We start from the raw sequence: 57671 nt of genomic DNA, 5'->3' as shown, positions 1-57671 counted from the left end.
GCGCGCGAAGCGGTCAACCGTTTCACCCAAAAGCGTGGGGGCAAACACGACGCGACTAACCAACATGATATGGAAGCCGCGAAACAAGCGATTCAGTCTGCCTATAGCCAATGTTCTCAAGAGGAGAAACAACAGCTACAGCAGTTTGAACAAGAAGTGGAAGCTCACCACAACAACTTACGATAACCATCGTAGAGGATCAGGCCGTTCCCAAACGGCCTGATCCTTTTTAAATTAAAGCTCCCGATTGTAGAAGACTCAGCTTCGAGATGTTTCCCGGGTTCGTTGCTTGGTTGAGCGTTAGGGTTGGCTGGGGAGCGCTGAGCTTCCTCGGACTGCGTCCTGCGGGATCTTGCTATCTCCTTCTCCCACGGGAGTCTCGCAGCTCCCCCCCATTCGTTGAATGTGAGAACGAACCCCTGCACCAAGTTGGGTTGTCTCCCACTATCCCACTGTTAGAAATATAAAGCTCTTTGTATCAAGCCTTTATGTACTCTGGAGCGGTTTATACGATCCGCTTCTTCAATCATACATACTGATTATTGCGGTAGTGGTTTCGAGAATCTTCCACGGCTAAGGGGCGGAGGGGAATGGCGAGACTCCTGCGGGAAAAGAGTGCTTGGTGAGACCCCGCAAGGCGTTAGCCTGAGGAGGCTCACCGCGCTCCCGCGGAAAGCAAGTCATTCCCCGCAGCCCCATCCACTCATCAAAAGTCTCGAAACTGAGTCTTCCACAATCCTGCCATATTGTTGAAGAACTATGAGTAATAATAGGTGTTTTCATTGGAGTGTGGTTTAGGGAGTTATAAACTTGTCTTTTCGGGTATATAATGAGTACCCCCCTAATGATTTTCTATATACATCGAAGCGCCCGATTGAGTGCACAATCGGGCGCTTCGATGTGTTTATGGACAAATATCTTCTAAACTTTTCACCACTTGGAGATTGGGATAGTCAAACTCCACATCCGCCAGCTGAACAAAAACAGCTTTCATCCCCATATTTAACGCAGGTGCAATTTCATTAAGGAAATTATCACCTATGGACACGACTTCTTCAGGGTTCAGATTGTAACGATCCAATATGGTCTGAAAGTGCTCTTCAGTCTTCTGCGGTTTGAATGCAGATGGAATATGATCATGAAATAATCCAGAGAGATCAATTCTGTTTAACATATTTTCTACATCATAATCCTCACTGTTCGTTAAAAGAACGAGCAACTTATCTTCTTTCCATCTTTCCAGCGCTGCTTTCAGCCCCTTTGTTTTAGACATCAGAAACTCTTCAGTCGCCATAAAGTCTTTTGTTTTCACATAACATTCACGAGCTTCTCCAATTCCAACCCCATAATGCATGGCAACGGCGAAGGGTAACCACCATCCGTCCCCAATCGCTATGTAATGCTCAAAATCGTATTGCAGTGATTGGGGGTACGCTTTTCTTACCGCTTCCCTATCCCACAGGTCTCCATACCAGGACGTCACTTTTTCAACTCTTCCCGTGAATGGGTCCACAGTCACGATCGTGTCGCGCTCCATGTCATACACTTTGCCAATCATAAGTAAATGTTCCCCATTCAATATGGCCTTATAATCTTCATCAAAACTCTGTTGATTTTTTTGACTCACGCGTTCTTTCAAAAGATCCGCATAATACTGGAAATGATCGACATCTTCATACAGCGTCCCATCCAGGTCAAAGATTAAACACTCCGCATTCTCAATCAATATTCTAGCCTCCTTCGAAACTTACAATTGTATTTGGTATGGATATGTTTTACCCTTTCCATGTGTCATAGGGATGAATGGCCCTTAGGGATGCCACCGTCAGGAACTCCCATATCCAGTTCATTTAATTATCCGATAAAGGGGCGTGAGACTACTTCCCCACCCTCATCATTTCCTTATCACCATTCGTCCATTCCGGAGTACCATAAAGAAAGGAGGAATGAATATGGGCAGGCAGAACAACCAAACCCTTATCGGTTCTTGGATCGTTGCGGCGGGGACCGTTGCTTCAGCCGTAAATGCGTCAATTAATGCCAACACAGGTGACGATGATGAAGGTCTTAATCTTATTGGGAATACATTACAGGCAACTGGAAATGGAGTTGTGGCGAATGATTCAGATTCTATCCTCTCTGCGTCAGGTAATATCATTCAGGCAGCAGGAAACTCTACGATCATCTACAGTATTTTAACGGACTTAGAAAAGAGAGACGATCTGAACCTTGTGATAAAAGGGAATCTGCTACAAGCCTTAGGGGGACTTGTTGGATTTTCTGTAACATTCGAAGCGGATCCTTCTTTAACGAACGCCTATAAATTAAATGGGGAATTATTAGAAGTCGTTGGGAATTCTATTCAGGCCCTTGCAGCAGGACGTGAGTTGGAAGGAATAGATGCCGGTCATTTTTCTGCATTAGGAAGCTGGATTCAAGCAATCGGAGCCATTCTTGTGGCCCTTGCCATTACCAAACAAGAACGGAGGAGAGCATAAAATACATAAAGGCCGGGAGTATTCCCGGCCTTCTACTCGAATCTGTAATACGACTTCTTTAATGTGAATGCGTATAGGACATGGCCGATTAGCCAATATAAAATCGCTGTCCCATCCGTGAGAGCTGGAGTTTCTTTAATCGCTAAAATCGTTAGCGGTACATAGGTTGTGGCAGCAAAGGCTGTAAGAAGAATGGCCAGGCCCCATCGATTCCGGTTGGTTTCCTTCAACTTACGCATAAACGCATAACTATAGAGAATACCGATAATCCAGGAAATGATCATGTGAAAAAGCCACTCCATCACAACAGGCCAATCGATGTCCCCAATAACAGGGATAAAGTCTACGTTCATCAATAATGTGTACACTTTCTTTCCTGTTATTTTCTCTACAAACCACATATACAAACCAAGAACAATTCCAGATGTTGTCCCTATATAGATTCCCCATCGAATCATACGCATCCTCCAAGGTTTTAGTAAGCTTCCTGTTTCCTAAGTTCCCTTAATAGCATCTCTAAAACCTGCCTAAGCTCTCGATAATCCCCTTCGAGCATACGAAAGTAAAGAGCTCTCATCAAGTGCTTGCTGTTATTGATGATGATATCCTCATTGGGGTTCTGCCAGCTGTCACGGATATAAAGCAATGTTTCCAGCCACTCGACACGCTCAGCATGGCTGATTTTCCCGAACATTTTCATAACCGCTGTCACCATCCGCTCCTCTTCATCAAACAGGTAGGGATGATCGATCAAGAACTGTCCCCTAATTACAGGAAGCATCTCCAGGATTTCTTCTTTCGTAATTTCATCACAGGCAGCTACACTGTAAATCGCGTCCGCCGCATGTGCCATGGCATGGGCCCATCCTTTATCTTTCACATACCCGCGGTGATCTTTTTCTTGCTGCATATATTTTTTCAGGTGATCCCACACCCGGTGGACTTCTTCTTCTTTCAAAAATGGGGAATGTCTGTGCTTTTCCATAATAGGTGGAATCAGCAGTACAGAAAAACTGCGTTTGAATACAGCATCCTCTTCTTTTTTCGAAGTTCCAATCCGGTAGAATAAATAGTTTTTATTCAACACTGACTGCAGTATATTTTTTAACTGTTCATTTGTATAATGACCTCGTTCAATAAACGTCGTAAATATCGTATGGATCAAATCATCTCTCAATACAGGATGGACAGATCCTATTTTTTGTAGCATCATAGTGGTGAGCTCTTGTAAGTTCTGACCTTCAGGTAGCGTGTAATCATTCTCTTTAATCGGCTGCAATACTTCGATCAATCTTGATTCCATCGCACACACCTCCTAAACATTGCTCTCATTGTACCACAGTTACAGGGCAATCATATATCAAAGAGGTTCATAGTTTTGAAGGTCGTTATTTTTTGATAAAATAAGAAGAGACGTAACAGAGGAGGATACTATTATGGCGATTCAAGTACAGGAAACACCCAATCCTAATGCACGTAAATTCACAACTGAGTCTATGATTTTCCAAGGGGACGGCAGTGTGTCTGTCATGCCTGGTCAAACAAGCGAGCACAAAATCATGAATGACTTGATGGAACTTGATGGCGTTGATAACGTCTTCGGTTTCCAAAACTTCATCACAGTCAATAAGCTCCCTCAGGCTGACTGGGACGAGTTGACTCCTAAGGTGATGAGTACACTAGAAGAATACGGCTATTAAAAAAAATCCGCCATCATGGCGGATTTTTTTATTCTTCCGGCTGGAAGTTTTCTAATGGGATGTAATTCACATTCGTCGGACTTCCATCCTTTGCACTTTCTTCAAACAACGTAAGGGTCAGGGTCCCAAACATCGGCAGATCTTCTTCAGGAATATCAATCTCCAGCTCAAATGTAGACCAGGACGGAGCTCCTTCATCGACCTGGAAAGCTGTGGGTTCTACTTGCACATTATGACCGTCTTCGACACTGTACATGAAACTTCCTTCGAAGACACGGGCCTCTCCCTTAACGACGTACGATCCTTTTTCTCCTGTGACGGTTATGTCACGAAAAGCCTGGCCATCCCCATCATGTTGAGATGTTGGTGCATCTTTTTCAGAATCTTCCTCTGCTGACTCTTCGTCCTTCTCTGTGTTCTCTTCAATCGTAAAGCTTTGCGTCACTTGGAAAGGATTCGCTTCTAAAGGCTGGTCATTGATTGTATTTACAAGAAACGTCATCGTTGCTTCATAAGTTCCAGGTTTTTCAATCCCCGTCCACGTTTCTTTCACATCAAAGACATCCCCTTGCGTCAACTCTTCTGTCGTCAATTCCTGTGTGAACATTTTATCAGCAGAGAAGGTGTACACACTTTCTCCTGCTTCATTCTTCACCTGCACTTCATACTTTTGACTGGAAGTAAATCCAAGTGTGACCGGCTCTTCCCCGGCATTTTCTAAAGAAAAGTTGAAGGTAGCCGTGTCTGTTGTCGTTTCAACCATCGCGTCCATGGCTATTTGTTCAATAAGAGCTTCCACATCCACTTCTGGTTCTTGTTCAGATGGTTGTTCCGTCATCTGATCCTCCTTTTCTTCTCCGCTCGCTTCATTTTCTGTTTCATTTCCACATGCTGCTAACGAAAGCACCATGTATCCTAACAAAATGGCCAAAAACTTTTTCATGACCCCACTCCTCTATTTTTTTCTACTTATTTCATGAGTCGTTTGTTTATGGAAAAAGTTACACTATTGGTCATCTTTTCTAAAGAAACCGAAAATACCTGTCGTTTGCACAATGTTCGTGAAGGCTTGAGGATCCACTTCCTGAATAATATGCTGCAAATCATAGAGTTCATATCTTGTGATGACCATGACGAGCATATTCTTATCCTGTTGAGTGAAAGCTCCTCTCGCCGGCAACGTGGTAATTCCGCGCACCATGTGTCCGTGGATCGCTTTTTCTAAATCGGCTGCTTTCGATGTAATGATCATCGCCGTCAGTTTCTCGTGACGTGTATGAACGGCATCAATGACCCTTGTGGTCACGTACAAAGTCAGCAACGTGTAGAGCGCATTCTCCGGCTTATATAATAAACCGGCAATCGCAATAATTGCACTATTAAGTATAAGAAAATAAATGCCGATTGGGCGGTCTTTCATCCGGGACAGAACCATTGCTACGATATCAAGACCACCTGTGGAAGCACCCCACTTCAAAGTGATTCCAACACCCATCCCGCCGATGACTCCCCCAAATACAGCATTGAGGATGATGTCCTCAGATAATTGCTGGACAGGAATCAATTCAAGAAATAGAGTAGTAAAAGCGACGGATATGGCACTGTATACTGTAAAACCTTTCCCTACTTTCAGCCAACCAAGAATGGCGACCGGGATGTTAAGTAAGAATAGTAGAATACCTGTACTGACCGGTATGCCAGCAAAATCATTCAAAATACTAGTGAGCAACTGGGCAACCCCTGTAAACCCACTCGCATAAACATTGGCTTCAATTAAGAATAAATTCAGCGAAACCGCATTTAACACGGCGCCGAACAGAACAATCAAGATACGTTTTATTTCAACTGTAAACAATAGCGGACCTCCTTGCCTAAATTCATCTATTCATTTTTATCACCGTAGTAGAGTAAAATCAAGATAAATTTGGTAGAATCGTGTAAAGTTTTGTCGGATGGTTTGCAAACAGTATATTTTGACTATCTCGCGGTTTGTGCCTAAACTAAAAGTACATCCTAAAAAATAGAAGGTGACGCGTATGCATGTACAAGTATTGTGTGATTCTGCAAGTGATTTGAACCAAGAAAAGGTCCAGCAACTCTCTCTCCATTCCCTTCCATTAAAAGTCATTATCAAGGAAGAAGAATATGAAGACGGAATCGACATCACTCCAAAAGAAGTCTACGACCGGATGCGAAACGGAGAAGCACCTAAAACAGCCCAAGTCTCCCCCCAAGCTTTTCGAGAAACGTTCACTTCTTTAGCTGAAAAAGAACAACCTTTCATTTATTTTGCTTTCTCTTCCGAACTATCAGGTACATACCAAACGGCAAAAATGATTGAACAAGAAGTAAAAGAAGAGTATAAGAACGCCCAATTCGAAGTAATCGACACAAAAGCTGCTTCCCTTGGCTACGGACTCATTGTTCTACGAGCTGCAGAACTGGCACAGGAGGGCGCCTCGTACGATGAAGTCCTAGAACTTGGACAATACCATGCCACTCATATGGAACACATCTTCACAGTCGATGACCTGGAATACTTACAGCGCGGAGGCCGCGTAAGCCGAACAGCGGCATTTGTAGGCGGATTACTGAAAATTAAGCCCCTCTTGCATATGGAGGAAGGAAAACTCATTCCTCTTGAAAAAATCCGCGGATCAAAAAAAGTATTGAAGCGCATGATCGAAGTCATGGATGAGCGTGGCGCAGACCTTCAAAACCAACGAATGGCCATCAGCCACGGAGACGACCTGGAAAGAGCCGAACAGCTCGCGGAAATGATCAGAGAAACCTATGGAACAAAAGAAATCCATATTGATTATGTGGGAGCAACTATTGGAGCCCACGCCGGCCCAGGCACCATTGCCCTCTTTTTCTTGAATGACACTTATAAATAAACATTCCCAAATACATGTAACCCTACTCCCTTAATTACGACTAATGAGTTAAGTGCGGAAGTGTCCTGGTAGACACGACAAGCATAAGTCAGGCCACGCCGTGGTTTTTTGCCACAGAGTGGAATGACTTATGTCTCGAGTGTCTGGACACTGAAGCCGGATAACTAAAGGCGAAGGGAGGTTGGGGATGCTCTTTCGATTGAGCATCCCCCCTCTTGCCTTGCTAAGTCTAATTTAGGGGGTCTTTTATGTACAGAAAAAGAATAACGGTCTTACTTATTTTCACCCTCATCACGCTGCTTGCCGCATGCAGCGGAGAAGACAGCAGCGAAGAAATCACAACGGAAGAATCCACAAGTGAAAGTAATACTGACAGTGTCAATGACTCGATGAACAAAGAGTCAGAGGATGCATCGAAAAGCGGCCTATCGGAAGCAGCAGAAAATGAAACGGAGCAGACGCAAGCGCAGAAAGAAAGAATGATGATCTACGAAGCACACATCGACCTTGAAACCAAAGATTTTGACAAATTCCAACGAAACCTCCAATCACATATGAATGAACATGAAGCCTATATGGTGGAAACCAATGTTCAAAGGACCGAACGCGGAAACAGGCAGGGTCATATTCGGATTCGCGTCCCTCAACCAAATTTCGAGAGTTTATTAAGTGGTTTTGAGACGATATCAGACCAAATTAAGTCCAGAAATATCAATAGTAGAGACGTGACGAAGAATTACGTGGACCTTGAATCCAGGTTAAAAGCAAAAGAAGAAATTGAAGCAAGACTTTTGAGTTTTTTGGAAGAAGCCAGCGCCACGGAAGACTTAGTGAAAATATCCCAGGATCTTGAACGCGTACAAGCAGACATCGAATCCCTTAAAGGCGAGATGAATTACTTAGAAAATCAAAGTGACTTTTCCACCATCACCATTTCCTTTACTGAAACCAAAGTGCTCGTTGGTGGAGTCGACCAACAAGACTTGAATACATGGGAACGAACAAAACAAGCCTTTTTCAACAGTATCAACGGATTAGCAAATGTCGCTTCCTGGTTGTTTGTAGCAGCAGTCGGTTACTCACCAGTCCTTGTACCGGTGCTAATCGTTATCGCCCTATGGATCTGGCGTCGTAAGAAAAGAAAGAGCCGGTCTGATGAAGAATAAATGCTTTTCACATGTTTTCTGCTTAGAGTTATAGGCATGAGGGCGTTGAGTGGAACATATGGAACATTCTCCAGAAAGCACTATTAAAAAGAAAACAGGCCTAAAAAGGGCCCTGTTTTTTCGTTTATCCTTTATCCGCTTTACGATTCTTTAAGCTGATTGCCGTGACGGCAATGACAAACAAAGAGAGTACTCCACCCACGAATCCTATGAACAACCAATTGTAGCCGCTATTAGGCTCAACAATGAAGACATCAGCTGTTTCACGTTCCATACCAAGGCGGTAGGAGCCGTCGCTTTGCTGGCGGACAAGACCATCGTGAAGCAAGCCTCTCAACTGGTGGTCATCTTCCAGTTCTTCCAAGGTCATTGTACGGGTCTCTTCCGCATTATTAATGGCAACAATCATTTCATTATCCTCATACGTGCGTTTGAAAACGGCAAGCCCATCCTCATTGTATAGTTCGCGATAATCCCCTCTTGTGAGAGCTGGAAACTGCTCTCTCATCGAAGTCAGTTTTTCTATCCGTTTTTTCAGCTTTTCATCCCCGGCCTTAAAATTCATCATCGGGAGATTTTGCGGATTTCCTCCATCATCCAATGGGGTTTCTGTTCCGTAGTAAACGACTGGAACGCCCGGCGCCGTAAATAAATGCGTTAAAGCCATCTGCCACCTTGTGATAGGATTTTGTCCTTCTACGACAGCTTCATGTGTAAAACGAGAAACATCGTAAAAGTCGAGATGGTGGGGCTGAGTAAGATCCTCTTCAGTTAATAGATCGGTTAAAGGGTTGCCCGCTTGCCTAAAAGCTTCCCTTGCCTCTTTTCTGAACGGGTGATCTTCCTTTATCGATGAAGTGTACATGATTCGTGGATCTTCCTGCAAGGAGGTTTCACTTAAATCCGCCCCATTCGTAATGACCCTGAAACCATCCACCTCTGTTTTTTCTTTCCAGAAATCCATCGTTTCTTTGTAATAAGTGCTTACAGCTTCCTGATTCACATCAACCTCGACCAATTGATTAAACCAAGGGTGTTCGCTGGCTACTTCTTCTCCAGTCAGCCATTCGGACCTATCACCATCTTCCACCCACGGATGGCTTTGTGATACAAAACCAATTGGAAGATCAAAAATCACTTTTATATCACGGGCATGGGCTTCTTCCACCACTTGTCTCGCTTCTTCCATTGTACCGAAATGTTCTTCAACATTACGGAAGTCCGAAACATGGAAACCGTGGTAGCTATCTCCTTCATTCTGCATGATCGGGGAGAGTTGAATTGTAGTAAAACCCAATTCTTTTATGTAATCTAATTGATCGACTATCCCTGATAAATCACCGCCATGATAAGCGTTGGGATCTTCCAAATCTACTCCCTCATTGTTGTTCATGTCTCCGTTCATAAATCGATCGACAACAATATAATAAACGCTTTCATCCTGCCATTGTCTCTCTCCGTTTTCTGCAGCCTCTGCACCCATAGGCAACCCTAGCAAAAACGGGAGGCAGGCCAACAGCATTCGTGTTCTTTTCATCTTCTGTGTCCCCCTTACAGATGTCATACCTCATTCTAGAGTAGCCTTTCCCCCCTTCCCCCGTCAATCTCCTGCTCGATTCTCCATGAAATTGACACAGGTCTCCCTCTCTCCATTAAAAAACAGACCTACGGAAGGTCTGTTTAACAGATTGGTATTCCAATTTAAGCTTTCTATTCTTTATGACTCCGTTTCGAGATGTTTTCGGGGTTCGTTGCTTTGTTTAGCGTCAGGGGTGCTCGGAGAGAAACGGACCCCTATCTAAAAAGTAGATGTCTTCCACTACCTGTGTGTTGTAAGTAAAAACAATAATTTTTTAGAAAGTGATACGTTTGTAGGCTTGCATCATGTTTAGGTTATGTTGGTCAGAGCCGTCGACATTTCCACTTTTGAAAACAGGGGGCGTTTCTCCGCCTCTTTCGATTCTTTCAATCGTTCTTGTCATGAGTTCGTGTAAAATTCCCGCTCCTACCACAGAAGAAACGGGTGAATAAGATCGATTCCCCTTTTGCATGATCGCATCCCCTACAGGAACTTCCATGTCGATGACATCATCTACGATATCCTCAAGCCTCTGATCGCTGCTGTGACGCGAATGTTGACTTCCTTTATAGGCAAGAGAGGTCAAACCTACGGTGTACAAACCTTTCTCCTTACAATAAATGGCTGTTTCTATAGGAGCTGGATTTCGACCGGAAGTAGAAATAATCAGGACGGCATCTTTTTTCTGCAAGTCTTCCGATTCTAAATATTTTTGAACCACTCCAGATTGGCGTTCATTTTCACTAGCCTGCCGTGCTCCTCGATGCAGCATCAATTCTTCGATCCATATTGGCTGCACAGGTACAAGTCCTCCCGCCCGATAATAAATGTCCTGAGCAAGTAAACTGGAGTGGCCACAACCAAATGTATGGATAACTCCTCCCGCTTCAATGATCCGGAAGAGGTTTTCACTAACGAGCTCGAATTTATGGGCCTGGGAAGATTCAACATCCAACAATTTCTGGGAAACTTTTGTTAAATAGCTCATTTCGAACCCCTTATCGATCAATGTCCGTGATGAACTTATAACGATCGGCACGGTAGGTAGATTTAACAACCTCAAAAGGAACACTGTGAGCAAGAAAGCTTTTCCTTTCAATATGAAGCACCGGGGAATGAGGAGAAATGTTCAAATATTCGGCTTCCTTCTCATCTGCTGCACGTGCCTCGATAATCTGGCGTGCTTGACTGATTGCCTTGCCTAAATCGTGCTCTACATAGTTATAAATCGAACCATGTACAATATCTTCAGTTAAATGCGGCAGCAATTCCAGAGGCATGAACGTGGTTTCAATCGCCATTGGTTTATCGTCGGCAATCCTTATTCGCTGGATACAGTACACTTCATCCTGTTCACCCAGATTCAGTTTTTCACGGATATCCCTTGGTGCTTCAATGACATCAAAGGCCAGCAGTTGACTGCTCGATGTCATTCCTCTCTGCTTCATGTCTTCCGTGAAGCTCGTCAAACCCTTAAGCGGTTGTTCGATTTTCTTTTCTGCCACATACGTCCCTTTTCCTTTTTCGCGATAAAGGATACCAGCGTTCACTAAATTCGTCACGGCCTGCCTTACGGTCATGCGACTGACTTCAAAACGTTCAGAAAGCTCACGCTCGGACGGAATCATTTTACCAACTTCAAACTCTTTTTCTTCGATTTTTTGTTTTAGGTACTCTTCAATTTGATAATACAAAGGTAACGGAACGTTTTTCTTTATCAAAGAGTTCATCCTTTCTGTTGGACTTTCTTATAAGCATCCTCATCAACGATTAAAGTAAGATCATCATGGTTTTTCAGTGAAGAAGCAGGGAACTGTTCATCTGGCTCACCATGAATCAATTCATGAATGGCGTCAGCTTTTCGTTCACCGGAAGCCAGAAGAATGATTGTTTGACTTTTCAATATGGAACGGATGCCCATCGTAATCGCCTTTGTCGGTACATCTTCCTTAGATTCAAAGAATCGGGCATTGGCTTCTCTCGTTGAATCTGTCAGGTTCACAATGTGGGTCTCACTATCAAATGAAGTGCCTGGTTCATTGAAACCAATGTGGCCATTTTCTCCAATTCCAAGAAGTTGCAAGTCAGGTGGACCAATCGTGTCAATCACTTCTTCATAACGTCTGCATTCTTGTTCCAATCCCTCTGCTTTTCCATATGGGATGTACGTGTTCTTTGCATCAATGTTGATAAATTGGAAAAAGTTTTGATCCATAAAATAACGATAGCTCTGATGATGCTCCGGATTCAGACCAACGTATTCATCTAAGTTGATTGTAGATAGAAGACGATAATCCCCGCGCCCCTGTTTATAACTATTGATTAATTCTTTGTAAGTGCCAAGAGGGGTTCCACCTGTAGCTAAACCTAGCACAGCATCCGGCTTCTTGGTGATTTGGTCTTCAATCATTTGAGAAGCTGTTTGGCTCAGTTGCTTATAATCCCTTGCAACGATGATGTTCATGATGCTCCCCCTTTACCATTATAACTGATGACTCCACGGCAAATCGTTGTAACCACATAACCATTTTCATCCAAAAGAACGAGATCAGCGTCTTTCCCTTTAGCAATGTCCCCTTTACGATCATAAACCCCGAGTTCACGGGCTGCATTGGTGGAAGTCATTTTAACCAATTCATTGAGGTCAACCCTGGCAAAAGTGCGCATTTTTCGCGCTGCCTCATCCAGCGTTAATATACTGCCCGCAAGCGTGCCGTCAGAGAGACGTGCTTCTCCATGATTCACGGTCACATTTTGCCCGGCAAGATCATAGTTGCCCGCAGGAAGGCACTTAGCCCTCATCGCATCGGTAATTAGGATTGTCCGGTCACTTCCAAGAACCTGATAGGCTAATCGGACCGCTTCCGGGTGGATGTGAATGTGATCGACAATCATCTCCACGAGAAGCTCCGGGTTCGTAAAAGCAGCTCCAACCAAGCCCGGTTCCCTGTGGTGCAGTCCACTCATCTGATTGTATAAATGGGTGACATGGCTCGCCCCTTTTTCCACCGCATCATTGGCTTGGGCTAAAGTGGCTTCGCTATGTCCTAATGAACAGATGACACCTTTTCTCCTAAGCTCTTCAATAAAAGGAAGTGCCCCTTCCAGTTCCGGAGCCAAGGTTATGAGTTTAATCTGTTGTTGACTTGCGTTTTGCCATTGTTCAAAAATTTCGAGGGATGGTGCAATAATATGCTCCAAAGGCTGAGCCCCAGCTTTGGAAGGGGAAATAAAGGGGCCCTCAAGGTGAATGCCAAGAACTTCTGCTTGTCCAGCTCTTTGCTGTTGATCCATATACGTCCCTGCATTTGTGACGGCTTGAGAAATCCTCTCTCTTGATTGGGTCATGGTTGTGGCGAGAAAACTCGTAGTCCCCTCTTTTGGGAGCTGAACCGCCACCCCTTGGAGAGCTTCCATCGTAGCGTCCATGACGTCATGACCATTTGCTCCATGGATGTGTACGTCAATGAAGCCCGGAAGGAGTGTTAGGTTTCTACCTTTCCCATCAATGACAAAAGCCTCATCCTTGAACACGGACCCTTCATGAATTTCTTCTATCTTTCCATCGCGGACCATTACAGAACCAGAGGGGATCGTCCTGTTTTCCGTCACAACAGTTACGTTCGTAATCACCAGATCACTCATTTCCTTTGCCTCCTTCCGCTACTTTTACTACCCCTTCTTGACCTTTTTCCTGGTATCCTTCTTTCAAAAGCTCCACAGTTGCTCCTTCCGCATTCGTGAAGATGAACGGTGTCACTACAGAAGGCGCATTCGCTTTGACAAAATCAAGATCCACACGCAGCAATGGCGTTCCCTGTTCCACTTTTTGTCCAGACTCAACAAGAGATTCAAACCCATCACCATTCAGCTTAACTGTATCCAAGCCAACGTGAATCAACATTTCCAATCCATTTTCAAGCTCAAGACCGATGGCATGCTTCGTAGGGAAAACTTGAAGGACCTTCCCATTAACAGGCGAATGGAAAGTTTCTTCAGACGGATCAATGGCAAAGCCTGGTCCCATCATCCCTTGGGCAAAAACTTCATCTGGTACTTCAGAGAGAGGAAGCACTTTTCCATTCAACGGCATTTGAAAATCTTCTTCTTTTACTTCTCTTGATGGAACCTTTTCTGCTCCTTGCTTCTCAGGTGGTACTTTTTCATTCTGTGTACCTTCAGAAACGTGAGATCCATGTTCCATTTGTTTTTTCATCGCATCAGCCACAAACTCGACAGAAGTACCTACAATCACTTGAAGGTTTCTTTTTCCGAGTTTCATCACTCCACGTGCACCTTGACGCTTCAATTCCTTCTCATTGACTTTCTCACGATCTTTCATTTCAAGACGGAGACGAGTGGTACAATAATCCAAGGTTTCGATGTTTTCAGGACCACCTAACGCATGTAGATAATGGGAGGCTTTCCCATCATAATCACTGCTTTCTGTTTCAGTGGATCCATCTTCAACATCCTCGTCTTCTCTCCCTGGTGTTTTCAAATCCAGTTTGACAATAAGGAAATAGAAAATCAGGAAGTAGATGGCTCCCATAAACAATCCGATTAAAATCAGAGTAAACGGATTCTGTGCAATGTTGTAGTTCAGTAAATAGTCGATTAATCCTGCTGAAAAACCGAAACCATGTCTGACATCAAATACAAAAGCGAGAATCATCGACACACCGGTCAGCAAGGAGTGAACGACATATAGAAGTGGAGAAAGGAACATGAAAGAAAATTCAATTGGCTCTGTGACCCCTGTAATAAAAGAGGTCAAACCAATACTCAAAAACATTCCTCCAACCGCTGCTTTCCTTTCCTTTTTTGCTGCCGCATACATAGCGAGACATGCAGCCGGGAGACCGAACATCATGACAGGGAAAAAACCAGCCAGGAAATAACCTGCGGAAGGATCGCCATTTAAGAAACGATTGATTTCTCCACGCACAACCTCTCCAGCCTCTGTGGTGAACGTCCCGAAGTCAAACCAGATCAACGCATTCATCACGTGGTGTAAACCGACCGGAATAAGGAGACGGTTCAGCACGCCATAGACACCTACCCCAAGTTCTCCCCCGTTCAAAATCCAGTTAGCCGTAGAATCAAGAATTGCTTGTGGGTACACCCATACATATCCGAAAACAAAGGAAAGCACTACCATAACCGCTGACGTGATGATTGGAACAAAGCGTTTACCTCCGAAGAAAGATAGGAAGTCCGGGAACTTCACATCATTGTACTTGTTGTAAAGCATTCCGGCGATCACACCCGCAATCACACCGGCAAAAACCCCCATATCTACGTCCTTATTTATAGCCTCTATACCACCATCCAGGACCAAATAACCAATAGCACCTGCTAAAGCAGCCGCCCCATTTCCATCTTTCGCAAATCCCATCGCGATACCGATGGCAAATATAAGTGCCAAATTCCCGAGAATTCCGTTACCTGCTGCTGTAATAAAAGGAATATTCAACATATCTTCCATCCCTAATCGCACAAGCAAAGCCGCAGCCGGCAAAGTAGCGATCGGGAACATTAATGATTTACCTATTCGTTGTAAAAAACTTAGCATTATCGCTAACCTCCTTCAAATTGAAAACGTTTTACTGAAGTCATCTTACCACCATGAATTATAGTTGTCTATACCAGTAAATGATGTTTGAATATTCTACAAAATTACAACGGAAATATTCTTCCTATCTACATTTTCTACACATTCCTATGTTTTAACCTTATTAAAGAATATGACAGGATTCTTGAAGACTCAGTTTCGAGTTGTTTATTGAGTGGATGGGGCTGCGGGGAATGACTCGCTTTCCGCGGGAATGGATTGGCTGGCAAGACCCCACAGGACGAAGTCCGAGGAGGCTTGCCGTCATCCCCGCAGGAAAGCGAGTAGCTTCCCAGCCACCCCTAACTCCCATTATGGTAAACGAAACCCGAAAGCATCTCGAAACTGAGCCTTCAAGAATAGGGAGCTTATGTGGGTTCGGGAGAAATAAAAAAACCGCCCTTGCTCGGGCGGTTTGGTTAAAAGGTGACTTTGTAGGTTCTGAGCCAGTGGTCAATCTGGCAAAGATGAGCAATGAGCTGCGGCCCCGTCATAAGCTGACCAAACCAAGGTGTATCAATCGACTTCCCTTCCGAATCATTTAGTTTCCGGACTTGATCACGATCAAAAATATCAAACAAAGGCGCATTCGGATCTGCAAGTGTCTCTTCCATCCACGTACAAACAGCTTTTGTATAGTCAGGATGGAATGTTTTCGGATACGGGTTCTTTTTACGGAAAAGTACTTTATCTGGTAAAATCCCTCGAAGTGCCTGACGCAGGAGTCCTTTCTCCTGATCATTATGAAACTTCATGCTCCATGGCACATTCCATACATATTCAACGAGACGATGGTCGCTGAATGGTACACGGACCTCAAGGCTCGCTCCCATACTCATCCGGTCTTTTCGCTCGAGTAAGGTCTGCATAAACCAGTTCATGTTTAAATATGACATTTGTCTGTGTTTCTTACTATCTTCATCTTCACCTGTAAGCAGCGGTGTTTCTGCAACAGTCTCCTGATATCGCTTCAACATGTACCATTCAATATCAATATCCCCTTTTAAATCTTGACGGACAAGAGTAACCCTCTCATTGAGGGAGCGGATCCAAGGGAAGCCTTTTCTTTCTTTATCTTCTTTTCGGTAAAACCAAGGATACCCTCCAAAAATTTCATCCGCACATTCACCCGAAAGGGCAACGGTCACATGGTTTTTAATTTCCTCACAGAACCATAATAAAGAGGAATCCACATCCGCCATCCCGGGCAGATCCCGTAGTTCCACGGCCCGCTTCAAACGCGAAACAAGGTCCTCCGTCCTCGCTTCCATGACGGAGTGTTTGGTTTGATTTTGTGCACTGACAAGATTGATGAACGCCTCATCGCGATCTGGTTGGAAGGCATTCTTTTTGAAAAATTTCTCTTGATCTTTATAGTCGATGGAAAACGTCTGCAGCGCGCCCAACTGATCTTGTTTATATTTTTCAGCGGCCACGGCCGTAATGGCACTTGAATCGACGCCTCCAGATAAAAATGTACCAAGTTTCACGTCAGATACGAGTTGGCGCTGGGAGGCATCCATAAATAGTTCGCGTACGCGTGCAACCGTCTTATCAAATGAATCTTCATGAGGAGCACTTTTTACGTTCCAATACCTGTCGATTTTCAGTTTCCCATTTTCAAAGACAGCTCGATGCCCGGGGCGAATTTCATTGATTTCTTGGAAGATCCCCTCTCCTGGAGTTCTCGATGGCCCTAAAGATAAAAGTTCATGGAGACCATCGCTGTCCACTGCAGATGTAACTTCGGGATGGGCTAATAAGGCTTTCATTTCAGAGGCAAACATGACTCCGTCACCTCTATCACTGTAAAAAAGCGGCTTAACTCCCAAGCGGTCACGGGCTAGAAAAAGCCGTTCACGGTTTTTCTCCCAGACACTGAACGCAAAGATTCCATTCATATAGTCGACACATGCGGTTCCCCATTCCATGTAGCTAACGAGCACCACTTCGGTATCTGAATGGGATTGGAACGTCCATCCTTTTGCCTTCAACAGGTCTCTGACATCGTCTGTATTGTAAAGCTCACCATTATAGCATAAAATGTATTCTTCATCCCTGGCCTTGCGGATCATCGGTTGTTTACCTCCGGCAGGGTCTACAACAATTAAACGTTGGTGACCGAACGCAGCCGGGCCCTCGACCCATTTCTGGTAATCATCAGGTCCGCGGTGCTGCAACGTGTTTGCCATTTGATCCAATATCGAAGCCTTTTCCTTTGTTTTATGTGCTGCATCGATCCATCCGACAATTCCACACATCTAGCCTCACCATCCTTTTTCAGTACGAAATGCGCAAGTCACGCTCCAGCGCTGGATTTTTACATAAAAAAACCATCATGACTCACTATATGATGGCATCGTTCCCCTTATGAAACCCTCCAGCACTATTAAAGATAATGGCAGGATTGTGTAAGACTTGATTTCGAGACTTTTGTTTGAGTTTAGGGGCTCCGGGAAAAGGTTCGCTTTCCGTGGGCGAGTGATGAGCCTCCTCGAGCTAACGCTTTGCGGGGTCTCATCTACCACGCACTTCCCACAGGAGTCTCACCTTTTCCCTCCGCCCCTTTGCCATATGTGGTTCTCGAAATCCTTCTTATAGTAACCTGCCCAGTTGTGTTGTGAAATCCTGCTTAATCTGAGTCGGTATAGGATTCTTAACTACAAAAGCTCTTAATACTGGAAGGTAGTTTCGAGAATGTCTTACGAAAAGTGGGCGTGGGGAAACGGTGAGACTCCTAGCTTAAGTGTGAAGGCGCCTTGGTCAGCGGCGTATGGACTGGACTGAGCTGCGGAGATAAAGGAAACACGAAGAGCGTAGCGATTCGATATTGACTTATCGTACAGAAGCGAGGGAAGTCTCACTAGCCGCTAGGCGCCGGAACCGGATAGCTAAGAGGAAAAAAGTTCATGGTGAGACCCCGCAGGACGCAGTTAAAGTCCGAGGAGGCTCACCGCGCTCCCGCGGAAAGCGAGCTATTCCCCTCCGCCCCCATCCACTCAACGAAAGTCTCGAAACTGAGCAGAAAAGGGAGCTTTTATGGAAGAGAGAAAAAATGAAAAAATGTGTTGACATATATAGTGAGAATGATTATCATTGTAATTGATAATAGTTATCACCGTTATCCCCCCCAAATAACGGACGAACATCAGACACATAAACACAGCCCCCTTTTTTCGATATTAAAAAGCTGCATGCGATCGCCGCATGCAGCTTTATTTTTATGCTGGCAGAATTCCAGCTGGTAAGAAACCAAACCCAAGAATAATCGCGATGATCCCAGCGATGACAAGCTGAGCCCACCAGATGCCTGTTGGTTTCTTTTTCTTATATTTGACGGCAACCATTTCCATGGAAGCGATGGTCCATAGACCGACGAGCAGTTTAATGATTACAAGCGGGCCATATTCGGCGTAGCTTGCAAAAAGTGAACCACCGGAATAAAGAATAAGCAAATAAAAAAGACGAAGAATCATGTGAGAGATTTTTGCCGCTTTTTCACTGCCTTTACGGATGAACATGGTTACAAGACCGACAAGTACGAATGCGATGACCCATGAAGTAATATGTAAGTGCGCCATATTTTGTTATCCTCCTTTTCATATGAATCTACGAATTATGATACCACGACTGATCTGTATATTCCTATCATTTTGATGCCGGAGTCATTTTCTAAATTATAAGAAAATAAAGAGCAAACCTGTTATAATGATGAAAGACTGAAATGAAAATGGAGGGATTGCATGTCTGTAATTAGTAGTCAAAACATTATTGATCAAACGCAGGAATATGGTGCGAAGAACTATCACCCACTCCCGATCGTCATCGCTAAAGCGGAAGGTGTATGGGTAGAGGATCCTGAGGGAAATCGTTATATGGATATGTTAAGCGCTTACTCTGCCGTCAACCAGGGGCATCGTCACCCGAAAATCATTCAGGCGCTGACCGATCAGGCGAACCGTGTAACCTTGACTTCCCGCGCCTTTCACAATGACCAGCTTGGTCCTTGGTATGAAAAAATTTGTAAGCTGACGAATAAAGAAATGGCTCTTCCGATGAACACGGGAGCTGAGGCTGTCGAAACGGCCATCAAAGCGGCAAGACGCTGGGCTTATGATGTGAAAAAAGTGGAAGAGGACAAAGCGGAAATCATCGCCTGTACAGGAAACTTCCACGGCCGGACCATGACCGCTGTTTCCCTTTCTTCTGAGAAAGAATACAAACGTGGCTTCGGACCAATGCTTCCAGGCATTAAACTCGTTCCATATGGAGATATTGAGGCTCTGAAAGAAGCGATCACAGAAAATACGGCTGGTTTCATGCTTGAGCCAATCCAAGGAGAAGCCGGCATCGTTATGCCACCGGAAGGCTTCCTTAAAGAAGCGTATGACGTTTGTAAAGAAAACAATGTCTTGTTCATTGCTGACGAAATCCAAGCAGGTCTTGGACGTAGTGGTAAGATGTTTGCATGCGATTGGGAAAATGTCAGTCCAGACATGCTGATTCTCGGTAAAGCTCTCGGCGGTGGCGTCTTCCCGATCTCCTGTGTGGTTGCAAATCGGGAAGTCCTCGGTGTCTTCAACCCAGGCTCCCATGGTTCCACATTCGGTGGTAACCCACTTGCCTGCGCCGTTTCAGTCGCATCCCTTGAAGTGATTGAAGAAGAAAAACTGGCAGAACGTTCGCTTGAACTTGGAAACTATATGATGCAGGAGCTTAAATCGATCAACAACCCGAAAATCAAAGAGGTGCGCGGAAAAGGTCTCTTTATCGGTGTCGAAATGACAGAACCTGCCCGCAAATATTGTGAGGAGTTAAAGGAAAAAGGACTGCTCTGTAAAGAAACGCATGAAAATGTGATTCGCTTTGCTCCCCCTCTCGTGATTGACCAGGATGACCTGGACTGGGCCATCAGTCAAATCAAAGCAGTTTTAAGTTAAGTATGAAAAAAGACGGCAGACCTAAAGGGCTGCCGTCTTTCTTATTTAAGAGAAGCGATTTTCTTTTGTTTCCAGGGGGCCAGAACGACCTCTACCTCCTGTTCTTCTCTCCGCTCCCAAAACGTTCCTGTATTTTCTTCAATGTAATACCTTCCAAGGCCGATATCCACTTGGTATCGTTGGAGTGAAGGATCAGACCATTGATACTTAGAAGAAAGAACCACTTGATTGCTTTCTGTTTCCGGCCATAAGGTGGAGGCTTCTACAAGCTCGTAGATTTCCTCGTCATTTTCCTCGAGCAGCAAAAACACTTTTTCTCCTCGATTTAAAGGTTCTTCAACCAACCATTTCTCTTCAGGAATTTGTTCGATGGCATAGTCCAGCGTTACATAATCCCCGTAGAAAGGATCACGTGGATCCACAGGGGCCGTCTTTAGAGTAATCGTCTGTCCCCAGATATCCATCGCATAATAGGAGGCAGACATGAGAAGAAGAAACAGGAGCTGCAGAGAGACAAGTCCATAAAACCACCAGCGCTTCTTCATTTCTCTTCCCCTCCTTTATGGATGGTGCGCCGTTTTTTCTCTAGGAAGTAACTGAGTACAAATAATAAAATGCCGCCGATCAAGAAGAACAAAGAACGATCCATGAAATCCCAGGCGAGCTGAAAGTAGGCAATAAAAGTAGTCAGCAGGAAAGCGACCGTCCCTTTGTTGACCCACCTTGACACTTCCTGTTGATAACCTGAGACCAACCACAGCAGGGAATAAAGAAACAAGATGAGCAGGGAAAGCATATCTCCAGATTCAAAACGGAAAACCGGGACAAACAACAGCAAATCAATCCAGTAGTAGTTGGTCGAACTCATGGCCGACCTTACCACAGAAAAGAAGAACAAAATGGCCCAGGCAAGGAAGAAATAAAGCGAAGACTCCGTCAGTTCACCGACATATTCGTTTCCAAGGAAAAAAACCTGCAAAACCAGCATGGTAAAAACCGACAGGATGCTCAGCGTCTTAAATATCCGCACATTCCCTTTTTCGAGTAAGAAATCCTCCACAACATACAAGAGTAAGAAAAACGCAATCAACCAATAGTAGGGCATGCCTTCACTGAATACGAGAATGACAGCATGAAGCGTGTAACTCGCGCCAAATGCAGCTAATTGAGTCACTTTCCGTGAACGCAACACGAACCATCCCAATCCGAGAATGAACAGAAGGCCAAGCCATATGTGAAAATGCTGAAAAACAAGTCCGCTGTACAGCTGTCCGACCGTCATAATCCCAAGTGTGGCGTAAAAAAATAAATCGTCTTTAAAAATGAGAAACAAACCAAAGGCCACAATCGACCATAAAAAGAATGGAAACGCACTATAGGATGTATAGTGATACATTTGACCAACTAGGAAAATACTGGAACCAAAGATCAGAAGAGCAATCAGGATGAGGCTGATTCCGACCCGTTTAGATTTTTTCCTGTACACCCAATCCCCGCACAAATAAAAGACCGTCAGTGAAGTCAGAAGAATCACCATTCTTCCGAGATCCGTCAAATATGACCAGTTTGAAGCAACGAAAGTCAAAAACGCAAGACCTATGAAAAGAGCTGCAAAAGTGAGCAGCACTGGCTTATTCTGCTTTTTAGAGTAGCGTTCCAGCAATTGTTCACGTTGACCTTCACTGATAATTGCTTCTTCTACCCACTTCCTACTTTCTTTAACGAGGTGATCACGATTCATGACATCTGCCTCCTTCTCTTATGAAGCGGCCTCACTTTTTCTCTTCAATGGCTGCTTCTTCCCGTACGTCAACGTCCGCCATAACCATTCCAACGGACCATACCGGAACTTTTTCAACCAAGCCTTGCTCACAAAGACTTGAACAGTAAAGATAACCAGGACGATGATTAAACTTCCTATCGGTGGGACGGTACCGTATAACCCAAAACCGACGGTATAAAAAAGAATAAAGCTGATCAATGACTGCAGAATGTAATTAGATAAAGACATCCGGCCGACCCATGTTAAAGGATGAACGATACGGGCACCAATTGATGTCTTGAACAATAGAGTAATAGATAAGACATAAAAAATAGCGGACGCTGAACCACCGATGCTATCCTGAGCCAGCTGAAACCACTCCGGGCTTCCGAAAAGATGTGGTCCTGCTTTGAAAATGAGAAACAATATTCCTGTCAACACCCATACAGTTTTAATGGAACGCAAATGGTGATCCGGTTTATGAAGCCACCGCTTGCGGCAAAAATACATGCCGAATAAAAACATAGGAATTAAACTCAGAGCGAGAAATGGAAGATTTCCCCATTGATTGGCATATACCCAATCCGCTAAGTTTTGACGCCAGATATCAACGAGAGACCCACTCCCATAGTTCACCAAGGCTTCCTGAATCGCCGGCCGGTTAACGATGCCCTGAACCTGTTCTCTGACCATGTACAGTGAAAAGGTCAGTGGCAGCACAAGGAATGCAAGCATCCCGAACGCCCAGCCTATCAGGGCTTTATCATTCACATTGAAAAATGCCAACAGCACTATACCCATCACTCCGTAGGAAAGCAGAATATCCCCATGCCAGATCAGAAAAGCATGAACGAGACCGAATCCAGTAAGTACAAGGAGACGTCTGAAAATGACACGCTGATACGATATCTGCTTTTCAACGAGACGATCTTTCATCATTTGGATACCAAAACCGAACATAAAGGAAAACAACGTATAGAAACTGGCTTGGAAAAAAATATCAATAAAATTTTGCACGGTATGACTGAGAGGCGATGGCCAAAATTCCGCGGCACCACCATACAAAAAATATGGAGCGTTAAACGCAGGTACATTGACCATGAAGATTCCGAGAATCGCGAGCCCTCTGGCCGCATCGATCCAGTCGAGCCGTTCCGATTCACGAAGAGGTGAACCTTTCCTTTTCATATGTATTCCCCCTATGATAGTTATTTTACTTTTCTTACGTCATTTAGACAATGAAGTTTCATAAACTGTAGAAAGGAGTTTTTCGTTATGCCAGCAAAAGTCGGAGCCGTTAAAGTAATTTCTCTCTCGTCTTCGAGCATTTTCAATATCGGTGATGTGTACAATATGGCTCCATATGCTTCTGCAAAGACCTTTGCTGGGGGTGGATCTTTTAACACGGGCGACGGCATACGAATCAGGCTGAACCGGGCAGATACGTTTGTCAACGATTCAGAAGCCATTGATCAGCCGATCGTCAATAATGCCTAGGAGGTTTATCTATGAATCTCACAGTTCATCAATCCATCTATATCCATTTCCTGCGTATCGGTACAGTGGCAAATTCCTCTGTTGTACAAATTGGAAGTTCAGGAGTCATCCAGGCAAAAGCTGATCTCTATAACTCAGGAGGATACGTCGAGCCTGCACCGGAAGCCCAGCCACAGGATGGTGAAATTCTCATACCAGAACCTGGCGCTGGCACGCTTGTTCCACTTTCCATAACATAGATGTCCCCCTTTTTTCATAAAGATAGGATAGGGGGTGAGCGGACTTGAACCAATATCAATCCTGGCAGTCATGGATCCAGCAAATGATGAATCAAATGGAACAACAGCAGAAAATGATCAATCAATTGCAAAAGAAAATCGACGAGCTTCAATCGGTCGAACACCCACCGAGGACGGTTATTGAGAAAATTGAATACAAATTTGATCAACTGAAAATCGAGACGCTCGAAGGAACCCTGCAGATTGGCCTTACTCCAAACGGATCCGACTTGTCAGAAATCGGGGATCTATACAGCAATCAGAATAAACAAATACCTCAAACCGATGATCAGGCCCTACATTTCCTGCAGGAGTATATGACATCTGACGTTCCTGGGTGGATGAACCACTATGTACGGGATCACGATATCCAAGTGAGTGATAAACATAAAGAACGAATGATCGCAGATATTCGGAAACAACTGCCTCAGCGCCTTGAATTTTATCGAAACGAGAATCCAGAAGCACCGCCAGAAACCCTGTTCCATCAAATTCAAACGGAAATTCAACACTCCATTGCCCAGTATTTCGAAACTTTTGAAGGAGATGGTGAGGAATGAACCATATTGTCCACAACTACGGCCTGCATGTCGGAAATATCCGCGTGACGGGCGTTTCCGGTTCTTCATTGTTCTTGATCGGCGACAATAAGACGGTTCGCTTACATTCTTTTTTTGATACGCCTCCAGAATCACTCATTGTCAGGACTCAGGATGAGGTTGTTGAAGAAGCTAATGCCAATGTTGATCGTAAAGGAAGCGGAAACGAACAAGATGATTAAGCGGATGGTTTATGTAGAGGAGATCGAAACCCAATCTTTAGCTATAGGATCCGTCATGGAAATTGGAGACGTTCACCGGGCCGCTCCCTATTCCAGGATCTTAGCGGTACAAAAAGAAGGCGGCGTAAAATCCGATGTTTACGATTTTGACGACTACTCTATTTTTTCATTGAAAAGCACACCACCCCTCTCCCCTATTCAAATCAACTCATTCACTTACCACCATCGCCCGATACAGGTTGATCAAGTACGCGTAATCGGTGTATCGACGGCAGGGATTTTTCAAGTCGGCGGGGTGGATCATGTCGACGCAACTAACTATACGAAACACTTTCGCGTTCTCGAGAATGAAGAACAATAACTGCCCATCATGCATACCTTAAAACTATAATGCTTGAATCGCACCAAAAAGGAGGCGATTGCGATGCCGGCTATTGTCGGACCTATTAGTATTAACAGCGTCGGTGGTGGTGTAGTTAACTTCGGAGATTCTTTCTATCTGTCCCCTAAATCTTCAGGCAAAACGAATGCCGGGTCGGGAGCTTTGAACACAGGAAACTGGATTATTACAAACAACGGACTCAGCTCTACGAACCCATTTGATCCAGACGTTGCTGATCAAAATATTACTGCAAATGCTTAGATGTACGGAAGCGCCCTTGTTCCTCAGGGTGCTTTTTTGTTCTTTCGTTTGCCGTTTGGAGTTAAGTCACTTTCCTTCGGCGTTCGGGCACTTTCCCACGATCGAGCACTCGTGTCGATAGATTAGGAAGTTAAATAGCCCCTTATCAAAAAAAGAAGCCGGACGTGTGTGTCCGGCTTCTTCATTTTTTCTTTCTTCGATTCGATTTTCTTGTCGTTATTTTTTTCTCCGGGTCCTGCTTTTTCACCCACCGTAAATACTTCTGCATATCCGGGTGGTCTTTCAAACGTTCGACACTATGATAAAAAGCGGCCAGTTCTTCATTTGTAAATAATGCATGAATCTGGCGGTGACAGGCATTGCACAGCATCGCCGTCGGTCCTTCTACGCCCCCGTATTGTTTCGGAATCAAGTGATGTTCTGTCGTCTTGACCGGCGAGCGGGAACATAGATCACAGGTCTCTCCCATGTGTATCGACCTCCACCATGAAGGATCCTTCAAAGAAATACAAACAACTCTTTCGGACAGGCTGTTTCCAAATCTTTTCGAGCGCGGTTTGGTACAAACTCAATTGTGTTCGGTACCTGTCCGCCAATTTAGATGCTGCATCCTCTGCACCTTCAGGAATCGCATCCGATTTATAATCCAGGATCATCCATCCGTCTTCATATGGAATCATAGCGTCAATGACCCCCTGGATGAAGACTTGCTCTTCTGTCGCTTCTTCCCAGTCTGCGTAAACTTCATCGGCAGGCAAAGTCAGACTGAATGGAACTTCGCGTTCAATCTGATCCGTTTGCAATACATACGCCCCTATATCGGTTTCGAAAAAATCAGCAACGGCTTTGAAATCAATCACATCCGCTTCTTCGCGCCGAAGCACTTCTTTTAGAACCAGGTGCTCCACGTACTCCTCCACTTCGCCGCTCGTCCATTTTTTTGTGAAAGGCAGGTGTTGCATGACGGTGTGCATCGCTGTTCCGCGTTCTGCTGCCGTCAGCTGTTTTTCCTCCTGCATGAAACGAGGACGTTTCACGATTGGTGCGCGATAAGGGACGAGCAGCTGGTCGCTGGAGTATTCGTCCTTCGTCTCACGCTGACGTTTGATTTCTGTCACAGTCTGCTTGGCTCTGGTATAAGCCGCTTTGACATGTGGGTACACAAAGTCAAGCCGCTTCACATAAGCTTCATCCACTACTTCAAGGACCTCGACCGGTTTCCAACCCTCAACCGCCTGCTGCAGCTGTTCATCCCGTTTTTCTTTCACTTCATCAAGAACACTAAATTCACTTCCGTGAGCAATGTGGACCCGCCACTGAGATTCATCATAGTGAATTTCTTCAGCCGTCATCACTTCCACGTCACCCCGAAGATCTGACGTGTGCTGGTGACGAATTAACGCAGGACCCACCCAATCGAGGTAAGATTTCGCCTCCAGGCGATCGTGTGGTGGAAGGACCCAGTCACGGGCTTCCACAAAGTTCTGCCACTTCTCCTGTTTCTTTTCAAAAGAAGCAACATTACCGACCATGACCAGTTTCTCCTTCGCTCTTGTCAATGCTACGTACAACACTCTCATTTCTTCCGCTAGAAGTTCCCGACGTTTGGCTTCTTTCAATGCGTGATAAGCAAGCGTCGGGTACATGAGCCTTTTTTCAGGATTGATATAGCGTGAGCCGAACCCATAATCTTTATGCAGCAAATATCGATTCTTCAAGTCCATCATATTGAACTGCTTGTCCATGGCCCCAAGAATGACGACAGGGAACTCAAGCCCCTTACTCTTGTGAATCGTCATGATCCGGACAACATCTTCCTGCTCACCAAGGGCACGGGCCGCTCCGAGGTCATCCCCTCTTTCTTCCATCCGCTCTATAAAACGAAGAAAGCGGAACAATCCACGGAATGAGGTGGCTTCATAAGAACGGGCACGATCGTACAAAGCTCTCAAGTTTGCCTGTCGCTGACGCCCACCCGGCATTCCACCGACAAAGTCGTAGTAGCCTGTTTCACGGAAAATGTCCCAAATGAGTTCAGATAAAGCTCCTTGACGCGCCTGTTCGCGGAAACTTTTTAACAAACCCAGGAACTCATCCACTTTACGGCCCAGCTCATCTTTCGCCACATAAGCCTGCATGGCTTCGTAATAGGTCGCCCGCTTCTTCGCAAGACGAATTTGTGCAAGCTCATCTTCATCAAGACCAACAATCGGCGATTTGAGTACAGATGCGAGCGGGATATCCTGCATTGGGTTATCGATAACCTTGAGCAGGCTGAGCATCACTTTGATTTCAATCGCTTCGAAATACCCTGTGGAGAGCTCTGCATAAATTGGAATACCTTGCTGTTTCAATTCGTCCACGATGGTGGATGCCCACGTCATCGAACGCATCAGGATGACGATGTCTCTGTATTGTAATGGTCGCTTCGTTCCCGTTTCTTTATCCACGACTTGAATTGGTTCCCCGCCTTCATACCCTAGCCATTTGCGAATCAATCTTCCATAGGCACGGGCTTCAAGCTGGGCTTTTTCTAAATCTTTATAAGCTTCATCCTCGTCACTGTCGCTTTCCTGTGACTCACGGTCGATGAGGAAAAGCTCCGCATCAGCATCATCAGCCGTTAATTCATCATAAATTTTGTTGCTGTAAATGAGCTCCGCGTCCTTCTCATACTCCATCTCACCGACTTCTTCATCAAGCACTTGGCGGAAGATATAATTTGTCGCATCCAGCACTTGTTTTCGGCTACGGAAGTTACGAGCCAGGTCAATCCGCTCGCCATCATTTTCTTCATTTCCGTAAAGCTTGTACTTGTTTAAAAATAAGGAGGGTTCTGCATGCCGGAACCGGTAGATGCTCTGCTTCACATCTCCGACCATAAATAAGTGGCCGGCGTCTTTTCCTTCCGTCAACAGCCGAAGTAACGTTTCCTGTACGAGGTTCGTATCTTGATATTCATCAATCAACACCTCTGAAAACTGCTTTTGGAAACTTTCTGCAACTTGGGAAGGGACAAGATCCACAGGAGTTGCTGTTTCATCCAGTAAAACATGCAGACAATAGTGCTCCAAGTCAGAAAAGTCGACAATTGCTTTCTCTTTTTTCAGCTGCTCGTATCGCTCTTTAAAATCTTTCACAATGACGGCGAGCTGTTCCATGACGGGATGCAAGTCCTGCATATCTTTCAAATAACTTTGCAGCGAACGGGAAAACCATTCATCACGGACCTCATTCCAACGCTTTTTATAACGGTCCCGGATCTTTTTCGCCTGTTCCTTTTTCTCCGCATTACAATCCATCTTCTTACGGGATAACGTGGCAAATTTCTGTCCAGCCATAAAGCTTTGCATCTCTGACCAGGAATGAGCAAGTGCTCCTTTTGCCTGCTGGATCAACTCAAGGTCCGACTCTGCCGTCTCCGCATAAGCATAGGGACCATCCGGTTCACGTGTGAGCTCCATCACTTGCTTCGCTTCTGTTTCCATCGCTTTCAACTGGCTTTTCACTTCCTGTTTCAACAGGTTGAGCCACGGAAGGTCTCTCTCACTTTCGACATCACCCACATTGTACATTTCTACCATTTGATCGATCCACGCATCCGGCCACGGGTTTTGCGTAGCGAATGTGTACAGGTCGAGCACCAATTTCTCTACATCCAGATCACTCCGGTCGCTTGAAAAGCGTTCAACCACATCGAAAAAGCGCTGCTGCTCTTCGCCTTCTTTTCCGTACCAGTCCTCGAACAGCTCTTCCAGCACCTCCTGCTGAATCAAGTCTGATTCAACCGTATCGGCAATCCGGAAACCAGGGTCGAGATCAAGCAAATAGGCATAGCGGCGCACCACTTCCATACAAAACGAGTGAAGCGTGGAGATGGAAGCGTTTTGAAGCAAGGACAGCTGCTTTTTCAAATGGTGGGAGCCTGGGTTTTCTTCTAAAGCCTTCGCCAATGCCTGTCCTACACGGTTCCTCATCTCCTGTGCCGCAGCATTCGTGAACGTCACCACTAGCAAGGAATCGATATCGACTGGATCATCTTTATGAAGAAGCTTCTGAATAATCCGCTCTACCAGAACCGCTGTCTTCCCTGATCCTGCAGCCGCAGCCACGAGGATGTTCGATCCATGAGAATATATGGCCCTCTCCTGTTCTTTTGTCCAACTGACCATTACGCATCCTCCTTCCCTTTCGTCAGTCTCTCCAGAACATCTTCATCCTTCATGTCCTGCAGTTTCCGATAGTTGTGTTCTTCAAGTGTCGGGTCGAACTGACAGACAGATCGGTACGAACAAAATTCACAGGCGACCTGCTGGTTTTTCTGAAACGGATTAAGATCGACAGCTCCATCCGTTATTCTCGTCCCTGCTTCTGTCATCAACCCGCGGATGTACTGTTTCAGTTGTTCGAAACGCTCCGCATCCGCTGTTTTTGAACTCTTATAAAATCCACCCTTCGCTTTTAAAGCGGCAGGCACGATTTGGCTGTATCCTTTTTCAAGACCTGTATCCATCATTTGAACGACACGCTCGTTTTCTAAAAGCAGGCCTTGCATTTTGAATTTCTTGAAAATCTCTTCTTCGATCTGCTCGTCTTGAAGAAGCTGTTTTCCTGTAATCATCGGGTTGTGCACGTGGAAATAAAGCACGCCTCCAGGGGATGCATTCTTTCCAAGCCAATGCTCAGCGTTCGTCAGCACAACATCTAAATAAGCGAGCATCTGCAGCGACAAACCATAAAAGACATCAACAAGACTCAAGCCTTTGCTGCTGGATTTGTAATCAATGATCCTTAAAAATAGATCTTCTTCCGAAAGAGCTTTGTCTACACGGTCGATACGTCCGCGAAGCATGAGTTCATATCCATTCGGCAAGTCAAAGGACAGTGGTGGAAGTTTCGAATCTCCCCCAGTGCCGAAACCAAGTTCCAGACCGACAGGAGAAAATTGACTACTCCTTGCCTGCTCACTGAGGACGAACGTCGCTCGTGCAATGACCTGCTGCAGTTTTTTCTGAATATATTGGTAGCGGTTCGAACTTTTCAAGATTTGATTCTGTAAAATTGGGGCCAGTTCATTGGTCGCTTTTTCTGCATAAAGGTTCGTATCCTGACGTCCCAGTTGAGAAAAGTCACGTCCTTCCGCCTGCACCCATTCCGTAATCTGCTTGAGCGCTTCATGGAAGAGCTGGCCGATATCAGGAGCATCCAACTTGTAAGTCCTTCGTTCCTCAAGCCCCAGGCTGTGCTGGGCGAAATACTGATACGAACAACGATGGTACGTTTCCAGTCGTGAAACACTCGTTTTCACTTGTTTATCAAACAACTGCCCCGTCGTTTCCTTTGAAAGAGATACAGGCTTGTTTTTATAAAAAAGACTCTGCAAAACACGGTTCGTTAATCCATGGGAAGGCTCATGCTCAATATACCAGTTCAACAGCTCCCACCAGACCGGCTGCATCAAATACCCTTTCAAATACCGGGCAAACTGCGAGGTGAGTGCCGACCTCGTCTTCTGCGGATTCGTAATGAACCGCTCCGCATCGTACAAGTCATCAGGATCCTGCAAAAGTACATGCTCCTTCGTATTTGGAAACAATTCCTCAATACGTTGGATGAGCGTCGCAGGAACCTTAGACTTCCCCTCCTCATTACTGAGCGGATAGCTGATCCACAATTGATTTGCAGGCATCGTCAGAGCCAAATACACATAAAAACGGTCATCCAGAAGTTGACGGTTGCTGCCATCCGCAAGCTGAATGCCATGCTCCGCAAGCAAGGAACGTTCCTGTTCAGAAATCATCCCATCACTTGGCGGCTTCATCGGCCACATCCCATCAGTGACACCGAGAAGGAACGATGCTTTGATGCCCGTCATTCTTGAACGGTCGACACTTCCGACGATGACATGATCCATGCTTGGCGGAACGTGGGCGAACGTCAGAGATTCCAAGCCACTGTCGATGGTACTGCGGAAGACTTGGAGCGACATTTTTTCATCACCAGCCATTTCCACCATTTCATCAAGCAGTTGCAGGAAATCATCCCATACTTGGGCCTGTTCACGGCCGCGCTCAATTTCTCCTTTTTCATCATAAAACGTACGCCAGGACTCAAGCAGATCCGGTACGCGCAAACCTTCCAGCCATAAGTAGATGACCCGTGCCCGCTCTTCAATCGTCTTGGCTGCTCTAAGCTCCTCATCAAATGGCTGCAGCGCTTGGCGCACTTGGTCACGGTACGCATTGATCCGCGTTTGTTTCGCTTTTTCTTCATCCGTCTGTGCGGACTGTTCAAATCCACGAAAACGCTGGTAAACCCATGGCTTATCTGAAAACCATTGACTGCGTGCCCGTATGCCGTACTCAAGTACGTAATTTTCCAGTTCATCAATCGCATCTTCATTCAATGGATGGCTGCGGTCTGTCGCTGGAATAAAGCCGGTTTTTAATAGCCTAAAAACAGCATCATAACGGAAATTCCCTTCTATGACATCAAGGCCCGAGCGGACGAGTTCGATCATCGGATGGTTGAGCATCGTCCTTTTTTCATCGATAAACACCGGAATATCATAATCATCAAAGAGTGTTTCAATCAGACTATGGTAAACGTCCGGCTCACGCATCAAGATAGCCATATCCTTATAACGATAGCCTTGATCACGAACGAGATGAAGAATCTCCTGTGCCACCCCTTCGACTTCTGCACGAGGATGAACCGCTTCTGCAATTTGAATCGGTACTCTTCCTTCAAACGGATCTGCTGGCCGTACATCATAATACTTTTCTAAATGTAGAAATGCGGGCTGGTCCTTCATACGACCTGAGGTATGGTCAAGCACCTCCGTATCTTCCAGATGGACGCCTGCTTCTTCAACCACCTTTTTCAGATCAAGGTACGTTTGTTTCGTTTCATGAAAAAGGTCAAGCTCAGGATTCTCTTCTCCCGCCGGTTCCTCTGTCGTCAACGTCACATGAACCGTCTTCACCTTTCTCAAAAGAGTTTCAATGACTTGATACTCCTGAGGTGTAAAGCTGTGGAACCCGTCGATGTACACTTCTGCTCCTTCTAGAAAAGAAGCTTCAGGAATTTTGCTGGCTAGAAGCTGGAGCTGATCCTCACTATCTATGTATTGATCTTTCAGCGCATCAACAAGACGATCATAAATATAGGTCATATCATCCAACTTGTCTCTTAAACCCTGTTCCTGACTCGTGGTGTGAACGAACTGATCAAGCGCGTCCATCTGTGCTTGAAGATCCTCCGGTGTAATGCGGTAACGCTTAAATTCTGTGATCATCCCCTCCAGTTGTTCAATGAATCCCTGCTTCTCAACCGCTTTTTGAAAAACACGCCAATCAGACGTCCGTTCCTCCACAATTTTGCGCAGCATCATTTGAACCCCTGTAGATGTAATGAACTGTTTCGTTCCCCCTCCAGTTTCCTGGAGCACTCTCCAGGCAAGCCGTGAAAAACTGAAGACTTGGGCACGAATCGAGCCTTCCACTCCCTCTCTTTTCAGAAGGCCGTATTCCTGTTGGAAGGTCATCTGGTCCGGAACGATGTAAATGATCGCCGGTCCTCGTGGGTCATCTTTTAACTTTGCTTCTATTTCATTTAAGCAACGTGTACTTTTTCCTGCTCCTGAACGACCGAGCAAAAAACGCAGCCCCATACCGACCGCTCCTTTCTTTCTCATTCTGTTTATATTTTATCATTTTTGAACCGTTTATGATGCTCTCCCGCTCCTCAACAATCGCTCCCTTTACTTGAAGACTCAGTTTCGAGACTTTTGTTGAGTGGATGGGGGTGCGGGGAATAGCCCGCTTTCCGCAGGAGCGCGGTGAGCCTCCTCGGACTGCGTCCTGTGGGGTCTCACCATGCACTTTTTTCCCGCAGGAGTCTCGCCATTCCCCTCCGCCCTTTTGCCCTAAAGCAGCTTTTCAGCATAAGGGAGGTTCTCGTATTCAAACACCCAAGCTAAAGCTACTCGCTTTCCTGTGGGGGAGTGGCAAACGCTCATCCCCAGCAACGAACCCCGAAACATCAGTCTTCCACAATCCTGCCATATTGTTGAATAACGATAGACATAAAAAAAACCGCCCTTAAGGACGGTTGTGTTTTAGAACTGTACGCCTAGTTGATTCATAGGCCAGTAACGTACATCCACTTTTCCGACGACGGTATCTGCGGGTACGAAGCCGAAATATCTACTATCCAGGCTGTCCCTCCTATTATCCCCCATCACGAATAAGTGGCCTTCCGGGACCTTTTGATGTCCCGTCACTTCTTCCAACGTGAAATCTTCTGTAAAAGGCAGTCCATCATTCGGACGGAGTGGGTCAAGGTAACTTTCATCAACGCGTTTACCATTGATATACAACTGATCATCTCGAACAGCGATCTCATCCCCGCTGACTCCTATCACCCGCTTCACATAATCCTCTTCCTCATTTGCATGAAAAACGATCACCTGCTGCCTTCCGATATCCTGCCAATCGTAGACAGCTTTATTGACCATCAATAAATTCCCGTCATAGAGCGTCGGCTCCATTGATTCGCCGTCTACAATGTAGCTTGCGAATAAATAAGAGCGGAACACAAAAGCCAGCAGCAGGGCGAATAGTACCGTTCTGATCGCTCTTTTATATTTTTTCATTGTTTGCGCCTCCAGGTGTTATGCTACAAACATTTTACCCCGGCTGAGACAAACTTAATCCCCGCTGTACGCTTTCTGTTCCGCTTTTATTTGTATTCTCTTTTCGATATACTTCCCAAGCACCCAAAAGAGCAGAATGCAAACGCCGACGACAATAGATTTCACTGGGTTCTGCGCAAACGATGCGATACTCGAACCTACATAGGCAATTGTAAAAATCATGACGGCTTTGCCCAAAAGGACGGCTAGAATGAATTGCTGTCGACTGACATTGGATAACCCAGAAACCACGTTAATGATCGAGGATGGAGAAAAGGGGAAGCACATGAGCAAGAACAATGGGCCAAACCCATGCTCCTCCACCCACTTCGTCACTTTCTTCACTTGCTTTTGCCTTGTAATCTTCTTGAACAAACGCTTATCCCCTAATCGGCGAATAATAAAAAATACGCATAAAGATCCGAAAACAGCCCCAAGCCATGAATAAAGAAATCCTTTGAATAATCCATACACGACAGCATTGGCTAATACAAAGGCGACAAGTGGCAAAATCGGTAAAAACGCTTCGATAAGAGGAAATAGGATGCCCGGGATTGGTCCAAACCGTTCCAATCCTTCCAGTTGCCTGATAATGTAATCAAATAATTGATCATTCTCTGCTAAATGGCGCCATTGGTTGATTTTTTCAAACACTGAATCCATGATGCTGCTCCTTATGTACACTAGTGAACAGTGTATGCTTTTCTTTATTTTATCTGAAATCCCGCTCCATGCCTACCAGTATGTGAGCCCTTATCTAGCATTTCCCCTTCTTGCCACTTTCAACCTTTTTGCAAAACTATCTTGCATACATTGGACCTTTCCGTGGTATAATACAAACAAGAACACTTGTTCGTATTCGGAGGAGAATGACATGAGGTATCTAAAACAAAACGAATTGGATCTCGCTTCCCGCTATTTGTTTTTATCTATGGCCATCACTGTGATTAGGCAGGATCGAAAACACATGGAACAAGGGAAATTCAAAATCAAGGAGCCCTACATGGAGATGCTCGGTAAAATGGAACTGGAAGCGCGAAAGGAACGGAGAGAACTAAGAAAGCAAATGGACCAGATGAAATTGCAGGTGGTTGAATCAGGAAGGAACGATTCATTTACCTCTTTCCTTTTTTTAGCTCATGGATATGAAGAGAAGCGCAACTATTTCAATCCAGCCATCAGAAAAAAAGTGGAAAACATTTTGTTCGAGCTTATGAGAAGGTCTCAGCGATCCGTTCGGCACGATGATCAGCAACCACAGGTGTCGAATGGAAACGGTCCTCAAGAATGACGCGCAAATGAGCGGTTCGCTGCACTTGATTGGCAAACATGCCATCAGAAACGGGAAGATTGACGGTCATACCGTTCGTAAATTGAACCGTCGTCGTTTTATTGGGCTCTCCACGGTAGGAGCGGATATATTTGTGGGCGATCCAGGAGCAGTCTTTTCGTTTCGGGGAGATAATCGGGAAGAAGTAAATGCCCATCGCTTCTGATATGACAATCGGGGGTTTGTGCGTGTAACCGGTCAATTGTTTTGTGCCAGCAATCCGGCCATCAAGGCTGCTTGCAAAGTAACGGCAGGAACGATCAATAAGATCACTTGGACATTTCGAAATGACAAAGCGCTCATCCGTTTCCATAACTTCTGTAATAGCTTGTCCATCCTCATTGTTTGTGGCAATAAGAGCAATGGTCTGAGGATTAATCTCGTATTCTTTTCCATGAACATATGTCATCCACTACAACACCTCTTTCATTTCAAGTGGCGGCAGCTCTACACTCAGGTCGAACCTACCGCTCATCTTCTTTAATTTACCAAATCACCCGACAAAAGTCTAAACATTCTTAAAAAATGTTTCATTTCGACGATTCTGCTATACTACAATTACACCTTTTCTTCTTTCTGCCCTTTGTTTCCTCTCTGCTCTTCACCACGACCAAAGTCAGGATTAAGTAATGTGAAGAAATCGAGTTCAGGCTGAACCGGTTGATCTTTCATTTGAAACACCTCTCAAGCAAAATTTCATTTAGGAGGAATACACCATGTGGAGCCGAAAAAACAAGAAGCCGAAGCTGGAGAAGAAGGATTTATCCATCCACGATGTCCGAAAAGCCGTCCATGCCTATGCAGATGCCAAACCGAAAGATGTTCCTCTGAGTGTGATCATCAAAGAGGACCTTTCCTTGGATTATGAACTTTTAGCCCCCTATTTAAAGGCTGTGCCTATTCAAAACTTCTACATGTCTCGGGAAACCTATGAGTTGTTTGAAGAGCAGGACCGGGACCTTGCGCTGGATATCGATCTCGTTCAACATGCTGTCGACCAGTATATGAAACAGACCCAGGAGCTCCCTGTCATAGATGATGACCCATACAAACGGATAAGTTATTATAAGCTCGAAAATCACCATTTGTTACAACGCAGACCAGAACGTGACTTTTATCTTACAAAAGAAGAATTTATGATCACCTACAAAAAGCCTAAATGATCATCGATCAGCCGTCCCTAACGTCATCCCACCATCTACAACGATTTCCGTTCCCGTACAATAAGAACTATCGTCAGAAGCAAGGAAAGCAATAGCTTTAGCTATTTCCCGGGGCTGCCCGATCCTACCGAGAGGGATCGAATCATAAAATTCCGGGACCCCTTTTCCCTCTGTTGCCATCTCGGTCTCCACTCCACCTGGGTGGACCATATTGATACGAACCCCTGAGGGTCCGAGTTCAATAGCTGCAGCTTTCGACATCGCCACCACAGACGCTTTCGTTGCTGCGTATGCAGATGACTGGCTAATCGGAGCGAAAGAAGAAATCGATAAGTTATTCACGATGGAACCCTTTCCCTGTTCAATCATATAAGGGATGGCTGCCTGCATTCCGAAAAAGACCCCCAGCTGATTTACTTGGATTAATTGCTCATACTCCTCCGTTTTCATCTCTATAAAAGGCTTTCGGATCAAAAGCCCAGCATTATTGACAAGTACATCCAACCGACCGAATTTCTTAACGATCTCAGCTGTGGCAGCCATCCATTCCTCATTCTTCGTTACATCCAACTGTACAGCAAATGCTTCTGAAGACCCTGTGGATGCCACCACCTCTTCAGCATGGTGGACATTTCGTGCTCCAAACGCCACCGATGCTCCAAGAGACAATAAATATTCTGCAATGGCCTTTCCCTGTCCACGATTTGCCCCAGTCACCAACACGACCTGACCATCTAATTTTCCCATCATCATTAAGCTCCCTTCCATTCATCATTCCGTTATTTTAAACCCAATCAGCCATGCTCATACACTTAAATCCGCCTCTCGCACCCCAACACTTGTTATTAAAGTAAATGGCAGGATTGTTGAAGACTCAGTTTCGAGATGTTTATTGAGTGGATGGGGCTACGGGGAATAGCTCGCTTTCCGCGGGAGCGCGATGAGCCTCCTCAGGCTGACGCCTTGCGGGGTCTCACCTAGCACTCTTTTCCCGCAGGAGTCTCGCCATTCCCCTCCGCCCCTTTGCTATATAATAGTCTCGAAACCACCTCCGGAATAAACAGCTATTTAGTTTGATTGAAGTATAAGATTAAAACTCCCATCCCCGGGTACTTAAACTCTGAAAGCTTGATACAGAGCCTTTTATGCTTTTAACAATCGGGATAGCAGAAGACAATCCCACTTGGAAAGGGGTTCGTTTTTCACAAAAAGAATGGGGTGGTTGGGAAGCTGCGAGACTCCCGTGGGAGAAAGGAGATAGGCGAGATCCCGCAGGACGTAGTCCGAGGAAGCTCGCCACTCCCCCACAGGAAAGCGAGTAGCTTCCCAACCAACCCTAACGCCCAACACGGCAACGAACCCCGATACATCTCGAAACTGAGTCTTCCACAATCGGGAGCTTATATTTAAGAGGCTAGATAAAAAAAGGACCCATGCTCACGTGAGCATGGGCCAAAAGAGACGACTGGTTAACTTTTGAGTGAGGGAATAAATTGTTGGAAAAGTTCTTTTGAGAGGAAAGACTTTTCCGTGACACTCATCAGTAAACAACGTTACTGACCTATTTATGACAACCAAATCATAAATAGTTATGAGATAAATAAGCATCACCGCTTATCTGTTTCTATTGTAATATATCCTAGGTCCAGGTTCACCGAAAAAAATTTGCGGAGGTCCGCAAATTGGTGCGAATTTTCTAGTAAATGACATACGACAACTTAAAATTCCAGTTAGGTATGCCGGACAATTCGATCCATCTCTTCTGTCAGAGCACCTTCTTCTTTTTCAAATTGACGATTCAATGTTTCAAGATCAAGAAGAACAGCATGGGTCTTTTTTCTAACTTCTCTCACTTCCTCATGAGAAGATTGGAGTTTATTTTGGACGAACCAATCCACAAGTAAGCCATCAAAAAAGTAATCGGCAACCTTCAAACCACCGGATATGTGAATATGAATATCGTAATGATTGCCTAAATCATCAATTTCATTTGCGAACTTCCGCAAATATCTTTGTGCGGTATGGATAGCGGTATCTGCATCATCCACTCGTGAATGTTTGACGGCTGTAGTTAGAAGGCCACCACCTAGCATATCTAGTGCTCCCCAGTTCTCAGCAGAAGTCAACGAAGTCGATGCATCTTCTAATGCTCGGATTGCGGATTGGCCTGCATCGATTGCCTCGCTTATTTCAACCAATTCCGCCTGGAGCATGGATCGCTTTTCACTAAGTTCAAGCAAACGCTCTCCTTTCTCCTCGCCTTTTGATATAAGGAATTGCTTCTTTCTTTGATACAGCCCATCATACTCCTCTTTTGGATTTCCATAAGCTGCAATACTCTCAGAAATATTTTCTACTTCTTTCTCCACCTCTAGAGAGGATTGATGGGCTTCTCTCCATTTCAAACGTGCCTCCAAAGCCTCCCGTTTTTCTTGTTCCACTTTCTCCAGCTTCTTACCTGTAATGGTAACGAATAGATTGGTAAGGCTCATGCGTTCCAGCTTTTCGACATCTTCTTGTTCTTCCTCTAGCATTTCTAAGTAGCGCCGTTCTTTAGCACGCAGTTCTTTATGTTCTTTTTTCAATTGTTCCCTCTCTCTATGTAGACGTTCTTTCTCGAGATATCTTCTTCTAGCTTCCATTAATGATTCATGTAATTCTTCCATCACTTTTCCCCCTTTCTTTTTTCTACGTCTCACAAAAGAAAAAGTTCCAATACTCCCCAATGATCAGCGAAAGCTTATCAACAATCTGGCAGGATTCTGGAAGACCAGGGTTCCAAGACTTTCGTTGAATGGTTGGAGCTGCCAGACACCCATGGGAGAAGGAAATAGGCGAGCTCCCAGGATGGGAAACGAACGCCGATGATCTCGAAATTGGGTCTTACACAAACAGGAGCTTTAAATGAAAAGAGGAAAATCTTAAAAAGCTCAAAGTATGGGGACTTTGAGCTTTGAATGCACCTTGAAGTTATTTAGAATTCGTAAGTTGTTCACGTAAATTTTTGCGCAGAATCTTCCCTGTCGTGTTTTTAGGAAGCTCAGACATAAATTCGATACGTGAAGGTACCTTATACTTCGCTAAATGATCCCGGCAATATTCGGTTAGTTGTGCATCTGTTAACGTTGGATTTTTAGAAACGACAAAGCTGATGACCGTCTCCCCCAGTTCAGGGTCGGGGGCTCCTACGACCGCGACTTCCGTCACATCTTCGTGTTGGTACAATACTTCTTCTACTTCTCTTGGATAGACGTTATATCCTCCAACAAGGATCATATCTTTTTTACGATCCACGATGTAGAAATATCCGTCTTCATCCTGACGAGCCATGTCTCCTGTATATAACCAACCATCACGAATCGTTACAGCGGTCTCTTCAGGAAGTTTATAGTATCCCTTCATGACGTTCGGGCCTTTGACGATCAATTCACCCACCTCACCGGCAGGGAGTTCTTCGCCAAGTTCATCCACCACTTTATTTTCAACATTTTTGATATTCTGCCCGATGGAACCTGCTTTTCTTGGTCGATCCAGGGGATTGAAAGCTGTGACAGGTGAGGCTTCGGAGAGTCCGTAGCCTTCTGAAACACGTACGTTGAACTGCTTTTCGAATGATTCTAATAAAGCGACCGGCAAGGAGGAACCTCCAGAAATACAAAGACGCATGTGGCGGAACGTTGGTGCCTGTTCTTTTCCTGTGTGTAATAAATAGTTATACATGGTCGGGACACCGGCGAACACCGTGGCCTGGTGTTCTTCTGCCGTGGCAAACACTTCTTGAGGAGAGAATTTAGGTACGATTAATACGGTTCCTCCATTCATGACGGGAGCGTTCAAGCAAACCGTCAAGCAGAAAACATGAAACATCGGTAACGTTGCTATCACACGATCGTCTGCGGTGATTTGCAGGTAATCCGCTACATCCGTAGCGTTGGAGTATAGGTTTTGATGTGTGAGCATTGCGCCTTTCGGCTTTCCTGTCGTTCCGGATGTGTAAAGAATAACGCCCACGTCCTGATTATCGAGTGGAGAGGCTTCATAATCTAAACTTCCCTCTGCTACAACGCTTGTAAACGATTTCATTTTTTCTTTCAGTGAAGAAGTCTCCAAATCCACACCTGTTCCCGTGTCTGCAACAAAATAGTGACCGACATCAAGATCATGATCCATAACTTCAAATTTGTCGATCAATACATCCATCGTCATGACTGCCCTAACGTCTCCATTTTTCAAAATGTAACTCATTTCATCAACGGTGTACGTAGGATTAATTGGTATGACGGTTGTCCCTGCTCGAAGTGCTCCGTAGAGTCCAATCATGAACAAAGGACTGTTGCCACTCACAAGTGCCAAATGATCCCCTTTTCCATAACCTAGTTCAGACAACTTAGAAGCGAATTTAGTGACTGTTGCATCAAACTCTTGATAACTCACCCGCTGGCCTTGAAATATGTAGGCATCTTTAGCAGGATGACGCTGAGCCGTAAGCGACAGTTGTTCGCTTAGATTCATGTATGCTCCCCCTTGATTATGAATGAATAGTCATTCATTTTAATAATTTTCAATATAATTATAAAATACTGAAAACTTTTTAGCAACATTTGTCGTCTTAAGGTACCAGGAGTGTAATATAGAAAAAAGGAACGTTCCTTAAATAAGGAACGTTCCTTTTGGTTAATACACCATATCAAGAAAGTCTTCTTTGCTGATTTTACCAAGATAATGAGAAACATCCACATCACCTAGAGCTTCAGATATCGCCTGGCGTTCATACTTCGTGCCAATTAATGTTTCTTCAATCTCATTGATGTCTCCAACACCAAAGAAATCCCCAAAGATTTTCGCATTCTGAATGCGTCCTTTGGCTACATCAAGACGAATATCATAGCTCCCAGCACCTTCAATTCGTTTCGTATGCTGGATGTTAAACTTTGGTGACTTGCCGTAATTCCAATCCCAATTTTTGTAGCGTTCTTCTGCCAGATTGTAAATATTTTCCCAATCTTCTTTTGTCAACTTATATTGAGGAACATCCTTCACATCTTCGACATCGAAAATGTAGCGGAGGATCAAGTTCTTGAACTCTTCCATAGTAATCTTTTCATCAAGGAATTCAGAGATGTTTGCAACACGACTTCGAATCGATTTAATTCCTTTCGACTTGATCTTCTCTGTTTTCACGTTAAGAGCAGAAACAACGTTCTCAATTTCAGAATCAAGCATCAATGTCCCGTGACTGAACATGCGGCCCCGGGTAGAGAATTGAGCGTTTCCTGAAATTTTCCGGCCATCTTCTGCCACAATATCATTACGCCCGGACAATTCTGCGTTTACTCCCAGCTTCTTCAATGCTTCTGTTACCGGTTTTGTAAATTTAGCGAAATCATGAAAACTGTCCCCATCGTCCTTTGTAATGAAACTGAAGTTCAAGTTTCCTAGATCATGATAGACCGCACCTCCGCCAGAAAGACGACGAACAACATGGATCCCGTTCCCTTCTACATAGCTTGTATTGATTTCTTCCACCGTATTTTGATTTTTACCAATGATGATAGAAGGTTCGTTGATATAGAACAGTAAGTAAGTGTCGTTGATATCGAGATTTTTTAATGCGTATTCTTCAATGGCCAAGTTAATACGAGGATCGTTAATCCCCTCATGGTCAATAAAAAGCATGCGTTTCATCCTTTCAGTCCGTATTGTCCATGTACCATTGTAATCGTTTAGGAGCTTGGAAACAATTCATTTACTCCATGAAAGCCCTTCATCCGCCAGTTGAATGGTTCCGCTGAAGATATCTTCCGCTTCCTGACGCAACCTCGTCAGCTGGCCAAAGTGTGGCAGATGACTGAGCCATAAAGTCTTTACATTGGCCTCTTCAGCGATGGTGGCTGCCTCTGTACTCGTCATATGCCCTGCTTTTTTTCCGTCCATGTCCTTATAAAAGTTTGTATCTGTAATCAGAAGGTCCGCATTTTTTGCAAATGTCGCCCACTCCTTGAAATAGCTTGTATCTGCTGTGTAAACCGCCGTGTCATTACCATCAGAAATCCGCATACCATAACAAGGGGCTGGATGATTCGTTTTTTGGAATTGGATGGAGAAAGGCCCTATCTCCAGCGTTTTTTCAGGTTCATAGGCGATGCCTTTTGTATATTGATGGGTTAATGTTTCAAACTTTCCTTTCTCTTCTTTATGCCCATAAATCGGAAGCGTTTCATTTGTTTCTGCAAGAGTGTTCTGAACAAGGCAGGCATATTGAAGAGGGCCAATATCTGCAATGTGGTCATGATGATAATGAGAAAGTACAACCGCATCCAGTTCATCTACCTTCATAAATTGTTGCAGCCGTGATAACACACCACTTCCACAGTCGATAAGCATCGAAAAACCATCTTTTTCAAATAAATACCCCGAAGTTGCACTACCCGCTGCAGGGTAAGCTCCCCAATAACCGATAATTGTCACTTTCATTTTCATCACTCCTAAAACTTTTTGCCTAATTACACATTGTTTTATAACAGATGGTTGATTTCTGAATATTGTTATAATACAATGGTTTTACATTAAAAATTAATTGGAGGCGATTTACAGATGATGAGTGTCCTTGAGTTCTTCCGTAACCTTCCGAAAAAGCACTGCTCCAACTGTGGGAATGTGATCCAGGAAAAAGCTGACTGCTACGGCAACATTTGCGACGAATGTGACCATCCTGCCCGCTAAGTCTAGTATTCCACAAAAAACATAACAAAGAACATCCGATTTGGAGCAGCTGTCAAAGGCTGCTATTTTTTTTGCCCTTTCATCCCCTTCATGGAAAAGATGGTTTGGAAGCTGCGAGACTCCCGTGGGAAAGGATTGGCTGGCGAGCCCCGGCATTGCAAAGCACCCTTGCCTCAATCACCAAAGGAAAGCGAGTAGCTTCCCAACCACCTCTGACTCTCAATATGGCAAACGAACCCTGGTTATCTCGAAACTGATTCTTCCACTATCCTGCCATATAGCGAAATAAAAAAACTATCCATCCGGCAGCGGTGCTACTGGATGGATAGTTTCTTTCGTTTTGTGGAATTTCTTACAAGCAGCTGATGAGGAAAGACATATCTGTTCGGGGCATGGGCACCAGGATGTAAGAGTTGTTGGATTAAAACTTCAACCGTCTTATCAGCCATTTGCTTCACAGGTTGTTCAACCGTTGTGACGGAAGGAACCATCAACAAAGAAATCATCTGGTTATCAAAACCTACGACGGCCAAATCATCAGGAATCACCCAATCAGATGAAGAAGTCGCTTCATAAATTAACCCGGCAGCAACCTCATCGCTTCCCGTAAACACACCATCTACATGGGGAAGCTCGTCCTTAATCATATGAAAGACTTTTTGACCATCACTGACATCCATGGCCCAGTCCATCGCTAAATCTGACTGGAATGGAAGTCCATATTCGGACAAAGCTTCGGTAAAGCCTTCTTTCCGTTTTTGAGACAAGTGGCTTTCCGGTCCACCACTTACATAGGAAATGTGCGTGCATCCCTGTTCCAGCAGGTGAATGGTCGCTTCGTATGCCGCTTGCTTGTGATCCATATGAATCATAGGAATGCTGGACTCGTCCATATATTCGTTGCAAAAAACAATAGGTCCACATTCTAAAAAAGATTTGACATCTTCCCATTCATTAACAAGTGAAGCCATAATCACACCGTCCACTTGCTTCGTCTTCAATAATTGTAAATAATCCATTTCTTTTTTCTTGGAATCATGTGTTTGACAGACGATGACTTGATATCCCCACTCAGAAGCCTTTTCCTCCATCGCCTCTATCAAATTACCGAAAAAAGGGTTTGTCAGGCGTGGCAAGAGAACGGCAATCGTTTCCGTCTTTTGACTTCGAAGACGACGGGCGGAAGAATTGGGGACATATCCAAGGTCGTTCATGGCTTGAATGATTCGTTGTCTTTTTTCATCTGTCACGTAAGGCTGATCATTGATGACTCGGGAGACCGTTGTCCTCGATAATCCAGCCAGTTTCGCTACATCTTCAATCGTAGCCATACTTACTCCCCCTTGATGCTTTCTTGAAAACGTTTCCAATTTTAATCATACTAATCATTCGGTTTTCTTGCAAGCCCTTTCATACTTAGATAGGGATTTTGCTAAAACTTCAAATACTTGATATGACCCTATAATACATAATCGCCTTTGAGTTTTAATAAAATGAAAACAGGAAAAAATAGGGAGATGATCCACCTGAGAAAAGTTCTGATCATCGCAGATCCTGGTGTGGATGATGCGTTTGCCATCATGTATGCTCTTCTACATCCGGAAATAGAAGTTGTTGGTATCGTCGCAGAATATGGGAATGTCAGCCAGGAAGTCGCCTTAAGAAACACCGCATACTTGCTGCAATTGGCTGATAAAACGGATATTCCTATTATAAAAGGGGCTGATAAACCACTCACAGGCACAGATCCTGAGTTTTTCTTTGATATACATGGAGCCCACGGCCTCGGAGAAATCATCCCGTCTGTTCAAACACCTGACCATGATCGTTTTCAGAAAGTCTATGAACTGATCGATACATATGGTAAAGACTTAACCATCATAAATCTTTCCCGCTTTACTTCACTCGCTTTTACCTATATTCAATCGGAAAGTAATATCGATGAAGCGGGAGATGTCTACGTAATGGGAGGCGCCTTCTTCGTACCCGGTAATCGTACGTCAGTAGCGGAAGCAAATGTGTACGGAGACCCTCAAGCCGCCAAAATTGTAGCCGCTCATGGAGAAAATGTTACCTTTGTCCCTTTGAATGTCAGCAATCGTGCGGTGATCCCTCTCGATACTATGAAAAAAGTTGCCGCTGAAAACGACACGCCCTTTTCAAAAATCATTTTTCCAATCATGAATTACTATAGTACCCAATACGAATCCATCATTCCCGGAATTGATGGAGCCCCTCTTCATGACGTGACCTTATTTTCCTACTTAATGAATCCTGAAGATTATAAGGTCGTAGAACGGCAGGTAAGTGTAACTGCGATCGGTCCATCTCAAGGATTAACCTATGCGGACTTCCGTCCTTCACCTGAATATATAGAGGGTTACCCAATGCATAATATTATTATTGACTTCAATCGAAATGCCTTCATCAAAGACTTCGTCGATATCATGACAAACCAAAAATAATGATACAATTATTACTCTCAATTGTTGAAGACTCTTTTCGAGACTTTTATTGAGTGGATAGGGGCTACGGGGAATAGCTCGCTTTCCGACCACCCCTGACTCTCAACCAGGCTACGAAAACCCAAAGCATCTCGAAATCAAATCTTCAACAATCCTGCCAAATAGTTGAAGATAGAGTGGATAGAAAAAAGGAAGCATTCTTGGGAATGCTTCCTTTTTAATGATAGAGATAGTCTATGACATTTCGAACAGCCGCTTCTCCCTGATCGATACAATCTGGCAAACCGATTCCTCGGTAAGAACCACCAGCAAGGTACACGCCTGGAAGGTCCTTTTCCATTTGTTCCGTAATCTCATTCACCCTCTGTTTATGACCGACCGTATATTGTGGCATCGCATCATACCAACGGGTGACGACCGAGAATTCAGGTTTAGCTGTGATATTCATCGTTTTGTTCAAGTCCTTCAGAACGATTTCTTCAATCTCCTCATCCGTTTTTCGAACCACTTCCTGATCGGAAGGTTTTCCGACATAGCACCTTAGGAGAACCTTCCCTTCAGGTGTCGAATGAGGCCACTTTTTATGTGTCCATGTACAAGCGGTAATCCGGAAGTCACTGTTTCTTGAGACGACAAAACCAGTCCCGTCGATATCCTTTTTGATGGCTGAGGCATCGAAAGCCATCGCTACGTTTGCTACAGAGGTAGCATTGGTTTCTTTGAATGGTTCTAAAAAGTCATACTGCGACAGCATGCGCTGTACGGCATAATGAGGAGCCGCTAATATAATCCCATCTGCCTCTTTTACCGTCCCATCACTTAATAAAAGGTGATAGCCACTGGCCTTCTTCTCAATATGATCCACCTTCACGCCTTTTTGGACAGTTCCAGGTTCCAACCGATCTTCGATAGCTTCCACAAGAGAACCGAGTCCATTTCTTAACGTGCGGAACATGCTCGGTTTCTTTTCACCTTTTTTCGGCTTCTTCATCGGATACGTCTGACGCAATCCTTTAATAAGACTACCGTACTTCTGTTCCAGGTCATAAAAGTTCGGAAACGTGGATTGCAAACTCAAACGATCAATATTTCCTGCATAAATACCGGATAAGAGCGGTTCTATTAGGTTTTCAACGACTTCATTACCCAGCCTTCTTCGGAAAAACAAGCCGAGGGACTGATCTCCTTCGACCGTTTTTTTCGACTTGACCAAATCTAAAGCAGCTCTTGTCTTTCCTACTGGACTGAATAACCCTGAAAAAAGGAATGGGCGGATTCTCGTCGGGATGCCCATAAAAGAGCCGCTTGGCATTTTATGAAGTTTACCGTTCACCAAAATATAGGACTGACCTGTACCGTTTGGCACAAGTTCCTCCCCGAGACCTACTTCTCTCGCAAGACGCCCGGCACTTTCTTTACGGGCGAGAAAAGAGTCCGGGCCACGCTCGATCGTGAAGCCATCTTTTTGTACCGTATCGATTTTTCCACCCAGGTGATCACTGGATTCCAATAATTGAACATCCAGTGGATAGCCTTGCTCCTGTGCTTCTTTTAGTAAGTAGTACGCAGAGGTTAACCCTGAGATTCCCCCGCCTACGACGACGACACGCTTTTTCTCTTCCATAAAATCTACTCTTTCACTTTATCCAGGACAACATCAGCAAGTGTCCGGATAAACTTCGGATGAGTGTTTGGCATTTCTGGGCGGTAGTAGTCTGCTCCGACTTTATCACAGACAACTTTACACTCGTAGTCATTATCATATAGGACTTCCAAATGATCGGATACAAACCCAACAGGCGCGTACACAAAACTGCGGTATCCCTTTTCATGATAAAGTTCTTCTGTTAAGTCCTGTACATCCGGACCGATCCAGGGGTCTGGTGTGTTGCCTTCACTCTGCCAGCCGATTTCATATTGAGTAATTCCAGTAGCTTCTGAAATCAATTCCGCTGTTCTCTTCAATTGATCCGGATAAGGGTCTCCCCCTTCCAAAATCTTCATCGGTAGACTGTGCGCAGAGACAATCAAGCAGGCTTTCTCCTTGTCGTCTTCCGTCATCTTAGCGTATTCCGCTTCAATGACATCTTTCCAATAATCAATGAAACCAGGCGCGTCATACCAGCTTTCTACGGAACGTATAGAAATGCCGTGCTTTTCTGCTTCCTCTTTAGCACGACCATTATACGATTTCACGCTGTACGTGGAGTAATGAGGAGCAAGCACGATAGAAACAGCTTCTTCGATCCCGTCTTCAGCCATTTGTGCAACCGCATCCTCTACAAACGGTTCAATATGCTTCAAGCCAAGATAGACTTTAAACTCAATCTCGTCCTGCTTTTCATTCAATGCATCTTTCAAAGCTTCCGCCTGATCATCTGTAATACGGGCAAGTGGAGAAATACCACCAATGGCATCATAACGATCACGGAGATCCTGCAGCATCTCATCCGATGGTTTGCGTCCGCGTCGGATGTGAGTGTAATACCTTTCTAAATCTTCTTCTTTGTAAGGAGTCCCATAGGCCATTACTAATAAACCCATTTGTTTTTTTGCCATGTTCCTTCACCTCTTCATCTTTTTTAAACCACCATTATGATTTCTTGGAATAATCATGAATCAGTTGAGTTAGCCGCTTCAATGTTTCCGGTTTGATATCCGGAGTTACACCGTGGCCGAGGTTGAAAATGTGAGCAGGGTGTTGTCTTCCCTCATCAATGATTTTCTTAGTTCTTTCCTCAATGGTATCCCAGTCTGCTAAAAGCATCGAAGGATCAAGGTTTCCTTGAAGTGGCTTTGTGATCCCTTCATTCCTTGCTTCAGTAATGGACATGCGCCAATCCAGTCCAAGCACATCAACAGGAAGGTCGTCCCATTCATGAATCAGATGTCTGGCTCCAACGCCGAAAGTGATCAGTGGCACGCCTTCCTCTTTCAATTCAGAGAAAATCCGCTGCATCACTGGTTTAATAAACGTACGGTAATCTTCGACATTCAAAGAACCTACCCAAGAGTCGAAAATCTGAATAGCACTGGCCCCGGCTGCGACTTGTGCTTTTACATAAGCAATAACCATGTCTGCCAGTTTGTCCATGAGTGCGAACCATGTCATCGGCTCCCTATACATGAGTGACTTGGTTTTATTGTAATTTTTTGATGGGCCACCTTCAATCATATAGCTCGCAAGGGTGAAAGGTGCCCCACTGAAACCGATCAATGGTACGGTCAGTTGTTCTTTCGTTAATAGACGAATCGTATCCATAACATAAGGGACATCATCTTCAGGGTCGATGGTCCCCAGCTTTTCAATATCCGCTTTCGTTTTTATTGGATTGTGAATGACCGGTCCGATGCCTTTTTTAATTTCTACGTCCACGCCAATAGCCGGAAGTGGAGACATAATATCTTTGTAAAGAATCGCCGCATCGACGCCATATTGCTCCACTGGAAGGCGTGTCACATAAGCGCAAAGCTCAGGGTCATGGGTGATTTCAAACAATGAATATTTTTCTTTCAATTTACGATATTCCGGCTGCGAACGCCCGGCCTGACGCATGAACCAGACAGGGGTATGGTCTGTCTCTTCTCCTCGGAAGGCTTTTAAAATCGTGTCGTTTTCAATTTTGTTCATCTTCAGAACTCCTTTTCCCGTTCAACATTTATCCGCTTACAACTATAACGATTTATTGTTCTTCTGTATAGAAAAATAAAACATTTGTCATGATTTTGTGCTTTTTTTCACAGGTCCCAACTCAGATTCACTGTATTGGAAGGCTGACCTTTCTTCCCTGTCAGTGGATCCACGGGTACGATGTAATAGCTCGTCTGATCGAAGATACCAAAAGCACTGACCTTAAACTCATTCTTTCCCGTCACTTCACCGACTTTAACATCTTCTCCGTTTTCTTTCCTGAAAATACGGTAGACAATCCGCTCATCGTCAGAAGCGGACCATCGTATCGTCCCTCTTAATGTAGCGAGGCCGGACAAATTCAATCTTCCTGTTACGTCCGTTAAAACGGGAAGATCAACAGGTTCAGGTAAGCTTTCTACCCCTTCCGGTTGTTCAAATGTTACAGCCAGACTTTTTTCCTGATCGATTCTTGTTAATATTTCTTTCATGAGACGCGTCGGATAAGCACTGCTTCCTTCAATCTCTCCTGATTGATCGTAGCCCATCCAAAGCGATCCCGCGTATTCAGGCGTGTATCCGGCAAACCACACATGCTGGTCCTGATGAGTCCCCGTTTTTCCTGCTAATGCTTTAGGATACTCACCAGCCTTCGCTGTTCCTTCCTGTACAGCCGTCTGGAGGATTTCTGTTAAATACCATGCCGTCTGCGCATTAAATAGTTCTGTTTCATCAGACGCATGTTCATGGATGACCTTGTCGTTGCGATCAAGAATTTTTGTAATGGCATAGCTTTCTTTTATTTTTCCATTCTGCGCCAGCGAACCATAAGCTTCCGTTATTTGAAGAGAAGTATATCCATCCGACAATCCACCAAGAGCAATGGATAAACCATTGTCTTTTGTGGCTAAACCGGCTTTCTCCAAATATCCTTTGGCAAAAGAGATACCAATTTGATCAAGGAGCCATACGGCTGACACATTCTTGGACTCGATCAAAGCCTGGTACAAGGAGACTTCACCTTCATATTGGTCGTCATAGTTATTGGGAGAATAATCATTTGAACCAAACGTCTGCTTTTCATCAGATAATAGACTGTATGGGTCATAATCTCCTGTCATCATAGCCGGACCATAGACGGCAAATGGTTTGATGATGGAAGCAGGAGCCTGCTTCGCCCGGACACGGTTGAAATCCCCATGTTTAAAGTCACGCCCACCAACAACCGCAACGAGCGCGCCTGTCGAGTGATCCATAAGAGTGAAAGCCCCTTCGATCGACTCTGAGGAACCTGGGACAAACTCGCCGTTTTTCATTTCTTCTGCCGCTATTTTCTGGATTCTTGGGTCCATTTCTACCACTAATCGGTAGCCACCACGTTTTAACTCATCACGAGAGATATGATACTTCTCTGCTGCTTCATGGATGACGAGATCCACATAGCTGTTGGACCACGTTTGATTTGTATCCTCAGCCTGCACAACAGCAAGCGTCGACCCTTGCATTTGCTTCATTACTGCTGCATCAATTTTTCCTGTGTCGTACATCCGTGATAACACAACATTCCTTCTCTGCTTGGCGTCATCCGGGTTATCGAATGGCGAATACGTATTCGGTGCCTTAGGCAAGCCTGCAAGCAGAGCTCCTTGAGCAATCGTCAATTCTGAAGCAGACTTTTGAAAATAATGCTGGGAAGCCGTTTCAATGCCATACGCCCCTTCCCCAAAATAAATACGATTCAAATACAATTCTAAAATTTTATCTTTTGAGTAGTTGCGCTCTAAGTAAAGAGCCGCCATAACTTCTTTCGTTTTTCTCATCCATGTCTTTTCATTTGAAAGAAAAATGTTTTTGGCCAGCTGCTGAGTGATTGTACTTGCACCTTCCACCTTTTTCATGGCGATGATGTCTTTATAGACCGCTCGCATAATCCCTTTGAAATCAACACCGGAATGCTCTCTGAAGCGGCTGTCCTCTATACTTATGAACGCATCCTTGACATGTTCGGGTACCTGTTGAATGGATACGTTCTTTCTGTTCTTCGTGTATATCCGTTCAATGACTTCGCCTTCGGCTGTCTCCACCGTAGTCATTTCATCAAGAATCAGATCCTCTTCATTTACGACAAACCGTCCTCCGAATAATATGACCAGGTAACCTATTCCCGCGAGCAACACGAGTGTCAGGAGGATGAGGGCCGGCCACTTCAATCGCCCTGACCAGGAAGGTAAGCGTTTCTTTAAATCTTTGATGTTCAAATTACGTGCATCCTTTCTGTTCTAACCTTCAAACTTGCCACCATGGAACCCTGCTTGCTAAACTGAAGATACCGCAGGAAAGGAGACATCGGCTATGAAAGTATCGATGACCAATGGTACATTGAATTACTTATCCAAACTGAGTCAACAACACCCTGAAGCATCCCTGTTTTTCATGCAGGATCAAGACAAAACGGTCGCCTATTATGAAGGGGAAGATACGTCCATATTTGAAGAAGGACGCAACTATGAAACCGTCGATCATGTGGGTACGATGCAATCGAACGGTTATGTTGTCATGAACAACATCCCTGTCAGTGACGAAGGCCGTCCTGTTTTTGAAGACCGTTTCAAAAAAAGAGCGGGGAATGTAGAAAATCGTGAAGGCTTTCAAGCCATTCGCATCCTTCGCCCTTTAAAAGGCAATACGTACGTTGTCCTTACTCAATGGCGCAGTGAACAAGACTTCGAAGACTGGAAAAACTCCAAGTCCTTTGATGAGGCCCATAAAAAATCAGGCCCTCAGCACCAGAAGAAGCCTTCGTTTATTGATGGCGATGCCTACATTACAAAATATCAAATGATAGAACTTGAAGAGTAGCATAGGAAAAGTGAGCGGAAAACCGCTCACTTTTTTTATTTCTCTTCTTGTTCTGATTCACTGTCCATGACTTCCTGCTGGAAGAAATCGTCTAAATCACGAACGGATTGTTCACCGGAAACTCGCGCCTGTTCTTCCCCGTTTTCGAAATGAATGAGGGTAGGTGTTCCTTCAATCCCGTATTTGTTCCACTGATCTTCAAATTCTCTTACGTTCATTTTTTTGACATCCAGGTCGTATTCATTCACGATCGGCATCATTCTTGGAGTCGTACGTTGACAGTGCACACATGTCGGATCGTAAAAATAAACAGTTGTAGGATCTCCTGATTGAATTTCTTCCTCAAGAGCATCTGGTTGAATCTGGTTTTGATAATTAGGATCATCCATTTGATCAATGGTTGCCTGATGCAAGTCTTCTTTTCCATACGGATTATCTGCTGTTTTCTCGGAGTTTTGATAGTTCACGACAAATACAAGAACTACAACAAGCACCACAAGGGCACTTGCAAAGATGATCATACCTTTTTTCATACGTCAATCCTTCCTTTCTTTACAACGACAAATAAATGAATAATAAAAATAATGATGAAGGCAGTGCCTGCTAAAAACGGAATGGTCACGAATCCGAAAACATTGATGTATTGACCATTACAAGGTACAAGGCCGCATGTGTCTGCCGCTGAAAGCGACGGGATCTTCTGCAGCATGTAATGGTAAATAGATACGAACATACCCATTCCGCTCATGATGATGCCAGGGAAAGCCACATCCCACTTCTTTTTCCATAAAGCTGTCCCATAAATGAGCACCAGCGGGTACATCAGGATCCTCTGATACCAGCACAATTCACAGGGAGCATAGCCGAGAACCTCTGAAAAGAACAGGCTCCCGACAGTAGCAACGAGTGAAGTTGCCCATAGCAGAAACAGCGCTGTTTCCATACTTTTTTTCATAATGTGTATCCTTTCTACCTCTCTCTCATGCCATTATACAAGGTATTCTCTCGAAAACAAAGTAGTTTCATAGTCGTCCACACCTTTGTCATTTCTATAAAAGATATAGCTCTTAAAATGAAAAAAACCGCCTATATGCGGTCCTCTTCTTTCATTTCTAATTTTTCAGCAATCCATTTCGATGGGCATAAACGGCCGCCTGGGTACGGTCCTGAACCTCTAATTTACTTAAAATGTTACTGACATGAGTCTTCACTGTTTTGACTCCTATATAAAGCGCATCACTGATCTCCTGATTCGTCATGCCTTCCCCGACACATTTGAGTACTTCCAGTTCACGTTTCGTGAGCTCTTCATGTGGTTTTCGATCTTGACGGAAACGGGTCATCATTTTTGTAGCCACTTTCGGCTCAATTACATTTTGACCAAGCGCGGCTTTCCGTATGGCTTCTGCAATTTCATCGGCTGATGATGTCTTCAGCATATAACTAAACGCACCTGCTTCAAGCGCCGGAAAAACCTTCTCATCATCATAATAACTTGTCAGAATGATGATTTTACAAGATTCTGTTTTCATGATTTCTTCTGTCGCTTCAATTCCAGTCCCATTTTCCATAATCAAATCCATGAGAACAACATCCGGTTTCTTCTCTTTAACCAGCGCTGCTCCTTCATACCCACTGCTTGCTTCTCCCACGATATCCAAATCTTCTTCTGTACTTAAATAGGCAATCACACCTTTACGGACGACATCGTGATCATCAATGACTACGACACGAATCATTTCTCTTCCCCCTTTTCATTTGCTTTTACAGGGACACGGACATCGATATGTGTCCCTTCTCCTTTCCTCGAACGCAAAGAGTATGTACCACCAATTTCTTCACACCGTTCGCGCATCGTTTTCAATCCATAAGAAGCCTTATTGGCTTTTTTATCCTCTGTGTCAAAACCGACTCCATTATCAGCAATATGTAGGAAGATTTCCTTTTGGTCATGAGTGGCTTCCACCTTCACCTCAGAGGCATTGGCATGTCTTAATATATTCGAAAGCGCTTCTTGAACAACCCGGAACAACTGCTCTTCTACTGATGTTGGGAGATCACCTAAATCTTCCATATCCACATCAAAATCAATCTGACACTTTTGACGCAATTCTTCTATAAGTGTTTTAATCCCCTCCGTCAGTGGTTCTCCTGACAAATGAACCGGCCGTAAATGAAGAAGGAGCGCCCTCATTTCTGTTTGCGCCTGAAGGGCCATTTGGGTAATTTCCTGAAGCTGTTCTTTTGCTTTTTCAGGTCGACGATCAAAGATTTTTTCTGTCGCCTGCGCCATCATCGTTAAGGCGAATAACTGCTGGCTCACGGCATCGTGCAAGTCGCGGGCAAGTCGTTGTCGCTCTTCAATCGTTGCTGCTTTGTGAGCCGTACGCGCCAACTCGCTTTTTTCATCAGCAAGCTTTACAAGCGAATCCTTCTGCTGCTCCAACTTTTCGCCAAGTACATTCAGTTCATCCCCTACAGCAGCAATTTCATCATTCTCATTAAAGTAAATCCGCTTGCTGAAGTTCCCGCGCGAAAGCTGGGTAATCATCATCGATATGTAGTCCAGCCGGTGTTTGACATCCCCACTCGACCGAAAGCCTGCATATAGAGACATGATAAACCCAAGGACAACATAGAGCAGGATGAACATTAAAATGGCCCCTGCGCTCAACCAATCAGGCTGAAACCATACGTAAATAGACAACAGGATACTGAGCAGGATAAACGTATTTAAAATGAGTCCATAAAGGTGTGATCGGATATACATGTAACGTATACTATTCAATTGCTTTAACATGCTCCCCCCACCTTTCACACCTGTTCGATTCGAATCGAACCTACTTTAAGATCGACACCAATGGTCAACCTGCGAGTGGCCATCGAGTAATCATCGGTTTCATATTCCACACTTCTGTGCATTCCATCAGCTTTCTGTCCACCGACACGGATATCCCCTGTCTTCACTTTTGCCTCTACACGAAATGGAACTTGTTTCGGAATTAACATTTTGACGTCGCCAACCCAGCCACGCACGATGATTGGCGTATCTCCATCTGGAATGAAAGCACGTGTAAAATCGAAGCGGTAGTCACCCACTCCATTCCATAAATCCATAGGCTCCACCTTCCAGTTCTCTTCATTAAAAGAGTGATCTCCAATCATCATATGCTTGGACTTCAGCTTGTTTGAAGAAGAACCATTAGAATCATATTCAATTTTCACTTTAGATTTGTTTTTACCTAAAAAGATACTAAATCCAAAGTATATGAAAAGAAGCGGCCAAAGTTGCCATACATCACCAAAGGAAAATTCAAAGATCCCCAGTCGATCCAACAATAAAAGTGTACTGAAGATGGTGAGGAAGGAACCGAGGATCCAACTCCCGCCTTTTTTTAATAACGCATCCAACCAAACCTTTAAACCAATCACCAATAAAATGACCGGATAAATATTGCCCCACGTCCATCTCATTTCCAGGGAAATAATGTTCAAATTCGACAAGAGAAGAACAAAACCAAATAAAACTAATATTAGTGCGATGACGACTTGTGAAATTTTATTATGCATAGTGCTCACCCTTTTTTAACCTTCCGTAAATTACATTCGACAGAAGTTTAATATTTCCTTTTCTTTCATAAATGGTGCAATGATATAAAGCTTCATTCAGAATGTAGCCTAATCTTATCTGGAAATGAAGAATTGTAAAACAACCTAGAGAACGGAGTTATCTCCGTCTCTAGTCGGAGGTGATGTTTAAACCAGATTGTGATGGGAATATTTATAGTAGAGCATAAAAGAAAGGATGTTGTTGTATGGATCAAAAAATGCAAAATTTAATCGATGGACTCAACGAAGATTTAGCTCATGAGTACGCAGCCTCTATTATGTACACCTATAATGCGGCTGTCGTAACGGGGCTTTATCGTTCAGTCCTCAAGCCATTTTTCGAGAGCGAAGTGACCGATGAACAAGGGCACGCTCTTTATCTAGCTGAAAAAATCAGTACTCTTGGTGGAACTCCGACGACAACACCTGCGGAAGTCAAGCAAATGACTGAAGTTAGACCAATGTTAGAAGAAGCACGTGAAGCTGAGCGTCAGACCATTAAACGCTACGAGGAACGCAAATCCCAAGCGGAAGAACTTGGACTGACCGAGTTATCTGTGAAACTGGATGATATGATTGCAGACGAAACTGGTCATATGGAAGAAATCGGTCGTTTACTTCAAGATTCCCGCTTACAAGATTAACATCTTCATCCCCTGTCTCAGACAGGGGATTTTTTATTGACACTCGATAAGGGAACGCATTTGAGAATATTCTGAATGTATATTACAATTTATAAAAATAGTTGCCAACCATCACCAAGAAAACAAGGAGGAGAACATATGTGGGAAAACGTTTTTCAAGCCATTGATGAACAATACGAGAAAATGGTTAAAACGCGTCGTCATTTGCACCAATATCCAGAAGTCTCATTCAAAGAAGAGAAGACGGCTCAATTCATTGCAGATACATATGAGAAACTGGGGATTCCGTATGAAAGTCACATCGGAGGAAATGGAGTGATTGCCAGGCTTGAAGGCGGGAAACCAGGGAAGACGGTTGCGCTGAGAGCAGATTTTGATGCCCTTCCTATTCAGGAGGAAAATGACGTACCTTATAAATCCAAGAACGAAGGGACCATGCATGCGTGTGGTCACGACGGACACACCGCAGCTCTTCTAGGTCTGGCGGAAGCACTTCTACCTTATAAAGAAGAACTGCCAGGAACGATCGTTTTCCTTCATCAGCACGCGGAAGAGTATGCGCCCGGGGGAGCAAAACCGATTGTCGAATCAGGGGCTCTTTCCGATGTAGATGCAGTGTTCGGCACTCATCTATGGGTGAATGCTCCCACAGGAGTCATCCAAACGTCCAAAGGACCTTTTATGGCCGGAGCAGATCGATTCGAAATCAAAGTTCAAGGCAAAGGTGGACATGGAGCCCAACCACATCAAACAAAAGATGCCATCGTCATCGCCTCTCAAATGGTTTCTTCCTTGCAGCAAATCGTCAGCCGTCGGGTAGACCCATTGAAAACAGCTGTGCTTACAGTAGGAACGTTTGAATCAGGAACCACATTTAATGTCATTGCGGATTCAGCAACCTTAACAGGTACGGTAAGAACATTTGACCCTGACGTGCAAAACTTGATCATTGAAGAGATGGAAAAAGTCATAAAAGGAACATGTGATGCAAACGATGCTACCTACGAGTTCATATATGAAAAGGGGTACCCTCCCGTTGTCAATCACACCGAAGAAGCGGACTTAGTTTTACAACACGCCCACAAGGCGGACGCTTCTTTACGTACAGAAGAGATCGAACCGGTCATGGCTGGAGAGGATTTTGCATATTACCTATTGGATAAGCCCGGCACTTTTTATTTTACAGGTGCTCAAATT

General features: G+C 44.5%; 56 protein-coding genes (2 of these 56 running past the window's edge). 19 read left to right on the top strand and 37 right to left on the bottom strand.

Features of this window, described 5'->3' with window-relative positions; genetic code table 11:
• On the top strand, window positions 1-186 hold the 3' portion of the coding sequence (locus GLV98_RS17095) for a DUF3813 domain-containing protein (protein WP_160917272.1). Its footprint begins 24 nt before the window's first position; 186 of the gene's 210 nt are visible here — the last part of the coding sequence; its start codon lies beyond the left edge, outside the window; it ends in the stop codon at window positions 184-186.
• 718 nt (window positions 187-904) lie between these two features.
• Here the strand turns inward: GLV98_RS17095 and GLV98_RS17090 are convergent.
• Window positions 905-1726, bottom strand: a complete 822-nt coding sequence (locus GLV98_RS17090) for an HAD family hydrolase (protein WP_160917271.1) — start codon at window positions 1724-1726, stop codon at window positions 905-907.
• A 226-nt stretch (window positions 1727-1952) separates the two neighbouring features.
• On the opposite strand from GLV98_RS17090, the gene GLV98_RS17085 reads away from it, so the two are divergent.
• Complete coding sequence (locus tag GLV98_RS17085; protein WP_160917270.1) at window positions 1953-2498, top strand: DUF6944 family repetitive protein; 546 nt, start codon at window positions 1953-1955, stop codon at window positions 2496-2498.
• A gap of 32 nt (window positions 2499-2530) precedes the next feature.
• On the opposite strand, the gene GLV98_RS17080 is transcribed toward GLV98_RS17085, so the two are convergent.
• Together GLV98_RS17080 and GLV98_RS17075 are read right to left on the bottom strand one after the other, a co-directional pair.
• Window positions 2531-2956: a hypothetical protein gene (locus GLV98_RS17080; protein ID WP_160917269.1), complete on the bottom strand. Its 426-nt coding sequence runs from the start codon at window positions 2954-2956 to the stop codon at window positions 2531-2533.
• Window positions 2957-2973: 17 nt separating this feature from the next.
• Window positions 2974-3801, bottom strand: coding sequence for a DUF2785 domain-containing protein (locus tag GLV98_RS17075; RefSeq protein WP_160917268.1), 828 nt, complete (start codon window positions 3799-3801; stop codon window positions 2974-2976).
• 133 nt (window positions 3802-3934) lie between these two features.
• Here GLV98_RS17075 and GLV98_RS17070 point away from each other — a divergent pair, with 133 nt between their 5' ends.
• The gene (locus tag GLV98_RS17070; RefSeq protein WP_089654261.1) at window positions 3935-4198 is read left to right on the top strand and encodes a NifU N-terminal domain-containing protein; all 264 of its coding nucleotides are present in this window, start codon (window positions 3935-3937) and stop codon (window positions 4196-4198) included.
• Window positions 4199-4226: 28 nt separating this feature from the next.
• Here the strand turns inward: GLV98_RS17070 and GLV98_RS17065 are convergent, their stop codons facing one another.
• Together GLV98_RS17065 and GLV98_RS17060 are read right to left on the bottom strand one after the other, a co-directional pair.
• A complete protein-coding gene (locus GLV98_RS17065; RefSeq protein WP_160917267.1) occupies window positions 4227-5141 on the bottom strand; it encodes a BsuPI-related putative proteinase inhibitor in 915 nt (304 codons plus the stop codon).
• Between the two features lie 63 nt (window positions 5142-5204).
• The gene (locus GLV98_RS17060) at window positions 5205-6053 is read right to left on the bottom strand and encodes a YitT family protein (protein WP_160911968.1); all 849 of its coding nucleotides are present in this window, start codon (window positions 6051-6053) and stop codon (window positions 5205-5207) included.
• Between the two features lie 181 nt (window positions 6054-6234).
• Here GLV98_RS17060 and GLV98_RS17055 point away from each other — a divergent pair, with 181 nt between their 5' ends.
• Entirely contained in the window at window positions 6235-7095 is an 861-nt protein-coding gene (locus GLV98_RS17055) for a DegV family protein (protein ID WP_160917266.1), read from the top strand.
• A 248-nt stretch (window positions 7096-7343) separates the two neighbouring features.
• A complete protein-coding gene (locus GLV98_RS17050) occupies window positions 7344-8261 on the top strand; it encodes a DUF4349 domain-containing protein (RefSeq protein ID WP_160917265.1) in 918 nt (305 codons plus the stop codon).
• A 124-nt stretch (window positions 8262-8385) separates the two neighbouring features.
• Here the strand turns inward: GLV98_RS17050 and GLV98_RS17045 are convergent, their stop codons facing one another.
• The 8 genes from GLV98_RS17045 to GLV98_RS17010 form a co-directional block, all read right to left on the bottom strand.
• Entirely contained in the window at window positions 8386-9798 is a 1413-nt protein-coding gene (locus tag GLV98_RS17045) for an alpha-amylase family glycosyl hydrolase (protein WP_160917264.1), read from the bottom strand.
• 316 nt (window positions 9799-10114) lie between these two features.
• Window positions 10115-10828 carry a sugar isomerase domain-containing protein gene (locus GLV98_RS17040; RefSeq protein ID WP_160917263.1) on the bottom strand — a complete coding sequence of 238 codons (714 nt, stop codon included), beginning with the start codon at window positions 10826-10828 and terminating at the stop codon, window positions 10115-10117.
• A 10-nt stretch (window positions 10829-10838) separates the two neighbouring features.
• A complete protein-coding gene (locus tag GLV98_RS17035; RefSeq protein WP_160917262.1) occupies window positions 10839-11561 on the bottom strand; it encodes a GntR family transcriptional regulator in 723 nt (240 codons plus the stop codon).
• 5 nt (window positions 11562-11566) lie between these two features.
• Window positions 11567-12304 carry a glucosamine-6-phosphate deaminase gene (gene nagB, locus GLV98_RS17030; protein WP_160917261.1) on the bottom strand — a complete coding sequence of 246 codons (738 nt, stop codon included), beginning with the start codon at window positions 12302-12304 and terminating at the stop codon, window positions 11567-11569.
• Complete coding sequence (nagA, locus tag GLV98_RS17025) at window positions 12301-13485, bottom strand: N-acetylglucosamine-6-phosphate deacetylase (RefSeq protein ID WP_160917260.1); 1185 nt, start codon at window positions 13483-13485, stop codon at window positions 12301-12303. Before nagA ends, nagB begins: the two co-directional genes overlap by 4 nt.
• Window positions 13478-15415, bottom strand: a complete 1938-nt coding sequence (gene nagE, locus GLV98_RS17020) for an N-acetylglucosamine-specific PTS transporter subunit IIBC (RefSeq protein ID WP_160917259.1) — start codon at window positions 15413-15415, stop codon at window positions 13478-13480. Before nagE ends, nagA begins: the two co-directional genes overlap by 8 nt.
• A 458-nt stretch (window positions 15416-15873) precedes the next feature.
• Complete coding sequence (gene asnB, locus GLV98_RS17015; protein ID WP_160917258.1) at window positions 15874-17715, bottom strand: asparagine synthase (glutamine-hydrolyzing); 1842 nt, start codon at window positions 17713-17715, stop codon at window positions 15874-15876.
• Between the two features lie 960 nt (window positions 17716-18675).
• On the bottom strand, window positions 18676-19035 hold the full coding sequence (locus tag GLV98_RS17010) for a YisL family protein (RefSeq protein ID WP_160917257.1): 360 nt from the start codon (window positions 19033-19035) through the stop codon (window positions 18676-18678).
• Window positions 19036-19197: 162 nt separating this feature from the next.
• Here GLV98_RS17010 and GLV98_RS17005 point away from each other — a divergent pair, with 162 nt between their 5' ends.
• Window positions 19198-20394, top strand: a complete 1197-nt coding sequence (locus GLV98_RS17005) for an ornithine--oxo-acid transaminase (protein WP_160917256.1) — start codon at window positions 19198-19200, stop codon at window positions 20392-20394.
• Window positions 20395-20435: 41 nt separating this feature from the next.
• Here GLV98_RS17005 and GLV98_RS17000 read toward each other — a convergent pair whose 3' ends face one another.
• From GLV98_RS17000 to GLV98_RS16990, 3 genes are read right to left on the bottom strand one after another with little or no spacing between them, the layout of a single operon-like run.
• Entirely contained in the window at window positions 20436-20939 is a 504-nt protein-coding gene (locus GLV98_RS17000) for a GDYXXLXY domain-containing protein (protein ID WP_160917255.1), read from the bottom strand.
• The gene (locus tag GLV98_RS16995) at window positions 20936-22135 is read right to left on the bottom strand and encodes a DUF2157 domain-containing protein (RefSeq protein WP_160917254.1); all 1200 of its coding nucleotides are present in this window, start codon (window positions 22133-22135) and stop codon (window positions 20936-20938) included. The genes GLV98_RS17000 and GLV98_RS16995 overlap by 4 nt, the downstream gene beginning before the upstream one ends.
• 18 nt (window positions 22136-22153) lie before the next feature.
• A complete protein-coding gene (locus GLV98_RS16990) occupies window positions 22154-23344 on the bottom strand; it encodes a DUF418 domain-containing protein (RefSeq protein WP_160917253.1) in 1191 nt (396 codons plus the stop codon).
• An 87-nt stretch (window positions 23345-23431) separates the two neighbouring features.
• Here GLV98_RS16990 and GLV98_RS16985 point away from each other — a divergent pair, with 87 nt between their 5' ends.
• From GLV98_RS16985 to GLV98_RS16960, 6 genes are all read left to right on the top strand, one after another.
• A complete protein-coding gene (locus GLV98_RS16985) occupies window positions 23432-23653 on the top strand; it encodes a spore germination protein (protein ID WP_160917252.1) in 222 nt (73 codons plus the stop codon).
• An 11-nt stretch (window positions 23654-23664) separates the two neighbouring features.
• The gene (locus tag GLV98_RS16980; RefSeq protein ID WP_089654243.1) at window positions 23665-23892 is read left to right on the top strand and encodes a spore germination protein GerPB; all 228 of its coding nucleotides are present in this window, start codon (window positions 23665-23667) and stop codon (window positions 23890-23892) included.
• 44 nt (window positions 23893-23936) lie between these two features.
• Window positions 23937-24491, top strand: coding sequence for a spore germination protein GerPC (gene gerPC, locus GLV98_RS16975; RefSeq protein ID WP_160917251.1), 555 nt, complete (start codon window positions 23937-23939; stop codon window positions 24489-24491).
• A complete protein-coding gene (locus GLV98_RS16970) occupies window positions 24488-24712 on the top strand; it encodes a spore gernimation protein GerPD (protein WP_160917250.1) in 225 nt (74 codons plus the stop codon). The genes gerPC and GLV98_RS16970 overlap by 4 nt, the downstream gene beginning before the upstream one ends.
• Complete coding sequence (locus GLV98_RS16965) at window positions 24672-25073, top strand: spore germination protein GerPE (RefSeq protein ID WP_237417174.1); 402 nt, start codon at window positions 24672-24674, stop codon at window positions 25071-25073. Before GLV98_RS16970 ends, GLV98_RS16965 begins: the two co-directional genes overlap by 41 nt.
• A gap of 63 nt (window positions 25074-25136) precedes the next feature.
• The gene (locus GLV98_RS16960; protein WP_160917249.1) at window positions 25137-25355 is read left to right on the top strand and encodes a spore germination protein; all 219 of its coding nucleotides are present in this window, start codon (window positions 25137-25139) and stop codon (window positions 25353-25355) included.
• A gap of 181 nt (window positions 25356-25536) precedes the next feature.
• Here the strand turns inward: GLV98_RS16960 and GLV98_RS16955 are convergent, their stop codons facing one another.
• From GLV98_RS16955 to GLV98_RS16935, 5 genes are all read right to left on the bottom strand, one after another.
• The gene (locus tag GLV98_RS16955; RefSeq protein WP_160917248.1) at window positions 25537-25824 is read right to left on the bottom strand and encodes an HNH endonuclease; all 288 of its coding nucleotides are present in this window, start codon (window positions 25822-25824) and stop codon (window positions 25537-25539) included.
• A complete protein-coding gene (gene addA / locus GLV98_RS16950; RefSeq protein WP_160917247.1) occupies window positions 25808-29527 on the bottom strand; it encodes a helicase-exonuclease AddAB subunit AddA in 3720 nt (1239 codons plus the stop codon). The genes GLV98_RS16955 and addA overlap by 17 nt, the downstream gene beginning before the upstream one ends.
• On the bottom strand, window positions 29527-33027 hold the full coding sequence (gene addB / locus GLV98_RS16945; protein ID WP_160917246.1) for a helicase-exonuclease AddAB subunit AddB: 3501 nt from the start codon (window positions 33025-33027) through the stop codon (window positions 29527-29529). The genes addA and addB overlap by 1 nt, the downstream gene beginning before the upstream one ends.
• A gap of 447 nt (window positions 33028-33474) precedes the next feature.
• Complete coding sequence (gene lepB, locus GLV98_RS16940) at window positions 33475-34011, bottom strand: signal peptidase I (protein ID WP_160917245.1); 537 nt, start codon at window positions 34009-34011, stop codon at window positions 33475-33477.
• Window positions 34012-34065: 54 nt separating this feature from the next.
• A complete protein-coding gene (locus tag GLV98_RS16935; protein ID WP_115824097.1) occupies window positions 34066-34713 on the bottom strand; it encodes a TVP38/TMEM64 family protein in 648 nt (215 codons plus the stop codon).
• A gap of 211 nt (window positions 34714-34924) precedes the next feature.
• Between GLV98_RS16935 and GLV98_RS16930 the strand changes: the two genes are divergently transcribed.
• Window positions 34925-35341 carry a hypothetical protein gene (locus GLV98_RS16930; protein WP_160917244.1) on the top strand — a complete coding sequence of 139 codons (417 nt, stop codon included), beginning with the start codon at window positions 34925-34927 and terminating at the stop codon, window positions 35339-35341.
• Here the strand turns inward: GLV98_RS16930 and GLV98_RS16925 are convergent.
• Complete coding sequence (locus GLV98_RS16925; protein ID WP_160917243.1) at window positions 35262-35789, bottom strand: competence protein ComK; 528 nt, start codon at window positions 35787-35789, stop codon at window positions 35262-35264. The genes GLV98_RS16930 and GLV98_RS16925 overlap by 80 nt on opposite strands.
• 307 nt (window positions 35790-36096) lie before the next feature.
• Here GLV98_RS16925 and GLV98_RS16920 point away from each other — a divergent pair, with 307 nt between their 5' ends.
• Window positions 36097-36543, top strand: a complete 447-nt coding sequence (locus tag GLV98_RS16920; protein ID WP_160917242.1) for a DUF3939 domain-containing protein — start codon at window positions 36097-36099, stop codon at window positions 36541-36543.
• Here GLV98_RS16920 and GLV98_RS16915 read toward each other — a convergent pair whose 3' ends face one another.
• From GLV98_RS16915 to GLV98_RS16895, 5 genes are all read right to left on the bottom strand, one after another.
• A complete protein-coding gene (locus GLV98_RS16915) occupies window positions 36544-37290 on the bottom strand; it encodes an SDR family NAD(P)-dependent oxidoreductase (protein WP_160917290.1) in 747 nt (248 codons plus the stop codon).
• Between the two features lie 983 nt (window positions 37291-38273).
• Window positions 38274-39209: a hypothetical protein gene (locus GLV98_RS16910; RefSeq protein ID WP_160917241.1), complete on the bottom strand. Its 936-nt coding sequence runs from the start codon at window positions 39207-39209 to the stop codon at window positions 38274-38276.
• A gap of 304 nt (window positions 39210-39513) precedes the next feature.
• A complete protein-coding gene (locus tag GLV98_RS16905) occupies window positions 39514-41055 on the bottom strand; it encodes a fatty acid--CoA ligase family protein (protein ID WP_160917240.1) in 1542 nt (513 codons plus the stop codon).
• A 162-nt stretch (window positions 41056-41217) separates the two neighbouring features.
• Window positions 41218-42219 carry a lipoate--protein ligase gene (locus tag GLV98_RS16900; RefSeq protein WP_160917239.1) on the bottom strand — a complete coding sequence of 334 codons (1002 nt, stop codon included), beginning with the start codon at window positions 42217-42219 and terminating at the stop codon, window positions 41218-41220.
• Between the two features lie 66 nt (window positions 42220-42285).
• A complete protein-coding gene (locus GLV98_RS16895) occupies window positions 42286-43017 on the bottom strand; it encodes an MBL fold metallo-hydrolase (protein ID WP_160917238.1) in 732 nt (243 codons plus the stop codon).
• A 120-nt stretch (window positions 43018-43137) separates the two neighbouring features.
• Here GLV98_RS16895 and yhfH point away from each other — a divergent pair, with 120 nt between their 5' ends.
• A complete protein-coding gene (yhfH, locus tag GLV98_RS16890; RefSeq protein ID WP_074735206.1) occupies window positions 43138-43266 on the top strand; it encodes a protein YhfH in 129 nt (42 codons plus the stop codon).
• A gap of 314 nt (window positions 43267-43580) precedes the next feature.
• On the opposite strand, the gene GLV98_RS16885 is transcribed toward yhfH, so the two are convergent.
• Window positions 43581-44597, bottom strand: a complete 1017-nt coding sequence (locus GLV98_RS16885) for a LacI family DNA-binding transcriptional regulator (protein ID WP_160917237.1) — start codon at window positions 44595-44597, stop codon at window positions 43581-43583.
• 162 nt (window positions 44598-44759) lie between these two features.
• Between GLV98_RS16885 and GLV98_RS16880 the strand changes: the two genes are divergently transcribed.
• Window positions 44760-45731 carry a nucleoside hydrolase gene (locus GLV98_RS16880; protein WP_160917236.1) on the top strand — a complete coding sequence of 324 codons (972 nt, stop codon included), beginning with the start codon at window positions 44760-44762 and terminating at the stop codon, window positions 45729-45731.
• Between the two features lie 217 nt (window positions 45732-45948).
• On the opposite strand, the gene hemY is transcribed toward GLV98_RS16880, so the two are convergent.
• The 4 genes from hemY to GLV98_RS16860 form a co-directional block, all read right to left on the bottom strand.
• Window positions 45949-47355, bottom strand: a complete 1407-nt coding sequence (gene hemY / locus GLV98_RS16875; RefSeq protein ID WP_160917235.1) for a protoporphyrinogen oxidase — start codon at window positions 47353-47355, stop codon at window positions 45949-45951.
• Between the two features lie 5 nt (window positions 47356-47360).
• Window positions 47361-48290, bottom strand: a complete 930-nt coding sequence (gene hemH / locus GLV98_RS16870; RefSeq protein WP_160917234.1) for a ferrochelatase — start codon at window positions 48288-48290, stop codon at window positions 47361-47363.
• Between the two features lie 34 nt (window positions 48291-48324).
• Entirely contained in the window at window positions 48325-49362 is a 1038-nt protein-coding gene (gene hemE, locus GLV98_RS16865) for a uroporphyrinogen decarboxylase (protein ID WP_160917233.1), read from the bottom strand.
• A gap of 107 nt (window positions 49363-49469) precedes the next feature.
• Complete coding sequence (locus tag GLV98_RS16860) at window positions 49470-51620, bottom strand: transglycosylase domain-containing protein (RefSeq protein ID WP_160917232.1); 2151 nt, start codon at window positions 51618-51620, stop codon at window positions 49470-49472.
• A 94-nt stretch (window positions 51621-51714) separates the two neighbouring features.
• On the opposite strand from GLV98_RS16860, the gene GLV98_RS16855 reads away from it, so the two are divergent.
• A complete protein-coding gene (locus GLV98_RS16855; protein ID WP_160917231.1) occupies window positions 51715-52221 on the top strand; it encodes an antibiotic biosynthesis monooxygenase family protein in 507 nt (168 codons plus the stop codon).
• 35 nt (window positions 52222-52256) lie between these two features.
• On the opposite strand, the gene GLV98_RS16850 is transcribed toward GLV98_RS16855, so the two are convergent.
• From GLV98_RS16850 to liaF, 5 genes are all read right to left on the bottom strand, one after another.
• Complete coding sequence (locus GLV98_RS16850) at window positions 52257-52754, bottom strand: thioredoxin family protein (protein ID WP_160917230.1); 498 nt, start codon at window positions 52752-52754, stop codon at window positions 52257-52259.
• Window positions 52751-53176 carry a disulfide oxidoreductase gene (locus GLV98_RS16845; protein ID WP_160917229.1) on the bottom strand — a complete coding sequence of 142 codons (426 nt, stop codon included), beginning with the start codon at window positions 53174-53176 and terminating at the stop codon, window positions 52751-52753. Before GLV98_RS16845 ends, GLV98_RS16850 begins: the two co-directional genes overlap by 4 nt.
• Window positions 53177-53333: 157 nt before the next feature.
• Window positions 53334-53960, bottom strand: a complete 627-nt coding sequence (locus GLV98_RS16840) for a response regulator (protein ID WP_160917228.1) — start codon at window positions 53958-53960, stop codon at window positions 53334-53336.
• Complete coding sequence (locus tag GLV98_RS16835) at window positions 53957-55021, bottom strand: sensor histidine kinase (RefSeq protein ID WP_160917227.1); 1065 nt, start codon at window positions 55019-55021, stop codon at window positions 53957-53959. Before GLV98_RS16835 ends, GLV98_RS16840 begins: the two co-directional genes overlap by 4 nt.
• A 14-nt stretch (window positions 55022-55035) precedes the next feature.
• The gene (gene liaF / locus GLV98_RS16830; protein WP_160917226.1) at window positions 55036-55791 is read right to left on the bottom strand and encodes a cell wall-active antibiotics response protein LiaF; all 756 of its coding nucleotides are present in this window, start codon (window positions 55789-55791) and stop codon (window positions 55036-55038) included.
• 245 nt (window positions 55792-56036) lie between these two features.
• Here liaF and GLV98_RS16825 point away from each other — a divergent pair, with 245 nt between their 5' ends.
• Both GLV98_RS16825 and GLV98_RS16820 read left to right on the top strand, forming a co-directional pair.
• On the top strand, window positions 56037-56474 hold the full coding sequence (locus GLV98_RS16825) for a ferritin-like domain-containing protein (RefSeq protein WP_160917225.1): 438 nt from the start codon (window positions 56037-56039) through the stop codon (window positions 56472-56474).
• A gap of 138 nt (window positions 56475-56612) precedes the next feature.
• A protein-coding gene (locus GLV98_RS16820; protein ID WP_160917224.1) for a M20 metallopeptidase family protein crosses the window boundary here: on the top strand, window positions 56613-57671 show its 5' portion. It continues 111 nt past the right edge of the window; only the first 1059 of its 1170 coding nucleotides appear in the window; its start codon is at window positions 56613-56615; the stop codon falls past the right edge of the window.

Source organism: Halobacillus litoralis (assembly GCF_009856415.1).
GTDB lineage: Bacteria > Bacillota > Bacilli > Bacillales > Halobacillaceae > Halobacillus > Halobacillus litoralis_C.
This window is presented reverse-complemented; position numbering and strand designations above follow the sequence as displayed.

Coding starts and splice junctions, on each gene's coding strand:
- yhfH (WP_074735206.1), top strand. CDS start 43,138: ATGATGAGTGTCCTTGAGTTCTTCCGTAACCTTCCGAAAAAGCACTGC.
- addB (WP_160917246.1), bottom strand. CDS start 33,027: ATGGGGCTGCGTTTTTTGCTCGGTCGTTCAGGAGCAGGAAAAAGTACA.
- GLV98_RS16885 (WP_160917237.1), bottom strand. CDS start 44,597: ATGGCTACGATTGAAGATGTAGCGAAACTGGCTGGATTATCGAGGACA.
- GLV98_RS16895 (WP_160917238.1), bottom strand. CDS start 43,017: ATGAAAGTGACAATTATCGGTTATTGGGGAGCTTACCCTGCAGCGGGT.
- GLV98_RS16850 (WP_160917230.1), bottom strand. CDS start 52,754: ATGAAAAAAGGTATGATCATCTTTGCAAGTGCCCTTGTGGTGCTTGTT.
- GLV98_RS16900 (WP_160917239.1), bottom strand. CDS start 42,219: ATGCTTTTTATTGACCATGAGGGGATTAACGATCCTCGTATTAACTTG.
- asnB (WP_160917258.1), bottom strand. CDS start 17,715: ATGTGTGGAATTGTCGGATGGATCGATGCAGCACATAAAACAAAGGAA.
- GLV98_RS16845 (WP_160917229.1), bottom strand. CDS start 53,176: ATGAAAAAAAGTATGGAAACAGCGCTGTTTCTGCTATGGGCAACTTCA.
- GLV98_RS17075 (WP_160917268.1), bottom strand. CDS start 3,801: ATGGAATCAAGATTGATCGAAGTATTGCAGCCGATTAAAGAGAATGAT.
- GLV98_RS16925 (WP_160917243.1), bottom strand. CDS start 35,789: ATGACATATGTTCATGGAAAAGAATACGAGATTAATCCTCAGACCATT.
- GLV98_RS17070 (WP_089654261.1), top strand. CDS start 3,935: ATGGCGATTCAAGTACAGGAAACACCCAATCCTAATGCACGTAAATTC.
- GLV98_RS17040 (WP_160917263.1), bottom strand. CDS start 10,828: ATGAGCTATTTAACAAAAGTTTCCCAGAAATTGTTGGATGTTGAATCT.
- nagB (WP_160917261.1), bottom strand. CDS start 12,304: ATGAACATCATCGTTGCAAGGGATTATAAGCAACTGAGCCAAACAGCT.
- GLV98_RS16985 (WP_160917252.1), top strand. CDS start 23,432: ATGCCAGCAAAAGTCGGAGCCGTTAAAGTAATTTCTCTCTCGTCTTCG.
- GLV98_RS17085 (WP_160917270.1), top strand. CDS start 1,953: ATGGGCAGGCAGAACAACCAAACCCTTATCGGTTCTTGGATCGTTGCG.
- hemE (WP_160917233.1), bottom strand. CDS start 49,362: ATGAACAAAATTGAAAACGACACGATTTTAAAAGCCTTCCGAGGAGAA.
- lepB (WP_160917245.1), bottom strand. CDS start 34,011: ATGAAAAAATATAAAAGAGCGATCAGAACGGTACTATTCGCCCTGCTG.
- GLV98_RS16855 (WP_160917231.1), top strand. CDS start 51,715: ATGAAAGTATCGATGACCAATGGTACATTGAATTACTTATCCAAACTG.
- GLV98_RS16970 (WP_160917250.1), top strand. CDS start 24,488: ATGAACCATATTGTCCACAACTACGGCCTGCATGTCGGAAATATCCGC.
- liaF (WP_160917226.1), bottom strand. CDS start 55,791: ATGCATAATAAAATTTCACAAGTCGTCATCGCACTAATATTAGTTTTA.
- GLV98_RS16965 (WP_237417174.1), top strand. CDS start 24,672: ATGTTGATCGTAAAGGAAGCGGAAACGAACAAGATGATTAAGCGGATG.
- GLV98_RS16935 (WP_115824097.1), bottom strand. CDS start 34,713: ATGGATTCAGTGTTTGAAAAAATCAACCAATGGCGCCATTTAGCAGAG.
- addA (WP_160917247.1), bottom strand. CDS start 29,527: ATGGTCAGTTGGACAAAAGAACAGGAGAGGGCCATATATTCTCATGGA.
- hemH (WP_160917234.1), bottom strand. CDS start 48,290: ATGGCAAAAAAACAAATGGGTTTATTAGTAATGGCCTATGGGACTCCT.
- hemY (WP_160917235.1), bottom strand. CDS start 47,355: ATGGAAGAGAAAAAGCGTGTCGTCGTCGTAGGCGGGGGAATCTCAGGG.
- GLV98_RS16840 (WP_160917228.1), bottom strand. CDS start 53,960: ATGATTCGTGTCGTAGTCATTGATGATCACGATGTCGTCCGTAAAGGT.
- GLV98_RS17080 (WP_160917269.1), bottom strand. CDS start 2,956: ATGATTCGATGGGGAATCTATATAGGGACAACATCTGGAATTGTTCTT.
- GLV98_RS16835 (WP_160917227.1), bottom strand. CDS start 55,021: ATGTTAAAGCAATTGAATAGTATACGTTACATGTATATCCGATCACAC.
- GLV98_RS16990 (WP_160917253.1), bottom strand. CDS start 23,344: ATGAAAAGGAAAGGTTCACCTCTTCGTGAATCGGAACGGCTCGACTGG.
- GLV98_RS16880 (WP_160917236.1), top strand. CDS start 44,760: ATGAAAACAGGAAAAAATAGGGAGATGATCCACCTGAGAAAAGTTCTG.
- GLV98_RS17000 (WP_160917255.1), bottom strand. CDS start 20,939: ATGAAGAAGCGCTGGTGGTTTTATGGACTTGTCTCTCTGCAGCTCCTG.
- GLV98_RS16930 (WP_160917244.1), top strand. CDS start 34,925: ATGAGGTATCTAAAACAAAACGAATTGGATCTCGCTTCCCGCTATTTG.
- GLV98_RS16825 (WP_160917225.1), top strand. CDS start 56,037: ATGGATCAAAAAATGCAAAATTTAATCGATGGACTCAACGAAGATTTA.
- GLV98_RS17005 (WP_160917256.1), top strand. CDS start 19,198: ATGTCTGTAATTAGTAGTCAAAACATTATTGATCAAACGCAGGAATAT.
- GLV98_RS16995 (WP_160917254.1), bottom strand. CDS start 22,135: ATGAATCGTGATCACCTCGTTAAAGAAAGTAGGAAGTGGGTAGAAGAA.
- GLV98_RS16960 (WP_160917249.1), top strand. CDS start 25,137: ATGCCGGCTATTGTCGGACCTATTAGTATTAACAGCGTCGGTGGTGGT.
- GLV98_RS17045 (WP_160917264.1), bottom strand. CDS start 9,798: ATGAAAAGAACACGAATGCTGTTGGCCTGCCTCCCGTTTTTGCTAGGG.
- nagA (WP_160917260.1), bottom strand. CDS start 13,485: ATGAGTGATCTGGTGATTACGAACGTAACTGTTGTGACGGAAAACAGG.
- GLV98_RS17065 (WP_160917267.1), bottom strand. CDS start 5,141: ATGAAAAAGTTTTTGGCCATTTTGTTAGGATACATGGTGCTTTCGTTA.
- GLV98_RS16920 (WP_160917242.1), top strand. CDS start 36,097: ATGTGGAGCCGAAAAAACAAGAAGCCGAAGCTGGAGAAGAAGGATTTA.
- GLV98_RS16905 (WP_160917240.1), bottom strand. CDS start 41,055: ATGAATCTAAGCGAACAACTGTCGCTTACGGCTCAGCGTCATCCTGCT.
- GLV98_RS16980 (WP_089654243.1), top strand. CDS start 23,665: ATGAATCTCACAGTTCATCAATCCATCTATATCCATTTCCTGCGTATC.
- GLV98_RS17055 (WP_160917266.1), top strand. CDS start 6,235: ATGCATGTACAAGTATTGTGTGATTCTGCAAGTGATTTGAACCAAGAA.
- GLV98_RS16955 (WP_160917248.1), bottom strand. CDS start 25,824: ATGGGAGAGACCTGTGATCTATGTTCCCGCTCGCCGGTCAAGACGACA.
- nagE (WP_160917259.1), bottom strand. CDS start 15,415: ATGCTAAGTTTTTTACAACGAATAGGTAAATCATTAATGTTCCCGATC.
- GLV98_RS16915 (WP_160917290.1), bottom strand. CDS start 37,290: ATGGGAAAATTAGATGGTCAGGTCGTGTTGGTGACTGGGGCAAATCGT.
- GLV98_RS17010 (WP_160917257.1), bottom strand. CDS start 19,035: ATGGCGCACTTACATATTACTTCATGGGTCATCGCATTCGTACTTGTC.
- GLV98_RS16910 (WP_160917241.1), bottom strand. CDS start 39,209: ATGGAAGAATTACATGAATCATTAATGGAAGCTAGAAGAAGATATCTC.
- GLV98_RS17050 (WP_160917265.1), top strand. CDS start 7,344: ATGTACAGAAAAAGAATAACGGTCTTACTTATTTTCACCCTCATCACG.